The sequence below is a fragment of the Amycolatopsis sp. NPDC114478 genome, assembly GCF_055633805.1.
This window is the reverse complement of record NZ_JBVKDO010000014.1, coordinates 1-55,748: the sequence shown is the minus strand read 5'-3', so window position 1 is coordinate 55,748 and position 55,748 is coordinate 1. Positions and strand designations below refer to the sequence as shown.

Below are 55,748 nucleotides of genomic sequence, written 5' to 3'. Positions count from 1 at the left end.
TCGTCGCGCAGTTCATCGCCGGCGAAGAGGCCGTCACCGAGGACATCCAGCCGTTCATGCGGGCGATGTCGGCGACCGGCCGCTTCGGCGACGAGATGTACCTGACGCAGTTCTGCTTCGAGGAAGCCAAGCACACGGAGGTGTTCCGGCGCTGGATGGACGCCGTCGGGCTGACCGAGGACCTCCACCCGTACGTCGGGGAAAACCCGCACTACCGCAAGCTGTTCTACGAAGAGCTACCGCAGTCGCTGCGGGCGCTGGAGGACGATCCCAGCCCGCTCAACCAGATCCGCGCGAGCGTGACGTACAACCACGTGATCGAGGGCAGCCTCGCGCTGACGGGCTACTACTCGTGGCAGCTGATCTGCACGCAGAACGACATCCTGCCGGGCATGCAGGAACTGGTCCGCCGCATCGGCGACGACGAGCGCCGCCACATGGCGTGGGGCACGTTCACGTGCCGCCGCCACGTCGCCGCGGACGACTCGCTGTGGGACGCGGTGCAGCAGCGGATGGGTGAACTGCTGCCGCACGCGCTGAACATGATCCAGTGGGTGCAGGACCAGTTCGAGGTGGTCCCCTTCGACAACGACCCGGAGGAGATCATCCAGTACGCGGCGGACCGGGCCCAGCGCCGCCTGGGCGCGATCGAGTCGGCGCGCGGGATGCCGGTCGAGCAGATCGACGTCGACTACTCGCCGGAGCAGCTGGAGGAGACGTTCGGCGAAGAGGACGCGAAGGCGATCGCCGAAGCCGCCGCGGCGGCCGGCTGACGGACAGCAGCCGCGTCAGGCGTGTTTCGTCGCGGCTGCTTTTTCCAAGCCCAGGAGGCTGATCGACTTCTCGCGCATCTCGACCTTGCGGACCTTGCCCGTCACCGTCATCGGGAACTCCTCGACGACGTGCACGTACCGCGGGACCTTGTAGCGCGCCAGCTTGCCTTCGCAGAACTCGCGCACCTTCTCCGCCGTCAACGGCTCCGCGCCTTCGCGCATCCGGATCCACACCATCAGCTCTTCGCCGTACTTCTCGTCCGGGACGCCGATGACCTGCGCGTCGAGGATGTCCGGGTGCGTGTAGAGGAACTCCTCGATCTCGCGCGGGTACAGGTTTTCGCCGCCGCGGATGACCATGTCCTTGATGCGGCCGGTGATGTTGAGGTAGCCGTCGCCGTCCATGATCGCCAGGTCGCCCGTGTGCATCCAGCGCGCCTTGTCGATCGCTTCCGCCGTTTTGTCCGGCTGCTCCCAGTACCCGAGCATCACCGAATACCCGCGCGTGCACAGCTCGCCCGGCTCGCCGCGCGGCACCGTCAGGCCGGTTTCCGGGTCGACGACCTTGACCTCCAGGTGCGGCCCGACCCGCCCGACCGTCGATACGCGGCGCTCGATCGAGTCGTCCGCGCGCGTCTGCGTCGACACCGGCGAGGTCTCGGTCATGCCGTAGCAGATCGACACCTCGCCCATGCCCATCCGGTCGATGACCTGCTTCATCACCTCGACCGGGCACGGCGAGCCCGCCATGATGCCGGTGCGCAGCGACGACAGGTCGAAGCTCGCGAAGTCCGGGTGGTTCAGCTCGGCGATGAACATCGTCGGCACGCCGTAGAGCGACGTGCACTGCTCGGCCGACACCGCTTCGAGCGTCGCTTTCGGATCGAACGCGGGCGCCGGGATGACCATGCACGAGCCGTGGCTGGTGCACGCGAGGTTGCCCATCACCATGCCGAAGCAGTGGTAGAAGGGCACCGGGATGCAGACCTTGTCGAACTCGGTGTAGTTGCAGAGCTCGCCGACGAAGTAGCCGTTGTTCAGGATGTTGTGGTGGGACAGCGTGGCGCCCTTGGGGAAGCCGGTGGTCCCGGAGGTGTACTGGATGTTGATCGGGTCGTCGGCCGAGAGGGCGGCCTGCTTTTCGACGAGCGCCGCCGGGTCGCCCTGCCAGCCCGCGTCCATCAGCGCCTGCCAGCTCTCGCCACCCAGGATGACGACGTGCTCGAGCGCGGCGCACTTCTCGCGCACCTCGTCGACCATCGCCGGGTAGTCGGACGTCTTGAACTTGTCGGAGGCGACCAGCAGCCGGACGCCGGCCTGGTTGAGCACGTACTCGAGCTCGTGCGACCGGTAGGCGGGGTTGATGTTGACCAGGATCGCGCCGATCTTGGCCGTCGCGTACTGCAGGAAGGTCCACTCGGCCCGGTTCGGCGACCAGATCCCGACCCGGTCGCCCTTGCCGATGCCCCGCGCGACCAGGCCCAGGGCGAGGGCGTTCACCTCGGCGGCGAGCTCCCGGTAGGTCCACCGGCGGCCAGCGGTCCGGTCGACGAGGGCGTCCCGCTCCCCGAACGCGGCCACGGTCCGGTCGAAGTTGTCCCCGATGGTGTCCCCGAGCAGCGGGACCTCGGAGATTCCCGAGGCATAGCTCGGCAGGGCGGGCGCGTCAGGCATGGTGCCTCCCAGTGACGTCTTCGTCGGGCGACCCGAGTCTAGGAAGCGAACCCGCTCGCAGCCAGCTCAGCGCGGTACGGGTGATGCGGACGGTCGTGACCGTCTCCTTCACCTCGACCAGCACGGGCCGGAACGTGGCCGGGTCGATCGCGCAGCTGTGCCGCACCACCTGGTCGAAGAACCATTCGGAGGTGATCACCACGAGCACGCCGGGCGAGTCCCGCAGCACGTTCTTGACCGGTTGCGCCTCGAGCAGTGCTGCCGCAAGGCGTCGGCCAAGGCGTACGGCAGGGATTCGACCAGGGGACCTTTCGGCACCTGCGCGGGAACGAGGATGAAGGCGCCGTCTCCGCAGTCCTCCACCCGGCAGTCGGCCAGCGCGGCGCCGGTGTCGTCGAACGCCCGGCGCAGGGCCCGGTCCAAGCCCTCCCGCAGCGCGAGCCGGTGTGGCGTCGTCCGCCACGCTCGCTGACGTACTCCTCGAGGTAGCGCTGGCGTTCCTCCCAGGGCAGGAGCCGGACCGCGAAGTTGGCCACGCGCTGTGACACCCAAAGAGGCGGGCGGCGAGCCGGCCCGCTGCTCGACCTTGCCCGCTCGGGCCGGTGATCGAGGTCGAGCAGGCCGCCCAGTTCGAGCGTCCGCCCGAAGGCGACGGCGAGCTCCTGGGCGCGGCCGAGACTCCGTTCGACGCCGGCCGCGAGCTCGCGGGCCTTCGGCGGCGGCGTGGACGTCGACCCCCTCCAGCAGTGCCCGCTCGCGATCGATGTTGCGCAGGAGCTGGTGCACCCGCTCGTGCAGCCGACGGCGGGCGGTTCCGCGGAAGTCGATGTCGAGCGCCTGGGCCCGGCCGAAGATCGTGTCCAGCTCTCCCACCAGATCGCGGTCCTGGGCGAGCGCGCGGGCGACGACCCGGAGGTGGTCGGCACTGTTCATGAGGCACTGCGTCGGCAAACCCACGAACGCTCGGAGCCGTTCCGCACCGGGCCCGCTGGTAAGGTCCGGACGGACTTTCGAGGGGGCGATCGATGGCCGGCCAGGGGTTTCGCGATGAGCTGACCCAGTTGCTGCAGGCGCGCTACCCGCTGCTGGTCGTCGAGACGCACGAAGAGCAGCGGGTGCTGCGGGAGATCCGCGCCGTCGCCGAAGACCAGCAGCGCCTTCGCACGCCGCGGCGCGTATACGTGTGGTCGTCGACCACCGGGCTCGCACCCGCCGGCGGCCCGCCGATCAGCGAGACCCGCACCGCGGCCGCCGCGCTCGAACGGATCTACGGCTGGGGCGAGCCCGCCGTCTTCGTCTTCGCCGACCTGCACCCGTCGCTCGTCTCCGAAGGCGGGCACCGGCCCGATCCAGACGTCGTCCGGCGGCTGCGTGAGCTGGCCGCCGCGTTCAAGACGCGTCCGGTGCCGCTCAGTCTCATCCTCGTGTCGCCATCGCTGCCCGTGCCGCCGGAGCTGGAGCACGACGCCACCGTCGTCGAATTCCCCCTGCCCGACCAGCGCCAGATCGGCGAGCTGCTGGACGGCATGGTCGCCGCGCACCGGCAGAACGTCCGGATCAGCATCGACCGCGACGACCGGGACATGATCGTCGCCGCCGCGCGCGGCCTCACGTTGCCCGAAGCCGAGAACGCGTTCGCCAGGGCGCTCGTCGAGGGCGGCGGGCTCGACCCCAGCGACCTCGAGCTGATCCTCGCCGAGAAGCGCCAGGCCGTCCGCCGCTCCGGGATGCTCGACATCGTCCCGGCGGAAACGAGCTTCGACGCCGTCGGCGGCCTCGACCGGCTCAAGCGGTGGCTGACCAAGCGCACGGGCACCTGGACGCCCGCCGCGTCGGCGTACAACCTCGCCGCGCCGAAGGGCCTGCTGCTCACCGGCGTCCCCGGCTGCGGCAAGAGCCTGTCCGCCGTGTGCGTCGCGAACATGTGGCGGCTGCCGCTGCTGCGCCTCGACCTCGGCCGCGTCTTCGCCGGCCTGGTCGGCTCCAGCGAGAAGAACATCCGCACGGTCATCCGCACCGCCGAAGGCATCGCGCCCTGCGTGCTGTGGGTCGACGAGATCGAGAAGGGCCTCGCCGGCGCGGGCGGCGGTGGCGACGGCGGTACCGCGCGGCGCGTGTTCGGCACGTTCCTGTCGTGGATGCAGGAGAAGTCCGCGCCGGTGTTCGTGATGGCCACCGCGAACCAGGTCGACTCGCTGCCGCCGGAGTTCCTCCGCAAGGGCCGCTTCGACGAGATCTTCTTCGTCGACCTGCCGTCCGGGCCCGAGCGCGCCGCGATCTGGCGGATCCACCTGCGCAAGCGCGTCACCGACGCGTTCGTGGCGAGCGAGCTGCGTCTCGACGACGGCCTGTTCGCCGAACTCGCCGAGGTCAGCGCGGGCTACAGCGGCGCCGAGATCGAGCAGGCCGTGCTGGCCGGCCTGGTCGACGCGTTCGCCGAGAAGCGGCCGCTGCGCCGCGACGACCTCGTGCGGGCGGTGAAGTCGACCGTCCCGCTGTCGGTGACCCAGGCCGACGAGATCCTGGCCATCCGGAACTGGGCGCAGACCAGGGCCGTCGCGGCGACGGACACGTCCGGCGAAGTGGTCTCCGAGCCGGTGCCGCAGCCGGAGTCCCCGAGGGGAAGGACGATCGACGTATGACGCACCGCGTGACCGTCACCATCGGCAAGGACGGCTCGATCAGCGCCGAAACGCACGGCGTGACCGGGTCCAAGTGCCTCGACTACATCCCGCTGCTCGAGGACCTGCTCGGCGCGGAGACCGTGACGTCGGAGTTCACCGAGGACTACCGGCGCACGTCGGCGTCCGCGGAGAACACGGCTTCGCAGCAGCAGTCGCAATGGAACTCCTGAACCTCCACCGGATCGTCGACGTCACCGCGGCCGAAGGCCCGGGCCTGCGGTGCGCGGTGTGGACGCAGGGGTGCTCGGTGCGCTGCCCCGGCTGCTTCAACCCGCAGACGTGGACGACCCGCGGCGGTTTTCGACTGGCGTGGCCGGACTTGGTGTCACGGGTGCTGGCGATCGACGGCATCGAAGGCGTCACGCTGCTCGGCGGCGAGCCGTTCGACCAGCCGGAACCGCTGGGGCACTTCGCCGCCGCGGTGCGCTCAGCAGGGCTTTCGGTGATGACGTTCACCGGGAACGTCCTGGAGGACCTGCCGCCGTCGAAGCTCCTGGACTCGACGGATCTGCTGGTGGACGGGCCTTTCCTGGCCGATCGGCCGGAGCCGTCGCGGCCGTGGGTCGGCTCGGTGAACCAGCGGTTCCACTTCCTGACCGACCGCTACGACGAGTCGATCTTCACCACCCCGAACCGCCTGGAACTGACGATCGCCCCGGACGGTGCGATCGAGCTGAACGGGTTCGCCACCACCGAAGTACTCGAAGCGCTGCTCGAAAGGGATCCCCGATGAGTGTCACGCTCAAGCTGCGTAGCGAGGCGCTGGCCCAGCTCAACGCCGCCACGATCGCCGCGCACACGCAGGCCGGCGTGGTCACCGTCCGGACCCGGATGCGCCACCGCGACCTCCTCGCCCGCGCGCTGACCGGGCTGCGGGCGCAGGTGACCGACGACGGCAACTCCGTCGTCGCCGCATGGGAGGGCCGGCGGATCACGTTCGTCTACGGCGCCGAGGGCGTTCAGCTGGCGCACGTCGACGGTCCCGGCCTGGCCGAAGCCGAAGCGCAGCGGCTGGTGCTGTCGGTCGACGAGGCTTACGCGGCTGAGGTGCAGCGCTCGGTGCTCGCGCGGCTGAAGGAGCGCGCGGCGCGGTCCGGCATGGTCGTCGAGTCCGAGCGCGTCAACGCCGACCAGTCGATCAGCGTCACGCTGGCCGCCACGTCGTGACCGAGGTCAGGGTCGGGCTGGTCGAGTTCGGGAAGGCGCTCCACGAGTCGGTCACCGTCCCCGGCCTCGGGGAGCTGCCCGGCGGCCAGGTCAGCGTGGGGCGCGCGGTCCGCGGCGCCCGCGCGCGGCTGCTGCGGCGCGACCGCGTCCTGGCCGACAACCTGCGCCTCGGGATCATGGTGCGGAAGAAGTTCTTCTCCAGCGAGGTCGAACCGGTGACCGACGCGGGGTTCGTCAAGGACGTCTACGTCGCGGCCGGCCGGGCCGACCTCGGGAAGGGCGACTCGCTGGAGCTGTACACCGACGACCGGGTCGGCCCGGACCTGAGCCGGCCGGAGGGGTTCGCCGAGGTGACCGCGCCCGCGTACGACCAGCTGACCGGGTTCCGCGTCCAGGTGCTCGTCCGCGACGGTGTCCTGCGCTTCGGGGCGCTGACGGCGTCGTCGCGGGGCGGCCAGCCGATGCGCGTGCTCGGGCTGTTCGCGCCGGGCCCGGTGCCGGAACTGCCGGCCGGGCGGCCCGGGACGGTGCTGCTGGGCTTCCAGTGCGATGCGCCGCCCATGGCGGGCGACGCGCTGAGGACGTTCCACGAGGCCGAACACGACTACCTGGAGCGACGGGAGGGCGTCGCCGTCGTGCACGGGCTGACCGACCTGCCCAACGGGTCGGTGGTGGCGGCGGTCGAAGTCCCCGAGGGGCGGCCTTCGCTGTTCTCCGTCGGCACGCGGGTGCGGGTACTGCGGCCGGCGGGGACGACGTTCAACGAGCGGAGCACGGTCGTGGCGTCGGACCTGCGGATCCAGTCGCTGGCGCGGGACGGGGTCGCGGTGCGGACGAACGGCGGGATGCGGACGTTCACGGTCGGGTTGGCGTACCGGGAACTGCGACAGAGCGACACGATCGAGGCTTACGTGCCGGCGGACGCCGTCGAACTGGCGCCGCCGCCGGCGCCCGCCCTGGTGGCTGTTCCGCTTGCGGCTCCGCTTGCTGTTCCGCTTTTGGACGTCAACTCGGCTTCGGGACCGGAACTGGCGCGCTTGCTGTCCCCGGAGCAGGTGACGAAGGCGCTGGAGCTGCGTCAGCGGCTGGGCGGGTTCCAGGACGTGGAGGCGTTCGGCGTCGCGATCGGGTTGCAGCCGCACGAAATCGTCCGCTTGCGCAAACAGGCGACGGCCGGCCGGGTGACGTTCCGCGAGACGGGCGTGCGGCAGCTCGACATCTGAGCGCGGGGTGGCCGTTCCGCTACGCTCGGGGACGTGCCGGAGGAATTCTCACTGGGCCTGGCTGAGGTCGACACGGCGGTCCGGCGTACCGGTCTTCCGGCGAACTGGCACCCGTTCGAAATCCGCAGCCCGGGCCGGACGCTGGTGGAGAACGAGCGCATCGCGGCGGCTTCGTGGGAGTCCATGCGGGCGCGCGGCCTGGCGGGTCCGGACAAGCTGGACATCGAGGTCGAGCAGACGCTGCGGGCGTGGACCCAGCCGGACGTGCTGATCATCGTCCGCGCGGCGGAGGAGGGCCGCCAGGTGTTCTACCGCGCGGCGATCGGCCACGGGCTGGGGGTGTTCTCGGAGCTGTCGGGCGAGGAGATCCTGTTCGCCCAGACCCGCCCGGACCGGCTGGTCGACCTGGTGGTCGGCATGCTCCCGGCGTACCGCCCGGTCCCCTTGGCCGAGCTGACGTTCATCGAGCCGGGCACCCGCCGCGACGCCGACGCGGCGACGGAGTTCTCGTCGTGGCCCCTGCACCGGTACGGGACGTTCGAGCTGTCGGTCCGGTCGTCGGGGGCGTTGAAGCCGGCGGGGACGGTGACGTTCGTCGACAACGAGGGCGGCCGGTTCCTGATGTTCAGCGAGTCGTTACCGGGCAACGAGACACGGGTGACGTTCACCCCATCGGATGGTTCCCACCTGCGCACGTGGCTACTGGAGCGTGGCCGGAACCACTGACGCGGCCGGTTCGTCACTAGTACAGTGCGAGGAACCACGCAGTGTGGTGGAGGACGACTGGGAGGGCGTCATGGGCGGTTCGCAGTTCGGCGCACCGGGGTCGTTCACACCCCCACCCGCGGCAGGGGACGCCGGGTCGAACTTCATCTCCGGGTTGCTCAGCGGACAGGTGAACGACCAAGCCGCCCAGCAGGTCGGCGAGGGCGGTCGTCACCTGAAGTCGCTCGCGGAGAACGGCCAATTCGCTGTGAACGAGGAAGGTTTTCAGGCGTACATCAAGGCCTGCGATTTCTTCATCGACGGCATCGGCGAGATGATCACCAACGTCTACAAGCTGGCGAACCCGGCCCAGATGGGTGGCAGCGCCTACGCCAAGGCTGTCGCCAGCTTCAACGTGCAGGTCGCCAACGGCGACCCAGAGTCGCTGATACCCAACCTCGAAAAGATGCGGGACGGCGTCGAGCAAGCCCGCGAGGCCATGGTGATCGCACGCAAGAACTATCGCGAGACCGAGGATGCCCACAGCATGACGTTTGCCAAGTTGAACAAGGGGCTGCGGGAGTAGTGATCGCACGACGAGTTCCAGCCGCGGTCGCCGCCCTGGCTTTGGGTTTCGGCCTTGTCGCCTGCACGAGCGAGGTCGGCGGACAGGCGAACCCGAGTTCGCAGGTTTCCGCCACGACCAGCACACCGGCTGATTCAGGCGACCCCTTCGCGGGTCTCAGCTCTTGCACGATTCTCGACCAGGCCCTTGCCGGGCAAGGCTTCCCCCAAGCCGAGAAGACGGTCGCGGACCCGGCTCACGGCTGCCACGCCAACAAACCCAGGTCCGGCGACACACCGGCCGTCGACGTCGGTCTGTTCCTGCAGGCCGGCGGGAACTACAAGGACAACGTCAACAACCCGGCCAAGGCCAGTGACGGGAAGGTCAACGAGCGCCCGGCGATCGAGGAACAGGAACCCTTGAACGTCAAGGGTCAATGTGCCATCCGGTTCCAGGTACAGGACTCGCGGGCCCTGCTGTCGCTCACCTTCGGATCTGACACCGCCGGCGCCTGCCAACAGATCGAAAGCCTCGCTCCGAAAGTCGAGCCTCTGCTGCCGAAGAACAACTGATACGGAGTCCAGCCATGAGTCAGCCGCACCGGGCGCAGCACCGCCAGTCCGAGGGTGACTACTACGCGGCCACCGAGCAGGAGCTTCAAGGCCGCGGCGCCGACGCACAGGGGATCACCCAGAAGGCAGCGTCGGACTATTCGGTCGCCCAGGGAAAGCTCTTGCAGGAAGGGCAAACCCTGCGCGCCGGGGCTCCGGCGCCCGAGGAGAACTACGCCAACCAGCCGCACGAAGTGCTGTACGACATGGTCCACAAGAACATGAACCTCGAGGACCTGAACGACCGCAGCAGGGTGGCGAACGTCTACGGCAACTGGCTCGCCGACGCTTCCAACCAGTTCCGCGATGCGGCCACCGCCGCCGGCGGCTCTTGGCAAGGGCCGGCCGCGGACCAGGCGAACACGTTCTTCCAGAGCACGGCCGGGCACACCGAGCAAACCGGTAATGCCATGCAGCTCGCCTCGAACCACTACTCCCAGCAGTCCGCCGCCGCGCACTATGCCAAGACCAACATGCCCGAGCCCACCGGTTTCGATCAGCAAGCCGAGCTCGACAAGGCCAAGCAGCAGTACAACTCCGGCAACCTCATCGGCATGAGCAGCACCATGGCCGGCATCCAGGCCAAGCAGCAGCAAGCCGATGCCGCGCACCAGCAAGCCGTTCAGGTTCTGCAGAACCTCGATGGCACCTACCACGAAACCGCCAGCTCGCAGCCCACCTACGCGCCTCCCCCGCAGCTCGGGAACGGCGATTCCACCTCCGTCTCCGGCTTCCACGGCACCAGCAGCACCAGCTTCACCGGCACCCCCACCATCGGCGGCACCGGTGGCACCGGCGGAACGAGCGGCAGCTACATCCCCGGCGGCACCACCCCGCCCGGCGCCATTCCTCCCGGCGCCATTCCGCCCGGCACCACGCCCCCGGGCACCACCCCGCCGAACTTCGTCCAGCCCGGGACCACCAGCGGCGTCGGCGGCACCAGCTTCAGCGGCGGCAACACCGGCTTCCGCGGCACGTCCAGCCCGAGCGCCTTCCCGCGGATGACTCCCGATGGTCTCGCCATGCCCGGTACGACCGGTGGTGGCACCGGCAGCGGTGACATCACCCGCGGGAAGTCCGGCGTCGGACGGGCCGGGACCGGGTTCGCCGGCTCCCGCGTCTCCGGGGGCGGCTACACCGGTGGCCCGAAGGAAACCGCCGGTGAAAGCGCCAAGACCGGCGGGAAAGCCGCCGGCGAACGGCTCGAACGCGGGGCCACCGCCGCCGCGGCTGCCAAGGGCAAGGGCGCGGGCGGTGCCGGGGCCGCGGGCGCCGCCGGGAAGAAGAAGGAAGACGACAAGGAGCACAAGAACAAGTACGCCGTCGACGAGGACGTCTTCGACCTCAAGCCGGAACGCGGCCCCGACGGCGAAAAGATCGTCAAGCCCACCATCGGGGAGGCCTAGGGGACAACCCCGGAATCTCCCGGAGAAAAGATCAACACGCCCAGGTCGCGGGCTACATTGGGAGCATGCGCTTCTTCGTCGTCGACGCCTTCACAGACCGGGCCTTCGCCGGGAACTCCGCCGGGGTCGTCCTGCTCGACGAGCCCGCCGACCCGGCCTGGATGCAGGCCGTCGCCACCGAGATGAAGCACGCCGAGACCGCCTTCGTCGTGACCACGCAAGATGGCCCCAAGTCGCTCCGGTGGTTCACCCCGGCCGTCGAGGTCGCGCTGTGCGGGCACGCCACCGTCGCCGTCACCCACGTCCTCGGCGGCGAACAGACCTACACCACGAAGAGCGGTGAGCTGCACGCCAAGGCCGACGGCGGCTGGGTCGAGCTGGACTTCCCCTCCGACCCGCCGACGCCGACCGACGACGACCTCTCCGAGATCCTCCCCGGCGTCGAGATCGAGTACGTCGGACGCGGGGTCGAGAACCTCTTCGCCGTCCTCAAGGACGCCGAAACGGTCAAGAAGCTCGAACCCGACCTCGCCAAGCTCAAGAACACCTGGACCGGACGTCTGCTGGTGACCGCACGAGGGGACAAAACAGACTACGTCAGCCGCTTCTTCGCACCGGGCGTCGGCATCGACGAAGACCCCGTCACCGGCTCGGCGCACTGCATCCTGTCGCCCTACTGGTCCGAACAGCTCCAGAACAAGGAACTCACCGGCCACCAGATTTCCCAACGCGGCGGCATCGTCCGGACTCGCCAGGACGGCGACCGCGTCCACCTCGCCGGCCAAGCCGTCACCATCGTGAGCGGGGAGCTGCACGTCTGATGCGCACACTGCTGAACATCATCTGGCTCGTCCTGTGCGGCTTCTGGATGGCCCTGGGCTACCTGGTCGCCGGCGTCATCTGCTGCATCCTGATCATCACCATCCCGTTCGGGCTGGCGTCGTTCCGGATCGCGCGCTACGCGCTCTGGCCGTTCGGCCGCACGGTCGTCGACCGCCGCGACGCCGGCGCCGCGTCCTTCCTCGGCAACGTCATCTGGTTCATCTTCGCCGGGCTCTGGCTGGCCATCGGGCACATCTTCACGGGCATCGCCCTGTGCGTCACGATCATCGGCATCCCGCTGGGCGTGGCGAACTTCAAGATGATCCCGGTGTCCCTGATGCCGCTCGGCAAGGAGATCGTCGAGATCCCTTAGGACTCCGGTTCGTACGGCAGCTCCACCACCAGGCACGGGCCGCCGACGAACAGCCCGCCGTCGACGCCCAGCGCCTTGCCGCCCGCGTACAGGAACGGTCCCTCGATCTGCGTCGGGTGGATGCCCAGCTGGTCGGCGATGACGCTGTGGCCGTGCACGATCCGGGTCCCGCCGAGGGCGTCCATCAGCTTCTGGGCGTTCTCCTCGCCGTCCGGGCCGCGGAACGCGTACCGCGTGGTCATCCGGCGCCAGACGTCCCACCAGGCCTCGATGTCCGAGCCGGCCAGGATGTCGGCCGCGGCCTCGTTGATCTCGGGGACCGTGGACCCCCAGTCCAGGTACTCGAGGGTGTCCGAGTGCAGGAGCAGGTGGTCGGCCGCCAGCGCCGCCAGCGGGCGCTGGGACAGCCACTCGATGTGCTCGGGGGTCAGCCGGTCCTGGTCCGACAAGAGACCGCCGTTGATCTCCCAGCTGCGGGCGAAGCTGCGCGGACCGAAGTCGGACGGCACCGGCTCGTCGCCGAAGTGGTACATCCCCAGCGCCAGGATCTCGTGGTTGCCCAGCAGCGTCTGGACCTGGCCGCCCGCCTCGGCCGCCTGCTCCTCCAGCCGCATGACCAGGTCGATCGCGCCGACGCCGTCCGGGCCGCGGTCGACGAAGTCCCCCAGGAACCACAGCTGGTCCCCGGCCCCCGACCAGTTGCCCTCGTCGTCCACCAACCCCTCGGCGCGCAGTGCCTCGACCAGCTCGTCGCGGTGGCCGTGCACGTCGCCGACAACGTACGTGGAGTTGTTCATCCGGTGACGATAAGCCCTTCGCCCGCCACGCCGGTGGTCAGCCTTCGCCGAACGGGTCCAGGGTCCGCCCGATCAGGTCAGCCACCGAGTCGATCACCAGTGTGGGCCGGTACGGATAGCGTTCGGCCGACTCCGGGGTGGAGATGCCGGTGAGCACCAGGATCGTCTGCAGGCCGGCCTCGATGCCCGAGTGCACGTCGGTGTCCATCCGGTCGCCGATCATCAGCGTCGACTCCGAGTGCGCGCCCAACCGGCGCAGCGCCGAGCGCATCATCAGCGGGTTCGGCTTGCCGACGTAGTACGGCGAGCGGCCGGTGGCCTTCTCGATCAGCGCCGCGACGGACCCGGTGGCCGGCATCGAGCCCTCGATGCTCGGGCCGGTCGCGTCCGGGTTGGTCGCGATGAACTTCGCGCCGCCCTCGATCAGCCGGATCGCGCGCGTGATGGCGCTGAAGCTGTACGTGCGGGTCTCGCCGAGCACGACGTAGTCCGGGTCGCGCTCGGTCAGGACGTAGCCGACCTCGTGCAGCGCGGTCGTCAGGCCCGCTTCACCGATGACGTACGCCGAGCCGTTCGGCCGCTGCGACGAGAGGAACTTCGCGGTCGCCAGCGCCGAGGTCCAGATCGACTCCTCCGGGATTTCGAGCCCGGTGCGCTCCAGCCGGGCCCGCAGGTCGCGCGGGGTGTAGATCGAGTTGTTCGTCAGCACCAGGAAGTCGATGCCGTTCGACTTCAGCTCGGCGAGGAACTCGTCGGCCCCGGGAACGAGGTGCTCCTCCTTGACCAGGACGCCGTCCATGTCGGAGAGATACGTCCACCGGCGTTCGTTCATGCGCGGAACCTATCACGCGCGCGAGACACCTGCGGACAAGCGCGAAAACGGCTACAGTGGGAATTGCCGGTACCGCGAGGGGAGTCGCGTTCCCGGTCACCGAGGGGGTTCGGGGGAATACTTCTCGACGTCGTCGGCGCGTTGCGCCGTCGCGCAATTCTTCCTGCCCCCGAACGCGAAGGGGGAGAACAAATGACCGAAATCATCGAGCGCCCGGCCGCGGCCGCGGCGATCACCGGGCCGAACTGGGGACTCACCAAGTTCCTCGACCCACTGCCGATTCCGCCGCTGTTCCGGGCCCGCGCCCGGGAAATGATCACCATTCCGATGGTGACCCGGCGGCAGCGACTGCACTCGCAATTGCCCGAAAGCACGCTGTGGACGTACGCGGGCCATTTCCCGGGTCCGACGATCGAAGTGCGCAGCGGCCAGCAGCTGCGGATTTCGTGGTCGAACGAAATCGAGGGTGAGTTCCCGCTCGTCGCCGTTCAGGGGCCGGTGGCGGACGGACCGACGAGCCGCCCGGGCCGCGAGCTGGACCGGCCGGGCTACTCGATCGTCGACGGCGTCGCGGACCTGCCGGCGTGGACCGTCGTCCACCTGCACGGCGCGCGCACCAACGCGGGCAACGACGGCTGGGCGCACAACGCGGGTCTCAAGGGCACGTCGCAGCTGGCCGAGTACCAGAACCGCCAGCCCGCGATGCCGCTCTGGTACCACGACCACGCCATGGCGATCACGCGCTTCAACGTCCACACCGGCCTGGCCGGGATGTACCTGATCCGCGACGACGAGGAGGACGCGCTCGACCTCCCGCACGGCGACCGCGAGATCCCGCTGATCATCACCGACCGGAACCTCGACACCGACCCGGCGACCGGCGAGCTCACCGGCCAGCTGCTGTTCAAGTTCCCGTACGTCCCGAACGGCCCGATGATCCCGTTCTCCGGGCCCTTCAACCTGGTGAACGGCGTGATCTGGCCGCACCTGGACGTCGACGCGAAGTGGTACCGCTTCCGGCTGCTCAACGCGGCCAACTCGCGGTTCTACACGCTGAACCTGGTCGACGAGAACAACAACCCGGTGAACGACGCCGTCCGCCTGATCGGCACCGACGGCGGCCTCCTTCCGGTGCCGACCGAGCTGCCCCGCAACGGCCTGACGGTCGCGCCGGCCGAGCGCTTCGACGTCCTGATCGACTTCAGCCGTTTCAAGGGGCAGAAGCTCAAGCTGCGCAACGCCGACCCGCGGCTCGGCACCATCGAGCCGGACCTCGTGGAGTTCCGGGTGGACGGCCGCGCGAAGCACGACTCCTTCACGCTGCCGGAGAAGATCTCGACGTCCTACGTGCGGCTGCAGCACGGCACGACGCTGCCGGAAGACCACGACCACGTCTGGGTCGCGCTGCTGCTCGGCAAGGACGGCCACCCGGAGATGTGGGACCTCGAACAGGTCGACGCCGACCCGGGCGGCGAGGGGATCGTCCAGGTCCAGGACCCGGCCGGCGGGCTCAAGACGTTCCGGATGGTCGGGCGGCTCTTCGACGACACCACGGGCATCTTCATCGACCACGACCGGTGGGCGGTGTGGAACCTGGTGCACCTCGCGAACGGCGGCCCCTCGCACCCGATCCACATCCACCTGACGGAGTTCCAGGCGCTGTTCCGGCGGAGCTTCACCACGACGTTCGACCCGGCATCGGCGCGGACGACGGCGCCGATCAGCGGGTTCACCGACGTCCCGCTGGAGAAGTACGAGGAGGGCTGGAAGGACACGATCATCGTGAACCCCGGCCAGTGGGTGAGCGTCGCCGGGCAGTTCGGCGGGGGCACCGGCGAGTTCATGTTCCACTGCCACATCCTCGACCACGAGGACGAGGGCATGATGCGGCCGTTCGTCGTGCACCCGCCGGAGGTGGCGAAGTTCCACGTCCACCCGGGCGGCGGCCACCACCACGAGGGCTGACCCGCGGCCGGCTCAGGAGGCCGCGGCCGGGTGCACCAGCACGGTCGCGGCCTTCACCGACAGCGTCACCGCCGAGCCGGGCTCCAGCGCGAGCTCGGCCACGGCGGCCGGCGTCAGGTCGGCGGTCAGGCCGTGCGCCCAGCCGTCGCCTTCGGCGCGCAGGCGGATCACCGGCCCGTGCGGTTCCAGGGCCGCCACGACGGCGTCGGTCGTGTTGCGCGGGCTCCCGCGGTGCTCGCCGTCGTGCGGGTAGACGGCGACGGCGTTCGGCGGGAACACCGCCACCGCGGGCTCCCCCAGCACCACGTCGGCGGCGGGGATCCCGCTCACCACCTCGTCCGACGCCGTCCGCAGGCCGTCGGTCACCGCGGTCCCGGCGACGAGGTTGAGCCCGGCGATCCGCGCGGTGAACGCCGTTCGCGGCGCGGAAAGCACTTCGCGGGTCGGGCCGCGTTCGACTATCCGGCCGCCGTTCATCACCGCGACGTGGTCGGCGAGCGCGAGCGCGTCCAGCGGGTCGTGCGTGACGAGCACCGTCGTCGGGCCCGTCTTGAGGACCCGCCGCAGCAGGCCGCGGATCGCCGGCGCGGCGTCGACGTCGAGCGCCGCGAACGGCTCGTCGAGCAGCAGCAGGTCCGGCTCGGCGGCCAGCGCCCGGGCGATCGCGACGCGCTGGGCCTGCCCGCCGGACAGCTGCCCCGGCCGCCGGTCCGCCAGCGAGACGGCGTCCACTTCGGCCAGCCAGTAGAAGGCCCGCTCCCGCGCGACGCGGCGGCCGGCGCCGGTCGAGCGCGGCGAGAACGCGACGTTGTCCGCCGCGGACAGGTGCGGGAAGAGCAGCGCGTCCTGGGACAGCAGGCCGATCCCCCGCCGGTGCGGGGCCACGCCGGCCAGCGCGCGCCCGGCGACGGTGATCTCCGCCGACGTCGGCGTGATCAGCCCGGCGAGGCAGCCCAGCACGGTCGACTTGCCCGAGCCGTTCGGGCCGAGCAGCGCCAGCACCGTCCCGGTGGGCACGTCGAGGTCGACGTCCAGCGAGAACGAGCCGCGGACGGCTTCGATCCGGGCGGTCAGGCTCACCGCAGGCCGCCTTCCCACGAACGCGGGCGCGCCACGGCGATGACGACGACCGCGACGACGATGAGCAGCAACGACAACGCGACGGCGCTGTCGATGTCCACTTCGGCCTGCGTGTAGACCTCGAGCGGCAGCGTCCGCGTGACGTCTTCGAGGCTGCCGGCGAAGGTGATCGTCGCCCCGAACTCGCCGAGCGCGCGGGCGAAGCTGAGGACGACGCCGGAGCCGAGCGCGGGCAGCAGCAGCGGCAGCGTGACGCGCCGGAAGACGGTCCACGGGCGCGCGCCGAGGGTCGCGGCGACCTGCTCGTAGCGGTCGCCGGCGCCGCGCAGCGCGCCTTCGAGGCTGACGACGAGGAACGGCATGGCGACGAACGTCTGCGCGATGACGACGGCGGTCGTGGTGAACGGCACCGGCTCCCCGGTCAGCGTCGTGATCAGCATGCCGAGGAAGCCCTTGCGGCCGAGCAGGTAGAGCAGGGCGAGGCCGCCGACGACCGGCGGCAGCACCAGCGGCAGCAAGACGATCGACCGCAGCAGCCGGACCCCGCGGAAGCGGGCCCGCGCGAGGACGACGGCCAGCGGCACGCCGAGCAGCACACACGCCAGAGTGGACAAAGCGGCCGTGATCAGCGACAACCGCAGCGCGTGCCACGACGACGGCGAGACGATCAGCGACGGCAGCCGCGTCAGGTCCGAGCGGACCAGCAGCCCGACGACCGGCAGGACGACGAGGGCCAGCGCGAGCGTGGCGGGAATGCCCAAGACCCACGGAACCCGCGAACGGCCGGCCGGGACGAATCCCGGCCGGCCGCTCGAGAGCCGCTTACTGCGCAGGGCCGAACCCGACCTTCGTCAGCTCGTTCTTACCCTCGGTGCCGAGGACGAAGTCGTCGAACTGCTTGGCCAGGGCGCTCTGGCCGCCCTTGACCACGGCGATCGGGTAGCTGTTGACCGCACCGGACGCCTCGGGGAAGTCAACCTTGTCGACCTTGCCCGCGGCCGAGGTGGCGTCGGTGACGTAGACCAGGCCCGCGTCGGCGTCGCCGGACTGGACCTTGTTCAGCACCTGCTTGACGTCCTGCTCTTCGCTCTTCGGCTTGAGCGTGACGCCGGTGGTGGTCTCCACCTTCTTGGTGGCCGAGCCGCACGGCACCTGCGGCGCGCAGGTGACGACGGTCAGGCCGGCCTTGTTCAGGTCCGCGAAGGACTTGATGCTCTTGGGATTGCCCGGCGCGACCGCGATGGCGAGCTTGTTGGTCGCGAAGACCGTCGGCTGCCCGTCGATCACGCCGCCCTGGACCGCTTTGTCCATGTTGGCCTGGTCGGCCGAGGCGAAGACGTCCGCCTTCGCGCCGTTCGTCAGCTGCTGGACCAGGCCGGACGAGCCCGCGAAGCTGAACTTCACGGTGACGCCGGGGTGCTGGGCCTCGAACTCCTTGCCGAGCGCGGTGAACGACTCGGTGAGGGACGCGGCGGCGAACACGGTGAGCGTGCCGGTGCCGGCGTCGCCGCCGCCCTTCGGCGCGGGCGCGGTGACCGACGACGACCCGCCGGACTGCGTGCTGGGCTCGTCCGAGCTGCTGCACGCGCCCGCGAACAGGGCGACGGCCGCGACGCCCGCTACGGCGAGAGCAAGCTTCTTCATCGACTTCCTTCCGGTGTTTCCACCACAACAGTGGTCGCTTTGACCACCGCGACCGCGAGCACCCCGGGGCGCAGGCCCAGCTCGCGGACGGCTTCCGTACTCATCAGGGACACGACTCGGTGTGCCCCGCACTGCAGTTCCACCTGGGCCATCACCTTGTCGGCGATGACCTCGGTGACCAGCCCGACGAACCGGTTGCGGGCGGAGCGGCCGACGGCGGAGGGGTCCTCGGGGCCGGCGGCCTGTGCCCGGGCGAAGCCCGCGAGCTGGGCGCCGTCGACGACCTTGCGGCCGGCGGCGTCGTCGGTCGCGGTCAGCTGCCCCGCGCGCACCCACCTCCGGACGGTGTCGTCACTGACGCCGAGCAGGCGCGCGGCCTCGGACAACCGAAATTGCGGCATGGCGCAGACATTATCTCCGCAGTTGAGGAAAAGCTACGCGGGGCGCGAATTGTGCATGACTTCGGCGCGAAGCTGTTCGAGGATGACATTCTGATAACGCTCGATCGCTTTTCGCTCGGCCGGTGAGAACTGCGCGAGCGTCTCGCGGAGGGTGTCGAAGGCCGACGCGAAGAGCGGCGCGAACCGGTCGGCGGCCCCCGGCACGACCTCGACGAGGACCTTGCGCCGGTCCTCCGGATCGCGCACACGGCGGACCAAGCCGACCTTCTCCAGCCGGTCTATGACGCCGGTCACGGCGCCGGTGGACAGGCCCGTCAGCTCGGCGATCCGCCCCGCGGTCAACGGTCCGCCCGATTGGATGACCAGGTCGAACGTCTTGTGGTCGGTGCCGGACAGGCCCATCCGCTCGGCGATCCGCGCGTGGCGCAGGACGGTGAACGTGCTGCCCGCGCGACCCAATTCCGCGAAGCGGAAGAGCTCCTCTTCGGTGACCGGGTAAGTCTTATCCGTCACAGGCCCTCGTTAGTTCGACAACTGAACCACTCACTCCGCAAAGTATCCTAGCGAGCGCGTCACTTCGCTCGTTCCGGAGCTACTCTGTGCGTAATGACGGCAGTGGATCTCGGGTTTCCTCGCGTCCCCGGTACACGAGGGTCATCTCGCGTGCCCAGGCCCGAGAACCCCCATCTCATCGACACCTTCGGCCGGGTGGCCACCGATCTGCGGGTTTCCCTGACGGATCGGTGCAACTTGCGCTGCACCTACTGCATGCCCGCGGAGGGCCTCGACTGGATGCCGGGCGAGCAGGTGCTGAGCGACGACGAACTGGTCCGGCTGATGCGGATCGCCGTCGAGCAGCTCGGCGTCACCGACATCCGGCTCACCGGCGGCGAACCGCTGCTGCGGCCGGGCCTGGAGGACATCATCGGGCGGGTCACGGCGTTGTCGCCGCGGCCGCGGTTGTCCATGACGACCAACGGGATCGGCCTGGCCCGCCGCGCCGCGGGCCTCGCCGAGGCCGGGCTGAACCGGATCAACGTCTCGCTCGACACCATCGACCCCAAGACGTTCCTCGAGATCACCCGCCGCGACCGGCTCTCGCACGTGCTGGCCGGCATGGCGGCCGCGCGCGACGCCGGGATGTCGCCGGTGAAGGTCAACGCCGTGCTCATGCGGGGCGTCAACGAGACCGAAGCCGTGCCACTGCTGAAGTTCTGCCTCGCCGAGGGTTACCACCTGCGGTTCATCGAGCAGATGCCGCTGGACGCCCAGCACGGCTGGAACCGCGGCGAGATGATCACCGCGGCGGAGATCCTTTCGATGCTGGAGGCGGAGTTCGAGCTGACGCCGTTCCCGGCGGCGCGGGGCGGGGCGCCGGCCGAGCGCTGGCTGGTCGACGGCGGCCCCGGCGACGTCGGCGTGATCGCGTCGGTGACCCGGCCGTTCTGCGCGGCGTGCGAGCGCACGCGCCTGACGGCCGACGGCGCGGTGCGCTCCTGCTTGTTCAGCAACGACGAGACGGACCTGCGCTCCCTCGCGCGCGCGGGCGCGCGCGATGAAGAGATTGCCGACGCCTGGCGCGCGACGATGTGGGGCAAGCTCGCGGGACACGAGATCAACGACGCCGGGTTCGCGCAACCGATCCGGCCGATGAGCGCGATCGGCGGCTGAGATGTCGACTCTGACCATCGTGGTGCGGTACTTCGCCTCGGCGCGGGCCGCGGCGGGGGAAGAAGAGGAGAAGGTCCAGCTCCCGGAGGGCGCTTCAGTGGGCGACGCGGTCGCTGAGCTGCGGCGGCTTCACCCGGAGGGGTTGCCGCGGGTCCTCGACGCCGCGAGTTACCTGTTGGACGGGGTCGCGGTGCGGGACCCGGGGCGTGAGCTGCGGGATGGTGCCGAGCTGGACGTCCTGCCGCCCTTCGCGGGCGGCTGAGCCGCCCGCCGGGGTGCGGCAGTCCTTCCCGGCCTGTCGGCGGCCTCGCGCTCCTGGCCGCGGGCATGGCGACCCGGCCCTGCCGGCCCAGCGGCCCGCCCCTCTGACCTCGGGCAGGTCGACCCGGCCCTGCCGATCCGCCCGCAGCCCCGCACTCCTGACCGCGGGCCTGTCGACCCCGCCTCACCGGCCCGACAGCGGCCCGCACTCCTGACCGCAGGCCTCACAACCCCGCCTCACAGGCCCGGCAGCGGCCCGCCCCTCTGACCTCGGGCAGGTCGACCCGGCCCTGCCGATCCGCCGGCGGCCCGCACCCCTGACCGCGGGCCCGTCGCCCCACCCCGCCGGCCCGACAGCGGCCCACCTCTCTTACCTCGGGCACGTCGACCCGGCCCTGCGGATCCTCCGCGGCGGCCCCGCCCTCCAACCGCAGGACTCTCGACCCCGCCCCACCGGCCCGACAGCGACCCGCGCCTCTGACCTCGGGCACATCGACCCCGCCCTTCCGCTCCGCCGGCAGCCCCGCACCCCTAACCGCGGGCGTGGCGCCGGCGTTTGCCTGGCCACCGGAGCCCTCCCGGCGTCGGTCCCGAGTTCGCCCTCCCTATAAACAGCCGACCGCTCGCGCGTCGCCGGGGACCGCTCGGCGAAGCCCCCGCCGGCCCTCGGCGTGGCGCTTCATCAATTCCGGCTGTTCGCGAGAAGCTGATCCCGCTCCGCCACCACGCCTTCCGGTGACCCGTTTCGCCTGGTCCGTTGCGGTGCGTGGCCCCCACTGGGCGGCCGCACGGGCCCGCACGCTCTCGGCGGTGCATTCAAACCCCACTAACAGGTGGGACTGCCGTGACTCAAGGGGCACATGAGGCGAAGTTGTCAAGTCTGGCGTCGTCTCGCGAGCCGTCATAAGATGCGCGCTTCCCTTCGCGGCGGGGGGTCGCGAATGGGCCATTCGCCGCGCAAAACACGTGATGCAAGCCTCACGATCCGTGTTTTATCTCGACAAGGAAACGGGCAGATAACGGCCCGCTGACCTGCGCAAACATCGGCATCGATGGGGGTTGCGTGCCGTTACTGTGACGTAGGTCACGCCCCGAATAATTTCCGATCACGGCTCTCGTTACGTACCGTCGCTTTTCGGTTGGCCCCGACCAACCAGCACCACCGGGAATCCGTAGCGCCTAGCCCTGTCCAACGGATCCCGGACCCATACCCCGAGCGAAAGCATTTCCGGACAGGGACGAGGGGACGACGAAGACGCGCCGTGCGTCGGACTCGCCCGCCGGTCTGAGACGGCCGGCGCCAGGACCCCGATCCTGACCCTCAGCACGTGCTCGTAGGCGCAGGAAAAGCGAGAAGCATCCAAATGTCTTACCGAGGCAAGCACCGCAAGATGTCCGCAGCCACCCGCACCGTCGCTCGCGTCGCCATCGCGGGCATTGCGGTCGGCGCTCCCCTCGCTATCGCCGCGACCCCCGCGTCGGCGACCAACTGGGACGCCATCGCGCAGTGCGAAAGTGGCGGCAACTGGAGCACCAGCACCGGCAACGGCTTCTACGGCGGCCTGCAGTTCACGCAGAGCACCTGGAAGGCCTACGGCGGCGCCGGCAGCCCGCAGGGCGCGTCCCGCGAGCAGCAGATCGCCGTGGCCGAGCGTGTCCTGCAGGGCCAGGGCATCGGCGCGTGGCCGGTCTGTGGCAAGAAGGGCGGCGGCGGCTCGTCGACGGCCCCGAAGGCCACCCACAAGACGACCACCAAGCAGTCGACCCCGAAGAAGACCGTGACCGCCCCGAAGCAGGCGGCGGCTCCGGCGGCGACCGGCGTGGCCAGCTCCAACCCGGCCGGTGACTACACCGTCGTGGCGGGCGACACGCTGTCCAAGATCGCCAAGCAGTTCAACGTCCAGGGCGGCTACCAGAAGCTGCAGGACCTGAACGCGAAGTACATCCCGAACGCGGACATGATCCTCGTCGGCCAGAAGATCGCCACCAAGTGACGATCGCGCGCAGCGATGCGTAAGTCCGGCCTCGAGCCGTGACTGTTCAGCCCTCCACCGCCGATCCCCCGGGCGGTGGAGGGCTTGCGCGTTTCCGAGGTGCGCAGCCCGCCGCGCCCTGGCCGCCGGCCGGCAACGCGGCCTGAGCGGCCCTCAGAGCGCGCGAATGGCCTAGACCTGTCGCCGAGGCTGCGAGCCGGCGCACCAGGCCGTCTGCGAGCCCTCAGAGCCCGCGGACCCGCTCCGCCGGCCGGGTGAGCCGCCCACGGGAGCAAACCCCGAGCCGGCCGCGGCGCCGTCTTCCGGGTTACGGCGAGTTGACCCACTCGTCCGTGCCGTCGGTGAAGTGCTGGTGCTTCCAGACCGGCAGCCGCGCCTTGACCTCGTCCACCAGGTCCGAGCACGCCGAGAACGCCTGGCCGCGGTGCTCCGCCGCCACCGCGCACGCCAGCGCCACGTCGCCGATCGCCAGGTGACCGACGCGGTGGCTCACCGCCACCGCCCGGACGCCGGTCCAGCGGGCCGACAAGTCGGCCACGACCTCGGCGATCACGTCACCCGCGCTCGGGTGGCCCTCGTACGTCAAGTCGCGCACGCCCTTGCCGCCGTCGTGGTCGCGGACCACGCCCGCGAACGTCACCACCGCGCCCGCCGCGTCGTCCTCGACCAGCCGCGCGTGCTCCTCGACCGACAACGTCTCCTCGGTGACGAGAGCCCGTGCCACCCGCACCGGCACCGGCACCACCACCGGCCGCGGGTGGTCGCCCCCGGCCAGCTGGTCGACCGCGTGGTCCAGGATGCCGTCCAGCACACCCAGGCCATCCTTCACACCGCCGCTGGAGCCCGGGAGGTTCACGACCAGGGTCCGCCCCGCCACGCCCGCGACGCCGCGCGAAAGCACCGCCGTCGGGACCTTGGGCAGCCCCGCCGCGCGGATCGCGTCCGCGACGCCCGGCAGCTCGTGGTCCAGGAGCGCGCGCGTGACGTCCGGGGTGCGGTCGGTCGGCGAGATGCCGGTGCCGCCGGTCGTGAGCACGACGGCGACGGCGTCGGCCAGCGCGGCCCGCAGCGCGACGCCCACCGGGTCGCCGTCCTCGACGACGACCGGCGCCGGCACGTCGTACCCGCGCCCGGCCAGCCAGGCGACGATCACCGGGCCCGTCTTGTCCTCGTAGACGCCCTTCGCGGCGCGGTTGGACGCCACGATCACACGTGCGGTGCGCTTCACGGCCGCTCCCAGGTCCCGGTCTTGCCGCCGTCCTTGCGGAGCAGGCGGACGTCGTCCAGCGTCGCCGCCGGGTCGACGGCCTTGATCATGTCGTGCAGCGTCAGCCCGGCCACCGCGACCGCGGTCAGCGCTTCCATCTCGACGCCGGTGACGTCGGTGGTCTTCGCCGTCGCGCGGATGCCGACCTCGGCCTCGCCGAGAGTGAACTCGACCTTGACCCCGGACAGCGCGATCTGGTGGCACAGCGGGATCAGCTCGGGGACGCGCTTGGCGCCCATGATCCCGGCGATGCGCGCGGTGGCGAGGGCGTCGCCCTTGGGGAGGCCGTCGGTGGCCAGCAGCCGGAGCACCTCGGCGGTGGTCCGCACGGTCCCGGCGGCGAGCGCGGTGCGCGCGGTGGCGGTCTTGCCGGAGACGTCGACCATCCGGGCGGCGCCGGTCTCGTCGACGTGGCTGAGTTCACTCACATGCCGAGGCTACTTCCGAGCACGCGCAGCGCGTCGGTGGGCACGGGCCGGGCGGGCTCCGCCGCGCACGCGAGATCCCGCGCCGGGCGGGCGCCGGTGGCCAAGAACGCCGTCGCCGCATCGTTCGCACACGTGTTGGCGTTGAAGTAGACGCCGTGGCCGCCCTGGTCCGCCGTGACCACCCGGGCCCGGTCCCCGAAGGCCCGGCGTAGCCGGAGCGCGCCCGCCAGCGGTGTCGCGGGGTCGCGGAGGTTCTGCAGCATCAGCACGTCCGACGGGCCGCGGTCGCCGATCCGCACCGGCGGCTCCACCGGGTTCGACGGCCAGAACGCGCACGGCCAGACGTTGGCCGCGGCCGGGCCGAACATCGGGTGGCGGAACCGGTCGACCGCCACGTTCTTCTGGTACACCCACACCGATTCCGGCCAGTCCGAGTCGCCGCACACGACGTACAGCTGGCTCGAAAGCAGGTTCTCGATGCCGGGGATCTGGCCACCGGGCAGCGGCGGGATCGGCTGCCCGGTGTCGAGCGCGTGCCACGCCGTGGCGAGGTACGGCAGCGTGCGGTCGTTGTAGAACATGCCGAACGTGATCTGCCGGAACAGCTTGCCGTCGACGCCTTGGGAGTTCGGGGCGGCGTCCAGCCGCGCCGCCAGGGCGAAGTACTTCGCCCGCACCTGCGCCGGGGTCGTGCCCAGCGCGAATTCGGGGTGCGCCACGGCGAACTCCGCGAAGTCCGGGAACCGGTCCTCGAACCCCTGGGCGAACATCCGCGACCCGGTGACGTCCAGGCCACCAGGGCCGAGGTTGCTGTCGAGCAGGATCCGGTCGCTGTGCTGCGGGAACAGCGTCGTGTACACCGCGCCGAGGTAGGTGCCGTACGAGATGCCGAAGTACGACAGCTTCGGCTCGCCCAGCGCGGCGCGGATCCGGTCCATGTCGCGGGCGGTGTTCGCGGTCGTGACGTACGGCAGCATCGACGCCGTCGGCGAAGCACCGCACTGCCGCGCGATGCCCTTCGCGTACTCGGCGCGCGCGGCGACGTCGGCCGGGTTCAGCGCGTACGGCGGCACGTTGCTCACCTGCTGCGCCGGCGCGAGGTCGCACGTCACCGGCGTGCTGTGGCCGACGCCGCGCGGGTCGAACCCGATGATGTCGTAGGCGTCCAGGACGCTCTGCGACTCTCCGGCGAGCTTCAAGATCCCCGGCAGGTTCAGGCCCGGGCCACCGGGGCCGCCCGGGTTGGTCAGCAGGATCCCGCGCCGCGCGGCCGGGTTCGTGCTCTTCAGCCGCGAGATCGCGACCCGGATCCGCGTGCCGTCCGGTTTCCGGTAGTCCAGCGGGACGTCGAGCGTCGAGCACTCCAGGCCCGGCGCGGTGACGTCCGCCGGGCACGCGCCCCAGGTCAGCGCGGCCGGCGCCGCCTGGGCCACGCCCGGCACCACCGATGCCACCACGACGGCCACCGCCGCGACCAGTGAAATCCTCCGCATTTCGGCTTCCCCCCAACCGTGTCGGGAGTCAGCCTAGGACGCCGGAGGACTCCGGTCGTCCGCCGAAAGCGCGACTCAGCCCTGTTCGGCGCGCACGGCCTTCCGCACGGCTTCGGCGACCGCGGGCGCCACGGCGCTGTCGAACACGCTCGGCACGATGAACGACGCGTTGAGCTTGCCGTTGTCGACGACGTCGGCGATCGCGTCGGCCGCCGCGAGCAGCATCGAGTCGTCGATGTTGTTCGCGTGCGCGTCCAGCAGGCCGCGGAAGACGCCCGGGAAGGCCAGGACGTTGTTGATCTGGTTCGGGAAGTCGCTGCGGCCGGTCGCGACGACGGCGGCGTGCTTCTGCGCCTCGAGCGGGTCGATCTCCGGGTCCGGGTTGGCCAGCGCAAATACCACAGCGGCATCGTTCATCGTGGCGACCTGCTCGGCGCCGAAGAGGTTGGGCGCCGAGACGCCGATGAAGACGTCCGCACCGGCCAGAGCCTCGTGCAGGGTGCCGCCGACCTGCTGCTTGTTCGTGTGCGACGCGATCCAGGCGAGGTTGTCGTCGAGGTTGCCGCGCGCGGAGTGGACGACGCCGTCGATGTCCGCGGCGACGATGTCGCCCGGGTTCTTGTGCAGCAGCAGGCGGATGATCGCCGAGCCGGCCGCGCCGACGCCGCTGACCACGATCTTGCAGTCCTCGATGTTCTTCCCGACCACGCGCAGGGCGTTGCGCAGCGCGGCGACGACGACGATCGCGGTGCCGTGCTGGTCGTCGTGGAACACCGGGATGTCCAGCTGCTCGCGCAGGCGCTTCTCGATCTCGAAGCAGCGCGGCGCGGCGATGTCTTCGAGGTTGATGCCCGCGTACACCGGGGCCAGCGCCTTGGCGATCAGGATGATCTCTTCGGTGTCCTGGGTGTCCAGGCAGACCGGCCACGCGTCGACGTCGGCGAACTTCTTGAACAGCGCCGCCTTGCCCTCCATCACCGGCAGCGCGGCGGCCGGGCCGATGTTGCCGAGGCCGAGCACCGCCGAACCGTCGGTGAGCACGGCGACGGTGTTGCGCTTGATGGTCAGCCGGCGCGCGTCCTCGGGGTTGTTCGCGATGGCCTGGCAGACGCGGGCGACACCGGGCGTGTAGGCGCGGGAGAGGTCGTCACGGTTGCGGAGCGCGACCTTGGGGGTGACCTCGATCTTGCCGCCGAGGTGGATCAGGAACGTCCGGTCGGAGACCTTGCGGACCTTGACGCCGGGCAGCGAGTCCAGCGTCTGGGTGATGTCGTTCGCGTGGTTCTCCGACAGCGCGTTGACGCTGATGTCGACCACGATCGAGTCGGAGTGGGACTCGACGACGTCGAACGCGGTCAGGACCCCGCCGACGCGCCCGACGGCGGTGGTGAGGTCACCGGCCGCGCTGGACGAGGCCGGGGCCTCGACCCGGACGGTGATCGAGTATCCGGGACCGGGAACCGGCATGGCGCTTACCCCCGCATGGGAAAGGTCGGGCAGGACGGGAGCGAACCTACTCCCGTGACCGCCCTCACGAGGGCCCGATACCGGTACTGACCAGTAACTATGGGGTCAGCGGTTGATCTCGGTCTCCGGGTGCACGTAGGGCACCGTGTCGAGCGGGAAGGTGAGGTCCCCGAACGGCGACAGCGCGCCCTGGCGGTCGGACGCGAGCTCGGTCACGGGGTGCTCGCCGTCATCGCCCGGCCAGGTCGGGTCGACACCCTTGTGCTTCTTCTCACCCTTGGCCACAACGTCCTCCACAGCCTTGCTCCGTCGTACGGGAACAGTCTGCCTGAGCCCGGGCGGCTCGGCGCAACCGCCCGGTATCCTGGCCTTCTATGCCCGCGACCTCCTTGGCGGACTGGCTGCGCGCGGAGTCCGACGCCGCACTCGAAGAGCTGCTCCGCACGCGGCGGGACCTCTCGACGCCGCCGCCCTCCGACAGCACGGTGCTGGCCACCCGGGCCGGCACCCCCGGCTCGGTCGCGCGCGCCTGCGAAGACCTGGACACCGTCACCATCGCCGTGCTCGAAGCGTGCCTGCTGGCCGGCGCGGACCGCGACCCGGTGCCGGTCGCCGAGGTCACCGGCCTCGTCGGCACCGACATCAGCGTGCCGCTGGCCCGGCTGCGCGCGCGGGCGCTGGCGTGGGGCCCGGACGACGCGCTGCGCGTGCCGCCCGCGGTCCGCGAGGCGCTCGGGCCGTTCCCGGCCGGGCTCGGCGCGTCGTCGCCGTCGCTGGCCGGCGAAGACCTCACCGCGCGGCTCGCTGAGCTGCCCGACGACGAGCGTGGCGTCCTTAACGCCCTCGCGGCCGGGCCGCCGATCGGCCGCACCCGCGACGCCGGGCTCGACCTGACGCTCGATAAGGCCACGACGCCGGTGCAGAAGCTGCTGGCGCGCGGGCTGCTGCTGCGGCGCGACGACCAGACCGTCGAGCTGCCGCGCGAGCTCGGGGTCGCGGTGCGCGGGGGCGTCTTCGCGCCGGGCGCGCTCACCGAGCCCGAGCTGCCCGTCCACCCGCACCAGACGTCCACTTTGGACAAAGCGGCGGCCGGTGAGGCGATGGAGTTCCTGCGCCACACCGAATCCCTGCTGCGGTCGTGGTCCGCGTCCCCGCCGCCGGTGCTCAAGTCGGGCGGCCTCGGCGTGCGCGAGCTGAAGAAGCTCGCCAAGGACCTCGAGATCGACGAGACGCAGGCGGTGCTGCTCGCCGAGCTGGCCGTCGGCGCCGGGCTCGTCGCGGACAGCGAGGCGACCGCGCCCGAGTGGGTGCCGACGACGCTGACCGATTCGTGGCTCGCCTCGCCGACCGCCCAGCGCTGGATGACGCTCGCCCAGGCGTGGCTCGAGCTGCCGCGGCTGCCCGGGATGGCCGGCGGGCGCGACGCCAAGGACAAGCCGATCGCGCCGCTGTCGGAGGACCTGCGCCGCCCGCTGGCCCCGGTCACCCGGCGGCGGGTGCTGTCCGCGCTGGCCGACCTGCCCGAGGGCGCCGGCGTGAAGAGCGTCGACGAGCTCGTCGCGGTGCTGGCCTGGCGGGCCCCGCGGCGCGGCGGGCGGCTGCGGGACGAGACCGTCCGCTGGACGATGGCCGAGGCGTCCGCGCTGGGGCTGGTCGGGCTCGGCGGCGTCACGACGGCGACGCGCGCGCTGCTGGCCGACGACCGGCCGCGCGCCGTCGAAGCGATCCTGGACGCGCTGCCGGCGCCGGTGGACCACGTGCTGCTGCAGGCCGACCTGACGGTCGTCGCGCCGGGCCCGCTCGAGCCGGAGCTGGCGACCGAGATGGCCGCGGTGGCCGACGTCGAATCGGCCGGGCACGCGACGGTCTACCGGATCACCGAGGCGTCCGTGCGGCGGGCGCTGGACACCGGGCGCACGGCCGACGAACTGCACGCCCTGTTCAAGAAGAAGTCCGCGACGCCGGTCCCGCAGTCGCTGAGCTACCTGGTCGACGACGTCGCCCGGCGGCACGGCCGGCTGCGCGGCGGCGCGGCGGCGTCGTTCCTGCGGTGCGACGACGAGGCGCTGCTGGCGGAGGTGCTGGCCAACCCGGTCGCGGCGGAGCACGACCTGCGGCTGATCGCGCCGACGGTCGTGGTCAGCCCGGACCCGCTGCACGAGGTGCTGGCCGGGCTGCGCGCGGCCGGGTTCGCCCCCGCGGCCGAGGGCCCGGACGGCCGGGTCGTCGACATCCGCCCGGGCGGGCGCCGGCTGCCGGCGAAGGCACGCGGGCCCCGGCGCAGCCCGGGTGAGCAGGCGGTGCTGACGCCGGACCAGGCGTCCCGGATCGTCTCCAACCTGCGCGCGGGCGACGCGGCATCGGCCCGGCGCCGGGGATCCGCGGTGCGGGCGCCGGTGGGCGGCGGCGCGGACACGTCGGCGACGCTGGAGCTGCTGTCGCGGGCCACGCTGGAGCGGCGCGAGGTCTGGATCGGGTTCGTCGACTCACGCGGGACGGCCAGCCAGCGGGTGGTCCGGCCGATCCGGGTCGGCGGCGGCGTCCTCGAAGGCGACAACAACGAGCGCTACTCCCTGCACCGCATCACCTCGGCGGCGCTGGTCGAAGACTAGAGCGCCCGCAGGCCGGCCAGGACGCGCTCCATGAACTCGCGGGACGAGCGGTCCCCGAGGATCAGCTCCGTCTGGTGGATCAGCACCAGCCCGATGTCGGACATGTCGCCCACCAGCACCTTCACCACGCCCAGCGGCAGCCGCAGGTGGGCCGCGATCTCGGCCACCGAGCGCGTGTCCAGGCACAGGTCGCAGATGCGGCGGTGCTCGACCGAACGCACGCCGCGGTACCGGCGACCGTCGTCGGACGTCGAGACCAGGGCCTCGAGGGCCAGGTTGTGGTCGGACCTCGTGCGGCCGCCCGTCCGCGTGTACGGGCGGACCCGCGAACCCGCCGGGGCGACGGGCGCCGCGACGCGGGCCGGTTCCTCCCACGGCTCCGGCTGCGGGATCCAGCGGGTCTCCGGGTCCGGCGGGGGTGTCCAGCCGGTGCGCGGGTCGATCGGCGGGGCCCACGACGGCGGGGGCGCCGCCGGCGTTCTGGACACCGGGGGTCTCGGCGCCGGTGGCCGGGGCGGCGGCGGGCCGGGCGGGGCCGGTGGCCGCGGCGGGGCCGGCGGCCGGGCGCCGCGCGGGGGCGTCCACGCCGGCTCGAGCGGCGGGGGCTCCGGCTCGTAGCGCTCGTCGTCCTGCCACTCCGGCTCGGCGGGGTCGTAGCCGTCGTAGTCCTCGTCGGACGACGCCGGGGAGCCCCACTCGCGGGTGTCCTCGTCGGTGTAACCCTGCGCGTCCGGCTGCGGCCGCGCCGGCTTGCGCTTGGGCATGATCATCGACAGCGTCGACATGTCGAACTTGCTGGGCGAATCGAAACCCTCGCGCTCGGTGCCGCGGTGCAGCGCGTCCCAGCCGCTGGAGTCCGGATCGTCGAATCCCGAAATCCTCATCTTGTCCTACCCACGCACGCCGCCCTGCAGCTGCGCGCGCAGCTCGGGGGTGATCTGCTGGCCCACGCGCTCGACGAGCAGCGTCATCTCGTAGGCGACCGTGCCGATGTCGCACGTCGGCGCGGCCAGCACCGCCAGCGACGAGCCGTCCGACACCGACATCAGGAACAGGTAGCCGCGTTCCATCTCCACCACGGTCTGGTTGACGCCGCCCGCCTCGAAGCAGCGCGCGGCGCCGTGCGTCAGGCTGATCAGCCCGGACGCCACCGCGGACAGCTGCTCGGCGCGCTCCTGCGGCAGCCCTTCCGACGGCGCCAGCAGCAGGCCGTCCGCGGACACCAGAACGGCGTGCGCGGCGCCGGGTACCCGGCGCACGAAGTCCGTGATGAGCCAGCCGAACGAACCCTGGCCGGAAGCCGTCACTACTGCCCCTCCTTGCTCCTGCGGCGCCGCGCGCCGCACTCCGGAGTGGCCGGCACGGCCCACGCTCAAGCGTATTCGCCCCGCCGGAAGTGTCGAGTCGACCACCGGCCGGCCGCTGCGCACCCTACGTGTGCGCCCGGCCGCGCTCCGCGCCGGCCCGACCGGGTCGGCGCGGGCGGAGCTCACCCCGCGGCCCGCGACGGTGGAGCGTCCGCGCAGGTCAGACTGGTCGACGCCGGACCGGGGACTCGCCGGGAACCCCGGCACACCCCCGACGCGGCGACCACTTCGTCCTCCGGACGGCGGCAACGCTCCCCGAAGTGGGTGAAGCCCGTGGAGTTCACTCCAACGGCCGCATCCGGTTCGGGGCGTCATACCCTCAGCCCGCGCGCAGCGCCGTATCGTGCGCGATCGCGTGCTGGACGACGGAGATCAGCACCTGCTTGGCGGAGTCGCGCTCACGCGCGTCGCACGCCATGATCGGGACCGACGGCGCGATGGTGAGCGCGTGCCGGACGTCCTCGATCTGGTGGTGCAGGAGCCGGTCGAAGCAGTTGATCGCCACGACGTAGGGCAGCTTCCGGTTCTCGAAGAAGTCGATCGAGGGGAACGCGTCGGCGAGCCGCCGCGTGTCCACCAGCACGACCGCCCCGATGGCACCGACCGCGAGGTCGTCCCACATGAACCAGAACCGGTGCTGACCCGGCGTGCCGAAGACGTAGAGCACGAGGTCCGAGTCCAGCGAGATGCGCCCGAAGTCCATCGCCACGGTAGTGGTGGTCTTGTTGGGCGTGGCCGAGGTGTCGTCGTGTCCGACGCTCGCCTCGGTCATCATGGCCTCGGTGGTCAGCGGGTCGATCTCGGAGATCGCCCCGACCAACGTTGTCTTCCCCGAACCGAACCCGCCGGCGACCACGATCTTGGCCGACGAGGTCGGACCCGTCACCTGCGGCGCGTTCGCGTCGGAGTCAAATTCTCCGAAGCCCACTGAGCACCCTTTCCATGAACTCGATACTCGGGCGGTCGCCCACCGTCTGGTTGCTGGAGTGCACCAGCACCAGCCCGAGGCCCGCCACGTCACCAATCAACACCCGCACCACGCCGAGCGGCAGGCGCAGCAGCGCCGCCACTTCGGCCACCGACCGGGTGTCGAGGCACAGGTCGCAGATCGACCGGTGCTCGGGCACCCGGACCCGGTCGAGCATCCGGCCCTGTTCGCTGGTCGAGATCAGCGCCTCGATCGCCAGGTCGAGCGTCGCCTTCGTCCGGCCGCGGGTCCGGAAGTACGGCCGGACCAGGCCGGACGTCTCCATCTCCGTCGGCGGCGGCGCGTCGACGTACTCCTGATGGGCCTGCTGCGGCAGCGCCGCCGCGAGCTCACCCGAGTCCGGGCCCGACGAAAAGTCGCGCTCGGTGCTGTACGCGGCGAAGTCCCGTGCGTCGTACAGCGGCCCGCTCGAGCCGCCGAACAGCTCCGCGCCCGGCCCGCCCAGCAGCCGGTCGCGGTACTCACCGCTGCCGGCCTGGATCGGCCGGATCGGCTCCTGACCGGCATTGCTGTCGGTCAGCCAGTTCGGCGGTTCCCGCACGGGGTCGCTGTCGGACGCCTGCACCCGGCGCGACCGCCACTCGCGGTCGACCCGGTCCCGGAACGACTGCCAGTCTTCCCGGCCGTCGTCCGAGTGCTCGGACCACCCACCGGAGAAGTCGTCACCGAGCCGGCCATCGCCCCTCAAGCGCCCGTCGTCCACGGCTCTCTCCTCGGTTCCCGGGTCCTCAGCGGCGGATCGCCGCACCCTGCAGTTGCGCCCGCATCTCCGGAGTCAGCTGCTGGCCGACCCGCTCCACCAGCAGGGTCATCTCGTAGACGACCAAGCCGATGTCACTCTCCGGCGAACCGAGGACCGCCAGGCACGAACCGTCGGAAACCGACATGAGGAAGAGGAAGCCGTTCGCCATTTCGACGACCGTCTGCGCGACCGTTCCGCCTTCGAACACCTTGGCCGCACCGCGCGCGAGGCTCGTGAGCCCCGACGCCACCGCGGCCAGCTGGTCGGCCCGGTCCTTCGGCAGACCACGCGAGGCCGCGAGGAGCAGGCCGTCGGCCGACACCACGACCGCGTGGGCCGCGCCGGGCACCCGGTGCACGAAATCCGTGATCAGCCAAGCGAAGCTGCCGGCATTGTTCGCCTTGGCATGCGCCTGGCCGTTCGGCTGCGCGGAGCCACCCGGCTGCATTGCACCCGCCCGTGTCACTTTCACTCCTCACTGCTGTCTGTGGTGTTGCCACGCCCCGGAACCCTGCTGGTTTCCAGCTGTTCTTCGCCCGGGAGTTCCTTCAACGCGTGCCGTCCCGAGGTGTAGCCCCGCTGAAAGCTTGCCATCCGGTTCCGCGCCGCGGACGCCGAGCGGGTGATCGCACCCGTTCCGGGCATGCCCGCCGTGTTGTCCGCGAAGCTGTTCTGCGCCGGCGCTTCGGCCGAAGGGCTGTTGATCGAACCCGGGACCAGGTACTGGTTCGGGACGCGCTTGGGCAGCCCGGCCGGGGTGATCTCCTCGTTCTTGGACTCCAGCAGCGACTGCGCCGCCTGCCAGCCGTCGTCGGAGGCGCTGTGCCAGCCGTCGTCGGCGGGGAGGAGCGGGTGCCGGGTCGCGGCGGTCGGCTGCAGCTCGTCGACGGGCTCCTGGCGCCGGGCGACCGGTTCGGCCACCGGCTCGGGGGAGCCGGTGAGGGGCGGCAGGTTCGGGTCTTCACCCTCGCTCTGCGGCTGCACCGGGTCGGCAGTCGAGTCGTCGCCCTCACTGAACCAGCGTGACAGCACCGACTGGTAGATGGGCAGCCGCCGGGTGGGTACATCGTCCTCGAGGGCCGACGACCCGACCTCCGCCGCGGGCGGCGGGGGTGGTGGCGGCTCCTCCGGGGGGACGTACTTCGGCTCGCGCTTCGGCAGGACCAGCGGCGCGAACTGCGTGTCACCGGCCCGCGAGCTGGCGCCGTCGCCGTTCGGCTGCGGGGTCAGCGGCGCGAGGTCCTCGGCGGTCGGCCAGGCCGGCACGTCGGGCTTCGGCAGCTCGGGCGACAGGAACGGGCCCGCCGCGCGGCCGCCGCTGACCAGGTCGTCCAGGCTGATCGGCTGGTCGAGGGGCACCAGCCCGCCCTGGTTCGCCACCGGCTCGTGAGCCGGCGGAGGCGGTGGGGGCGGCGGTGCCGAAGGCGGCACCGGCGTGTGCGTCAGCGTCTGGTCGAAGTCCGAACGCGCGGCCGGGATCGGGATGCTCGGCATCGACATCGACGTCTCGGACCGGTTCGCCGGCAGCGGCGTCTGCCGCTGCATGCCCGGGCGCAGCGGCGTGAGCAGCTCGGCCGGGACGACGACGCGGGCGATCACGCCACCCTCGATGTCCTCGTTCTCGCGCAGCCGGACCTCGATGCCGTGGCGCTTGGCCAGGCGCGAGACCACGTACAGGCCCATCCGCCGGGTCACCGACACGTCCAGGTCCGGCGGCTCGGCCAGCCGGGCGTTGACCTCGGCCAGCCGGTCCTCAGTCATGCCGACACCGTGGTCGGTGACCTGGATGGCGAGCGCCTTCCGGCGGGTCACCACGGCTCGGACGATGACCTTCGTCTCCGGCTCGGAGAAGTAGGTCGCGTTGTCGAGCAGCTCCGCGAGGACGTGCACGAGGTCGTGGATCGCGAGGCCCTGGACCGCGACGTCGGGCACGATGCCGACCTCGATCCGGGCGTACTGCTCGATCTCCGACACCGCGGCGCCGATGACGTCGGCGGCGGGCACCGGCTTGGGCACGGACTTGGCCAGGCCGGCGCCGGAGAGCACCAGCAGGGACTCACCGTTGCGCCGCAGCCGCGTGGCCAGGTGGTCGAGCTCGAACAGGCTGGCCAAGTGGTCCGGGTCCTGCTCGTCGGCCTCGAGGCGGTCGATGACGCCGAGCTGGCGTTCCACCAGCCGCTGCGACCGCCGGGAGAGGTTCACGAAGATGCCGTTGACGTTCTCGCGCAGGAGGGCCTGCTCGGCGGCCATCTTGACGGCTTGTTCGTGGACGATGTCGAACGACCGCGCGACCTCGCCGATCTCGTCGCGGGAGGTGACGGGCACCGGCTGGACGGCCTTCTTCGAGGCGCCGACCGGGTCCGGGTCGTCGAGGATCGCCTGCACGGTCTCGGGCAGCCGGGTGTAGGCGACGTCCAGCGCGCTCTTCCGCAGCACCCGCAGCGGGCGCAGCATCAGGCGGGCGACGACGAGCATCAGCGCGATCGCGGCCGCCAGCGCGGCGAGCACCACGGCACCGCCGACCCAGGCCGAGTTGACCGCCGCCGTGGCGAGGTCGTCGGCACGGGTCTTGAGCTGGGCCAGCAGGTTCGACTCGACCGCGTGCAGCTTGTCCGCCGACACGGTGCTGTCCTTGCCGAGCGCGGTGGTGTCGATGCTCGGCGCGTCACCCTGCTGGGCGAAGGCGAAGGCCGCGGTCTGGATCCGGCGGCGGTCGTCGACCTCCGGGCCGGAGTAGGTGTCGTTGTAGAGCTGGCGCTGGTCGTCGTCGGCGTTCGCGAGGAACGACTGGACGGAGGCATCGGCACTGGACGCCGACGCGCGCGTCTGGTCCAGGAGGTCGCCCGGGAAGTTGCCGCGGAACGCGGCGATCTGCAGCTCGGCGTCGGCGCGGGTGGTGAACTCCTTGGCCTCGCTGATCGCCTGCGTGCTCGTGCCCAGCCGCAGCACGTCCCGGTCGGTGACCGCGGTGGTCACCTCGCGGCCGAGCTCGATGAGCGAGTCGAGGATGCCCGAGTAGGCGGTCATCACCGTGATGTCGGGCAGGCCGCTCGAGGTGTTGAACGCCGCCCGCAGCGGGCGCAGGGCGTCGAGGCGCTGGAGACCGCGGGTGTAGCGGTCCTTGGTCGCCTGGTCGTCGTAGTTGAGGGTCGCCGCCGCGGAACGCAGGTTCGTCACCTCGCGGTCGACCTTGGCGATCTGCGCGTCCAGCCCGGTCTGCAGCAGCTGGTTGTTGGACGAGATCCGCGCGACGGCCAGCGAGCGTTCGTTCTGCAGCTCGTGCACCACCGTGGTGACCTTGACGGCGAACGCGACCTGGTCGGCCGTCCGCTGGAACTCCGCCGCCTGCTGGGCGTCGTCCACCACGCGCAACGTGCCCAGCGTGAGCGCGGTCAGCGTCGGGATCAGGAGGATCGCGGCCAGCTTCGAGCGCAGCCGCCAATCGCGCATGCCGGAGAACAGCCCGGCCTTCCGGCCCGGAGCATCTCCGGGCGACTGCGCAGGGGTCCCTCCTACCCCCGCGGCGTCTTCGTTCGGCACCGCCGCACCACCATCATCGTTCGTGCTCGTGAAACCCTGCTCGGTCCAGCGCCCGCCAGGGCGCATCGCGTTCTCCTCAGCCACTCGTCAGCACGCTCCCGGCGTTCCGGCTCGGCGGCCGATCGGCAGGAGCCAGCGCGAGACGCTACCCGTACGGGTGAAAAGATCGTCTTCAGTGTCGGCCTTGGGGGTTCCTGAACCCCGTCCGGCCGGACGGAATCGGTTCAGCTCGAGCATCACGGTCGGGTCCCTGCGCTGGTCTGCATCGGTCTGTTTGGTCGGTTCAGTCCACCGGCACGGCGGCTGAGCACGGCCAGGCAGTGGTCTCTGCGGGGGAGAATCTCTCAGGAAAAGCACAGTGAGCCCTGGTACACCGAAGTGGTCCGTCTTGATCGGCCATCCAGGCACTCTCTCTCACTACATCGGAGGTTGATACCTCCCCGCAGGTGCAGAGGGTAGCGAACGGCCGGGGAAGATGTAACCCTCCCGATGCTTCGTGCCCGATGTTGCACAGCGTTCGCTCAGTCGACGCACTGTTGGCCATCGGTTATTCAGGATCTGGCCCCTACGCTGGGTGAACCACTACGGCGAGTGGAGCAGTGGGTCTAGACCAGAGGCCGAAAGAGTGAGGTGCGCCACCCGCTCAGGTATTGATCCCACCCGTTGTGAGCGAGCTGTCACCGCCTCTACAGTGGCCCGCGGGACTCCCCTGAGAATGAGTTACGTACTTCCCCGGGATTCGGTCCGCCAACCGTCAACATTTTCACCCAAGGAGCAGGCCTTGCTTGGAAACGCCATGAGCAGTGGCCGGGTTCGCACTCGCCGCGCCGCGCTCGGGCTCGCCCTCACCGTCGCAGCCGCCACGGCCCTCACCGGCTGCAGTGCGCTCGGCTCGGACGACTCGAGCGCCTCGTCGAACGGGGGCGGCCTGGAGAAGTCGAAGATCAAGGTCTCGATCATGCCGACGACCGACCTGGCCCCGTTCTGGCTGGCCCAGGACGGGGGCTACTTCAAGGCCGAGGGCCTCGAGGTGGAGCAGATCATCGCCAACAGCGGTCAAGCGTCGATGACGAAGGCGATCTCCGGTGAAGCGGACATCGCGCTCTCGACGTACACCCCGTTCTTCGTCGCCAAGAGCACCGGCGCCGCGGACGTGCAGCTGGTCGCCGACGGCACGTCGGTCAACGCCAAGAGCAACGCGATCGTCACGGTGCCGAACTCGACGGTCAAGACGGTCAACGACCTCGCCGGCAAGCGGATCGCGATCACGGCCAAGAACACCGCGTCCGACATCCTCACGAAGTCCGTCATGAAGGACCACGGCGTCGACTTCAACACCGTCACCTGGGTCCCGATGCCGCTGCCGAACATGGCGGCGGCGCTGAAGGACAACCAGGTGGACGCGGCCTACATGCCGGAACCGCAGCTGTCCCAGGCGGCGAAGGTCGCGGGCGCGACCCCGGTCATCGACATCAACACGGGCGCCAGCCAGGACTTCCCGCTGACCGGCTACGGCGCGGCGACGAAGTGGGTCCAGGCGAACCCGAAGACCCTCGCGGCCTTCCAGCGCGCCATGAAGAAGGCCACCCTGGACGCGCTCAACGACCGCGCGAAGGTCGAGCCGCTGCTGGTCAAGTACGCGAAGATCGACGAAGACACGGCCAAGCTGCTCACCCTGCCGGGGTACGGCTCGACGCTGGACGCGCGGCGCCTCCAGCGGGTGCCCGACCTGCTGCTGCAGATGGGCGTCATCACCAGCAAGGTGGACGCGGCGTCGATGATCGCGCCGCAGGTAGCCAGCTGACGTGAAGAAACTGCTCCGAGGCCTGGCCGGCCTGGTCGGCTTTCTCCTGCTCTGGGAGGTCGTCGTCCAGGTCGGCCTGGTCAGCAAGACGTTCACGCCGCCGCCGAGCGTCGTCCTGGTCACCGTCGGGCACCTGCTGGGCGACCCCTCCTTCATCCGCGACATCGTCGCGACCATGCTGGCCTGGCTGATCGCCATCGCCATCGCCATCGCCGTCGGGGTGCCGGCCGGGTTGCTGCTGGGCAGCGTCCCGGTGCTGCGCACGGCCACCGCCGCGATCGTCGAGTTCCTCCGCCCGATCCCGGTCACCGCGCTGGTGCCGCTGGTGCTGCTGGTGCTCGGCTCCGGACCGGAGGCGAAGATCTCGCTGGCGGTGTACGCGTCGCTGTGGCCGATCATGTTCAACACCATCTACGGCATGGGTGAGATCGACCCGGTGCTGATGGAGACCGCGCGCGCGTGCGGGACCAGCCGGTTCCGCATGCTCTCGTCGGTCGCGCTGCCGCAGACCGCGCCGTTCGTCTTCACCGGCGTCCGGCTCTCGGCGACCATTTCCCTGATCGCCGTCGTCAGCGTCGAGTTCCTCGCCGGGTCCGAGGTCGGCCTCGGCAGCTTCATCCTGGTCGCCGGCACCGGTTCGATCCGGTTCGACCTGGTGCTGGCCGGTACCGTGGTCGCGGGGGTGCTGGGGTACCTGATCAACGAAGGTCTGGAGCAGCTGGGCAAGCGGCTGTTCCGCTGGAGCACCGTCGACCGGGAGGCGATCGCATGACCGCGGCGACACTCTCCGGCCGGGTGGGCCGGCGCGCCGCCCGCGGCGCCGCGACCGTCGTCCGCAACTGGCTGCTGTTCGCGATCCTCGTGGTGGTCTGGGAGTTCGCCGCCCGCGCGGGCGGCAGCAAGTTCTTCCCGCCGCCGACGGAGATCGCGACCGCGGCCGCGAAGCTGTGGTTCACCGGACCCGCGTCGCACCTCTTCCTCACCGACGCGGTGTTCGACAACGTGTTCCCCAGCCTCGGCCGGACGCTCGGCGGCTGGGCGCTGGCCGCGATCGTCGGCATCGTCCTGGGTGTGCTGCTCGGCCGGTCCGCGACCGCGATGGACTACGTCGGCCCGCTGTTCGCGTTCTTCCGCTCGATCCCGCCGCCCACGCTGATCCCGGTGTTCGCGGTGCTGTTCGGGCTGAGCTCGGGCATGCAGATCGGGTCGATCATCTTCGGCTCGGTGTGGCCGGTGCTGCTCAACGCGGTCGACGGCGTCCGCTCGGTCGACCAGGTGAAGGTGGAGACGGCCCGGTCGTTCCGGACCCCCAAGCGGTACTGGGTCGGCATGGTCGTACTGCCCGCGGCGGCGCCGAAGATCTTCGCCGGGCTGCGGGTCAGCCTGTCCATCTCGCTGCTGCTGATGGTCGTCTCCGAACTGGTCGGCGCGTACAACGGCATCGGGCGGTCGCTGCTGAACGCCCAGCAGGACTTCGACTTCCCGACCATGTGGTCGTGGCTGGTGCTGCTCGGCATCCTCGGCTACGTCTTCAACACGATCTTCCTGGCCGCGGAGCGGCGGGTGCTGGCCTGGCAGCCGACCCGCCTCGGCCGTGACTGACGCTGGAAAGGCCTCTCCCATGTCAACCATGCTCGAAGTGTCCGGCCTCAGCCACCGCTACGGCACGGGCGCGAAGGCGCACACCGCGGTGAACGACCTGTCGTTCACCGTCGAGGCCGGGCAGCTGGCCAGCATCGTCGGCCCGTCGGGCTGCGGGAAGTCGACGCTGTTGCGCTGCGTCGCCGGGCTGACCCCGCCGACCGAGGGCACGGTGAGCCTGCACGGCGACCGCGTCTCGGGTGTGCCGGACGACCTCGCCGTCGTCTTCCAGGACTACAGCCGGTCGCTGTTCCCGTGGCTTTCGGTGCAGAAGAACGTCGAGTTCCCGTTGCGCTGGCGGCCGATTTCGAAGGCCGAGCGGCGGACGCGGGCGGCCGAGGCCCTCGAGCAGGTCGGGCTTTCGGGCGTCGGCGGGAAGTTCCCGTGGCAGCTGTCCGGCGGCATGCAGCAGCGAGTGTCGATCGCTCGCGCGCTGGCCAGCCGGCCGGCGCTGCTGCTGATGGACGAGCCGTTCGCGTCGGTCGACGCCCAGACGCGCTTCGAGCTCGAGGACCTCACCCGGCGCGTGCAGCGCGAGCAGGGCAGCACAATCCTGGTCGTCACGCACGACATCGACGAGAGCGTCTACCTGTCCGACCGGGTGCTGGTGCTGTCGAAGTCGCCGGCGTCGATCGTGGCGGACCTGCCGGTCGGCCTCCCCGCCGCGCGGGACCAGATCACGACGCGCGAGTCGGCGGAGTTCGTGACGCTGCGCGGCGAAGTGGCCCGGCTGCTGCACGGCGGCAGTCCCGCGGAGGCCGCGACGGCTGCTTCAGATGCCGCGGAGTGGGAGCTGGCGGAGCAGACTTCGGACGTTTCGGAGAGCAGCAAGACCGGCAGCTGAGTCCACTTAGGACAATCGAAGCCGCGGCGGATCTTCCTGGTCCGCCGCGGCTTTTCAGTTGTCCGCGGAGTCCGGGTAGACGACGTGCTGGTCGGTGTCCCGGTCGAACAGCCGCCACTGCTCGACCGGGCCTGCGCAGGCGGGCATCACCTCGACGACGACACCGTCGCCGAGCTGAAGGCGGAACCGGCCCGCCGGCCCGAGTTCTGTGGTCTCCACGAAGTATTCGACGGCCTCGAACCGCTCGGTCAGCCGGCGCGCCTTGCGCTCGAACATCGTCGCGCGGTCGCGGAAGGCGGACTGGGGATTTCCGTCGCGCGTGGCCGGGAAGCGCATGTCCTCCGAGCCGAGCAGGATCAAGTCTCCGCGAGTCACCCTGAACGGGCACGGTGCGTGCAAGCGCGTTTCGCCGTCCCCGCGCCGAAAGCCGACCTCGACCATGTCGACGGTCCGGTCGAAGCCGGTGACCCGGGTCCCGGCCAGCCGGGCCACCGCCGCTTCGAGTTCTTCGGTTGTCGACAAGTCAGTACAGCGTCCGGTCGGACGCCGCGACCTTGATGTGCACCAACGTCGGCCGCGGGTCGGCCAACGCCGACGTCAAGCCCGGGACCAGGCCCGACGGCTCGGTGATCGTCATGCCCTGGCAGCCCATGCTCGACGCCAGCGCCGCGAAGTCGATGCCGCCCAGTTCGGTGCCCGGGAGCTTCGCGCCGCCGATCGTCTCGCCGAGGATGCGGACCGCCGCGTACTCCGAGTTGTCCATGATCAGGATCGTCACCGGGAGCTCCTGGCGCGCGGCCGTCCAGAGGGCCTGGATGCCGTACATGCTGGAGCCGTCGCCGACCACGCCGACGACCTTGCGCTCAGGACGGGCGAGCGCCGCACCGACCGCGCCCGGGACGCCGTAGCCGAGCGTGCCGCTGGCCATCGTCAGGAAGCCCGTGTCGGTCGCGGTGATCGGCAGGTGGTCGTGCAGGATGCCGCGGTGGCTCGGCGTCTCCTCGACGACGATCGCGTTGTCCGGCAACAGGTCCGCGAGCGTCGAGTAAACGAACTCGGCGGAGAGCTTTTCGTCACTGGGCTTCGCCGGACGCTCCAACGGGGCCGGCGCGGGCCGGGTGCTGCGGTCGACGACGTTCAGCAAGGCGCGGATACCCAGCTTCGGCGTCGCACGGATACCGGTGCCTTCGAAGGCGCGCGCGAGGATCTGCTCGTCGTCGCTGACGATGAACAGCGGCGGCAGCGGAGCTTCGCCGCGTCCGCGGTCGACGTGGTAGGTGAAGGCGGGCGCCCCGAGCACGAGGACGAGGTCGTGCCCGGCGAGCTTGTCCGAGACGGCGCCGCGTTCGGGGTCGAGGAAGCCTTGGAACAGCGGGTGGTCCTCGGGGAAGGAGCACCGGAACGACATGGGAGCGACGTAAACGCCGGCGTTGAGCCGTTCGGCGAGGGCAACGGTCTCGACGACGGCGCCGTCCTGGTCGACGGCTCCCCCGACGACGATGGCCGGCCGTTCACTGCCTTCGAGCGCGGCGACGAGTTCGTCGATCGCCTCGGGATCCGGCGCGAACCCGCGGATGCGCGGCCGGGAGATGACCGGGCGTTCGGTGGTGGCGGTCCAGTCGTCGGCGGGAACGGACACGAAGACGGGACCGGAAGGGGCCTGCGTCGCAACGTGGTGGGCCCGGGCGAGCGCGGCGGGGACGTCTTCGGCGGTGGCGGGTTCGATGGACCACTTGACGTAGGGCTTGGGGAAGCCGGGCGCGTCGATGGCGCCGAGGAAGGGATCGTGCGGCAGGAGGTTCCGCGTCTGCTGCCCGGCGACGATGATCAAGGGAGTGCGGTTGCGGTAGGCGTTGTAGAGGCTGCCGAGCCCATGGCCGACACCGCCGGCGGAGTGCAGGTTGACGAGCACGGCCTGGCGCGTGGCTTGCGAGTAGGCATCGGCCATCGCCACGACGGCGGACTCCTGCAGGCCGAGGACGTAGTCGAAGTCGTCCGGCCAGTCGGTGAGGAAGGGCACCTCGGTGGTGCCGGGGTTGCCGAACAACGTGGTGAGGCCGAGTTCGCGGAGGAGCTCGCGGGTGGCGTCCAGCACCGTGCGCTTGATCATGCCCCCAGACTAATGCTTAGTCTTGCGAAGGAAAGCCCTCCAAGTGGCCGCAGTGACGATCAGCGTGCCCCCGGAGCGGTCCTTGGTGTCGCGGATCTGCGACACCGGGCCGAGACGCACCTCGACGCAGTTCTCCTCGGTCCCGCTGTAACTGGACTTGCGCCACATCACGCCTCCAAGTCGGCGATCACCTCCCGAACGAGTGCGCAGGAGTCCTGCTCGCTCAGGGCCAAGGTCGCCATCATCCGCCGGGCCGCCTGGTAGTCGGCCACTTGTTGTTCATCGTAGAGGTAGGCGCTGCCCCGATACTGCTCGAGAAAGACGATCGGAGGCAGGTCGGCGAAGTCGAAGACCACGAAGGAACCATTGAGGCCCGGGTGGAACTCCTCGTTGTCCGGCAAGACTCGCAAGCTCACGTTGCGCCGCTGCGCCATCTCGTCGATGTGCCGGAGCTGCGGCGCCATGATCTCGGGGCCGCCGCGCCGCTGCCGCAGCGCGGTCTCGGCGAGGAACACCCTGTAGGGCGACGGATTGCGGCCGGTCAGCACCTCCTGCCGCAGCAGGCGCACCTTGATGCGCAACTCTTCCTCCGCTCGGGGCCGCCCGGCGGCCGCGAGGATCGTCCGCACGTATTCGGGGGTCTGCAGCAGGCCGGGGATCAGCAGCGGTTCCCAGGCGAAGATCGCCGAGGCGGTGCGCTCGTACTCGATGAAGGCCGAGAGCTTCGGTGAGATTCCCGGGATGCTGTGTTCGAGCCAGTTGGGTTCCCGCGCGTACTCCGCCAAGTCCAGCAGGCGCTCCCGCTCCGCTGGTTCGACCCGCAATGCGCCGAGCAACAGGCCTACCTGCGCGATCTTCGGCACCCGCGTGCCGATCTCCCAATGGGAGAGTTCCTGCGGCCGCACATCGACCATCCGGGCCAGTTCGCGCATGCCGAGACCGCGCGCCACCCTGGCCGTGCGCAAGCCGAACCCCAGCGCCCGGCTCCTCGGCGTCGCCACTCGTGTTGACATGTGCGCAGTGTGTCACCGGTCACCGGCAAAAACGGGAACCGGGGCCGTCGCACGAATGCGACAGCCCCGGCCCCCACAACACTCAGCCGATCAGGCCCGACAAGCCGCTCCCCTTGAACGACCCCCAGCCCGTCACCTGGTCATACCCGGTGCCGGCGCTGAAGCCCGTCGTCCCGTGCAGGGTGTTGTTGCCCGTCGTCACGTCGTGGAAGCCCGTTCCGTACGACGATCCGTTCCCGATCGAGTAGAACTTCGGGTTCAGGTTGCCCAGTCCGCCTCCGTGGACCTGGTTCTGCAGCGTCGCGAACGCCGCCCACAGCGGGGCCGCGCCCGACGTTCCCCACACCGTCTGCCACGCGCCCGCCGTGTAGATGTAGTAGCCCGAGCCGCTCGCCGCGTCGGCCGAGACGTCCGGGACCTTGCGGTACGTCGTGCTCTGCGAGGACTGCCACGACGGCGCCGTGAACACCGTCGAGATGCCGCCACCCGTGGAACCGTTGGACGCGCCGTCGTTCCACGCCTTCTCGCTGCTGTACGCGTTCGACGACGTCACCGTCAGCTGCGTGCCGCCGACGCCCGTCACGTTCGGGCTGGACGCCGGGAAGTCGACCGCCTTCGCCGTCGAGCCCGTCTGGCGGTAGCAGTCGGTCGTGCCGTCGTCGCCCGCGGCCGCGAAGTACGAGATGCCCTCCGCCGTGCCCGTCGCGATCGCGTTGCTGACGCTCTTCGCCGCGCTCGAACCCTCCGCGGATTCGCAAGCGCCCCAAGAGATCGAGACGACGTTGACCGTGTGGTCCGACGCGATCTTCTGGTACATCGCCAGTTCGCCGGCGCTGGTGTTCGGGGCCTCGTAGACGTAGTCGCTCGCCGCGGCCGCCAGCGCGTGGACGACCTCGATGTCCAGCTCGACCTCGATCTGGCCACCGCCCGGCGAGGAGTCGTAGTTCGCGCCGCTGACTCCGACCGTGGTCACCGAGCCCGCCGACAGGCCGTACGTGCTGTCGTACTGGGTGATGTTGGACTTCTGGTAGCCGTCGAACTCGACGAAGCCGACCTTGACGCCGCTGCCGGTCGCCGACAGACCGCTGGTGCCGTAAGCGGTCTTGAGCACCGGCGGGGTCACCGCCTTGACGACGTTGGGTTTCGCGACGGCCTGCGCGTGCGTCCGCAGCGCGTGGTTGTCCAGGCCGACGACGTTGCCCACGACCGCGGACACGTCCGCGGGCACGGTCGGCGCGGCGTCGTTGGCGAAGAAGTCGCGGCCGGACACCTGGTCGTGGTAAGTCCCGATCCGGGTGTGGAACGCCGATTCCAGCTGGGCCGCCGAACCCGTGAACGTGATGGCCTGGCGGTTGCCGGAAACCTCGATCCCGGTCGCGCCCGATTTCTCGAGGAATGAGACGGCCTTGCTCACATCGGCCTGGGTCGGGCCGAACTCGGCAGTGAACTGCGCGGGGGTCAAAAAGTGGTGGTATTGCGGCGACGCCGGGTTCTGCACATCGGCGAGGAACTTTTCCAGAGCCTGTTGGTTGTGCAGTTTCAGCGACAGCGCGGCGGTGATCGACTGCCCGCCCGCGACGTCGCCGACGCGGGCGCTGTTGACGAGCGGGGCGGCGTTGTCGGCCAGCGTGACCAGCGGTTCCGTCGCCGCTGCGGCGGGGACGGCCACGGCGAGGCCGAGCAACGCCGGCAGCGGCACGGCGGCCGCGACGAGCTTGCGCAAGCGCATGGGGAATTTCCTCTCGGCGGTGGGGACCGGGCCTGCGCTTGAATACTCGCCGCAGGTTGCCGAGAAGCATAAGAAGCCGTCAGGCCGCCCAGGAACCTACTTTTGGCTGCCGTTTCGCGGATCCCATTTTCATTTTCCGGGACGTTTACCTTTCCATGGTCATTCGATTATCGTCCGGAATGCCCGAGATCATCGACGCGGTCGACGATCTCCTGCGCCTCCGCGTTGCCGGAGAACCGCCGGGCGGCCGCCGAGAGCGAGTGCAGCCGCTGGCGCGTCCGGGGCGACCGCAGGGCGCCCGCGAGCTCGATCGCTTCCTCGCCGACGGCGGTGGCGACGTCGAGGTCGCCGTCCAGCGCGTGCACGGTGGCCAGCCAGATCAAGGTCAGCGACCGGCTGCGCGTCATGCCGCCGCGGTACCCGGCGATCGCCTCGGTGAGCGCGGGGATGCCGTCGCGGCCGTGCCGGATGTCGACCACCTGGGCCAGTTCGCCGTGCACCGTGCCGACCATCGCGGCGAGGTCGGCGGCCCCGAAGAACGCGTCCCACGGCGACGGATCGCGTCCCTCGGCTTCCGCGAACTCCTGGCGGGCGCGGCGCAGGTAGGTCAGCGCCTCGGTGACGTCGGCCTTCTTGGCGTGCGCCCACGCCTGGTTGGCCGACAGGATCGCCTGCGCGAGCTTGGAGTGGGCCAGCAGCGCCGCCTCCCGGCCGCGCGCGAACTCGGCCAGCGCCGCATCGACGGCGCCGTAGTGCAGGTGCAGCCGCCCGATGCGGTAGCGGATGTTGGCCTGCAGGTCGTCGTTCCCGGCTTCGACGGCCAGTTCCAGCGCCCGCGCGAACGCCTCCAGCGCGGCGGCCGGGCGGTCCTGGTCGAAGTTCGTCCAGCCGGCCAGGTTGTAGAGGTCCGCGACGGCGGTGCAGAGCCGCGCCAGCACGACGGTCTTGGTCACGCCGTCCAGCAGCGCCACGGCGGCGGGCAGCCGCGACTCGACGGCCGCCCGGCAGGCGCCACCGCCGTAGCGGTAGTCCAGGGCCCTCAGTTCCGCGACAACGTCTTCGAGCCGGCACACGTCGGCGATACCCACTCGCGTGCCGCCCCGCCCTTCACTGCCCGTCATGGCAGCCCTCCGTCCGTAGAGAGCTGCCGATGCCGGGCAGCTCCCGGTCATTCCCCGCCGGGCCAGGCCGGAGCCCGCTCCTTCGAGGGACTGGCACCGGGGAGTACCCCGGTGGCGGTGAGCACCACACCCGTGGCGGTTTCCGCGATCTTGACGGCGGCCAGCAGGCCCGTGAGGGCGAGCGAGCCGCCGAGCCCCAGCTTGGCGAACTCGTCTTCGGAGGTTTCGGTTCCGCGTTGCCGCGGTAGCGCGCCGGTCACGATTCGACCTTCCGGCCCGTTCCGGACGCGCTCGGGCGATCACCACGGGGAATCAGCCGTTCCCACGCGGCGGAAATCCACCGGATGGTCGGCATCCTGGTTTCCTCATGACTTTTCATCGAATTGACCGCGAACCGAATACGCGCGCCCACAGCGACGCCTCCCGCGCTAGCCGAACAATTCTTGAACCATCCGGGTGAACGGCGACACGCCCGTCGCAGGTCACCCCGCCCCGCCGGAAACGGCGGCGTTTCACGAGTCCACGCCCACGATAGCCAGCGCGTACCACGTCATCAGCCGCCAAGCAGCCCAACCGGCTCACCGCACGTGCACCTGCACACGCGACGGCAGCTCGGCATTCGCAAGAACCGAATGCAATTTCAGGAGCACGATTCAATTACCGAAAATACTGGTACAACCGCTTCGCGGATTACGCGATCGCCCACCGGACAACCGCGTATTCCGCGTGGCGCGACCGTCCGGTGTGCGGCTTCCGCAGTTCTTCAGGATTTGACGAGCTCCACCCACGTGCGCACCGTTTCGGCGTCGACCGGCGACTGCCACCCACCTGGCCGGACCGCGCTCCCGACATGAAACCCGCGCACCCCGCCCGCGCGCAAGAGGTGGACCTGTTGCGCGCGCAGTCCGCCGCCGACGAGCAGCGCCGGACCGCTGTCGCGCTGCGCGAGCCGCTGCAGCACGGAAAGCCCACTGGCTACGCCGTTGGGGTGGCCCGCCGCGAGCACGGTGTCACACCCGAGTGCGGCCAGCTGGTCGTAGGCGCGCAACGGATCCCGGGTGCGGTCGATGGCGCGGTGGAACGTCCACGGCAGACCGTCGACCTCCTTGATCAGCGCTTCACAGGCGTCCAGGTCGATCTCGCTGTCGATGTTCAGGAAGCCGAAGACGAACTCGCGCGCGCCCGCGTCGATCAGCCGGGCGGTGTCCGCGCGCAGCCCTTCGAGGTCCCCGACGGCGAAGGAACCGTTGTCCCGCAACATGACCCGGACCGGGAGGTCGGTCGCCGAAAGCACGTCGCGCAGGGTTTCCACCGTCGGGGTCAGGCCGTCCTGCGCCATGTCCGTCACCAGTTCGAGGCGGTCCGCCCCGCCCGCCTGCGCGCCTTCGGCGTCCGCCGCGTCCAGCGCGATCACTTCCAGCAGGGGCGTCTTCGAGCTCATGCCTCAATCCGTTTCACTGGTTCCGGGTGTCGTCCCCCCTGGCATGACGCCCTCGCCGGAAGCCGCCTTGAAGGCTCGTCATCCGCTCGCGCACCGCTTCCGGGGAAAGAGAGAGTATCGGCCGCTGCTCGGGCACCGCTCCCGGCCCGGCGGCGACGTCGTCGGTCTGCAGGAACGGCCAGGTGTCCTCGGCGCCGTCCTCCTGCTCCAGCTCGGCCGGGGTCGGCCACTCGTAGGCGGGCTCGATCGCGGCCGGCGGCGCGACGGGCGCGAACTGCGGATCGGTGTCCTCGTCGTCCGGGTTCGGTTCGGGCGCCACCGGCGGCGGTGGCGGAGGCGGCGGTGGGAGCGCGGCGGCCAGTGCGTGCCGCGGCAGCGGTTCGGCCGGCCGGGGCGCGGGAGCCACCGGGAGCGGCTCGGCGGGCGGGCGCTCGGCCGCTGCCGCGGGCGCGGCCGCCGCGTCGAACCAGCGCGACAGGACGTCGCGGTAGGCCGGCATCCGCTCGGTCGGGGCGTCGAGGTCCAGGTGCGAGTCGTCGTCCGCCGTCGGCCACTCCGGGCTGTGCTCGCGGGCCACCACGGGCGCCCGGCGCGGCGGACCGGCCTCGATCGACGGCGGCGTCAGCTCCTCCGGCTCCGGTTCGGGCTCCGGCTCGGGTTCCGCCGGTGCGAGCGGGGCCAGCGGCGCCAGCAGCTCCGGCTCCGGCGCGGCGGCGGGCTCGGCGGGCGGGGGCGGGCCGGGCATCGGCGGCAGCTCGACGATGAGGGCGGTGGGCACCAGCACGGTCGCGACGAGCCCGCCGTCCGCGCCCGGGCTGAGGCTGACGTCGATGCGGTGGCGCGTGGCCAGCGTCGCGACCACGAACAGGCCCATCCGGCGGGAGACCTCGACGTCGACGTCCGGCGGGTTCGCGAGCCGCACGTTGGTGCGGTCGATCTCGGCCTGCGGCATGCCGGCGCCGTGGTCGATGATCTCGATCTGCCAGTCGCCGTCGTGGGTCTCGGCGCTCGCGACGGTGACCGTCGCGTTGCCCGAGTAGCGCGTCGCGTTCTCCAGCAGCTCCGAGACGACGTGCACGAGGTCGTTGACGGCTTCCCCGCGCACGGCGACCTGCGGCGCCGGCCCGAGCTCGATCCGCTGGTAGTGCTCGACCTCCGAGAGCGCGGCGCCGATGATCTCGTCGGCCGAGACGGCGCCGGCGTCCTCGCGCGCGGAGTCCTGGCCGGACAGGACAAGCAGGTTCTCGCTGTTGCGCCGCATCCGCGTCGCGAGGTGGTCGAGCTCGAAGAGCCCGGCGAGGGTGTCCGGGTCCTGCTCGTCGGCCTCCATCCGGTCGAGCACCGACAGCTGCCGCTCGACGAGGTCCTGGCTGCGCTGCGAGAGGTTGACGAACATCGCGTTGACGTTCTCGCGCAGCATCGCCTGCTCGCCGGCCAGCCGGACGGCTTCGCCGTGCACCGCGTCGAACGCCCGCGCCACCTGGCCGAGCTCCTCGCGCGTGAAGACCGGGACCGGTGCGACGGCGAGCCGTTTGCGCAGGTTCTCCGGCGCGGGCTCGGGGTCGGTGAGCAGGTTCTGCACGGCCGCGGGCAGCCGGTGCTCGGCGACCTCGAGGGCCGTCCGGCGCAGGATCCGCAGGGGGCGCAGCAGCGAGCGCGCGATGACCACCGACAGCACGCCCGCGACGAGCAGGACGCCGAGCACGACGCCGCCGTCCCAGATCGCCGCCGTACGCGCCTGGGCGGCCAGGGAGTCCGTGCGTTCCTGCAACTGGACCAGCAGGGCCTGCTGCACCTGGTGGGCGAGGTTGACCGTGTGCGTCGCCGAGACGTCCCACTGGTTGGGGTCGAGGCCGTTGAGGTTCTGGCCGTTCTCGGTGCGGGTGAGCGCGGACTCGACCATGTCGTTGCCGATGTCGACGACCAGGCCGATCACCGTGTCGTCGAACATCCGCTGCTGTACGGGGGTCGCGAACGTGCGGTAGTCGTTGCGCGCGGCGGCGAGCTCGGCTTCGGCGCCGAGCAGGGAGCGCGTGCGGTCGCGGTTGAGGCTGCCCTCGGCAAGCGCCTCGGCCAGCACCGCGCGCTTGACCGACATCTGGTCCTTGATCCGGGCCAGCGCGTTGCCGGCCAGGCGCAGCCGCGCGAGCTCGGGGTCCGAGACGTCGGCGGCGGCCGAGTCGCTGATGTCGAGCAGGCCGGAGATCAGCTCGCTGTAGGAGCGCAGCACAGCGTCGGCGGGGAACGCCGAATGCTCCGCGGAGAACCGGAGGCCGCCGAGCACGCGCAGCCGGTCGTCGGTCTGCTGCAGGCTTTCCGCCGCCTTGGCGTCGAGCCGCGGTTTACTGTCGGCGAGGGTCCGTTCGAACGTGCCGATCGCCTGGTCGACGCGTTTGCGCTGGCCGGTCAGGTCGGCGGTGTCGCCCTGGCGGTCCTGGGCGACGAACCGGACGGTGAGGTCGCGCTCGCGTTGCAGCTCGTGGAGGGCTTCGGCGACCGTGCTGTCGACGCGGCTGCGGGTGGCGAACTCGGCGAGCTGCCGGGCGTCGCGCAGGTCCGAGCTGATCCGCAGGCCGACGAGCCCGATGACCGCCAGCGCGGGGATGAGGAGGACGGCGAAGAGCTTCGTGCCGAGACGCCAGTTGCGGAGCCGCCAGCGGCCGCCCGCCGGACGTGGATCCGCCGCGTCGCCGCCCTTGCGGGGACGCTTGTCGCGACGGGTCACCTGGTTTCCTTTTCCGCCGCGGGCGGGAACCCGCGGATCTGACAGCACCTCGAACCTACTGAACGGTAGCCCGCTCCATGAAGATCCGAAAGCCGCGCTGGCGCGATACGGCCCTGCCCGCGATCGTATGGGGCGCGGACCATACGATCCAGCACGAGAACCAGATTCTCGCGGTAGGTGAAGGTTCATGATCAGACGCGGAGTGCTGATTCCGCTGGTAGCGGCGTTTCTGGCGACCGCGGGCTGCGGCGTGTTCGATTCCGGTTCGGCCGCCCCGCCGCCGCCGTTGGAGCGGACCACCCTGCGCGTCGGTGTGGGCAACGCCATCGACACGGCCCCGCTGCGGATCGCCGTCGCGGCCGGGAAGTTCGGCGCCGTGGGCCTGAACGTGCAGCTCGTCGAGCTCGGCGGGGAGGACGGGCTGGCCAAGCTGACCGCGGGTGACCTCGACGTCACGTTCGGGTCCGACATCGCGCTGTTCCGCGCCGCGGCCGGCGGGACGGCCCTGCAGCTGCAGGGCGAGGCCTACACGGCCGGCCCGAACACGATGGCCCTGGTGACCCTGCCGGGCTCCGACTACACCGTGCCGACGTCGAAGAAGTCGCCCCGGATCGCGGTGAACATGCTCGACGACGTCGGCGCGCTCGCGGCGCGTTCGGTGCTGGGGACGGCCGGCGTCGACGTGACGAAGATCAAGTTCAAGCAGGTCGCGTTCGACCGGATGCCGCAAGCCCTGCAGAGCGGCGACGCCGACGCGGCGCTGATGGTCGAGCCGTACATCACCCGCGCCGAGAAGGACCTCGGCGCCCACATCCTCGCCGACGGCGCACGCGGCGCGACGCTCGACTTCCCGCTGTCGGCGTACGCGTCGGCCAAGCCGTTCGCCCAGGCCAGCCCGCGCACGCTGGCGGCGTTCCGCACGGCGCTGGGCGCGGCCCAGCAGAGCGCGACCGACCCGGCCATCGTCCGCGACGCGTTGCCGAAGTTCTCCGACATCGACACGACGACGGCGGCGCTGATCTCACTCGGCTCGTACCCGGCGTCGCTCAACGGCATCCGCCTGCAGCGCGTCGCCGACCTCATGCACAACTCGGGGTTGCTCGCGAACCGCCTCGACGTCCAGAGCCTGCTCCCCGACCAGAGCGGGACCTAGATGTTCTCGCCCGGCGGGGCCAGGCACAGCGTGCGCGACGGCGGGCCCGCGTAGGACAGCACCTTGTCGGCGCGCTCGCAGTCGCCTTCGCGCCCGTAGCCCGACAGGATCTGGACGCGTTCCTGCACCGCCGGGTCGGAGCAGCTCACCTTGGTGACGGTCGTCTCGTCGTCGAGGCCACGCACGCAGTCGCCGGACCGGACGTTCAGGGCCAGGCAGAGCGTCTCGCCGGCGCCGGAGCCCAGCCGGAACCGCACGTAGTCGCCGGACGCGCACGCGATGGCCCCGCGGTAGGTGTTCTCGACCTGGTAGCTCGCGCGGTCCGAGCTGCAGCCGACGTGGTGGTAGGCGATCCGGTCGCCGCTCTCCCGCGACAGGTACAGGCAGTCGCCGTCCGACGGGGTGCCGGTGCTGCCCACCCGGCTCAGCCCCCACGCGCCCAGCGACCCCAGGGCCAGCGCCAGGACGACGCACACGGTGAGCGTGACCTTCACCTTCGTCGTGAACCAGTGCGGGACCGGCGGCCGACCGGGCATCGGCGGGGGCGCCGCGGCGTAGCTCGGCGACCGGAACGGGTTGTCGTCGAACGGTGGTGTGGCCAACGTGCCCTCCAGTGATCCCCTCGGCACCTCGTCCCACCGGCGAGGCACGTATAACAGTAGTTGTGACTGATGGCCCGCTGATCGTCCAGTCCGACAAGACCGTGCTCCTGGAGGTGGACCACCCCCAGGCCGATGACGCGCGGATCGCGATCGCGCCGTTCGCCGAGCTCGAACGGGCGCCCGAGCACGTCCACACCTACCGGATCACGCCGCTGGCCTTGTGGAACGCCCGCGCCGCCGGCCACGACGCCGAGCAGGTCGTCGACGCGCTGACGACGTACTCGCGCTTCCCCGTACCGCAGCCGCTGCTGATCGACGTCGTCGACGTGATGGGCCGGTTCGGGCGGCTGCAGATCGCCAACCACCCGGCGCACGGCCTGGTCATGTCGACCACCGACCGCGCGGTGCTGACCGAGGTCGTCCGGAACAAGAAGATCAGCCCGATGCTCGGCGCCCGGATCGACGAGGACACGGTCATCGTGCACCCGTCCGAGCGCGGGCGGCTGAAGCAGGCGCTGCTGAAGGTCGGCTGGCCGGCCGAGGACCTCGCCGGGTACGTCGACGGCGAAGCGCACCCGATCGCCCTGGACGAGACGGACTGGCAGCTGCGCGACTACCAGCGGCAGGCGGCGGAGGCGTTCTGGGCGGGCGGCTCCGGCGTCGTCGTGCTGCCGTGCGGCGCGGGCAAGACGATGGTCGGCGCGGCGGCGATGGCCAAGGCCGAGGCGACGACGCTGATCCTGGTGACGAACACGGTTGCCGGCCGGCAGTGGAAGCGCGAGCTGATCGCGCGGACGTCGCTGACCGAGGAGGAGATCGGCGAGTACTCCGGCGAGAAGAAGGAGATCCGGCCGGTCACCATCGCGACCTACCAGGTGGTCACCCGCAAGACCAAGGGCGAGTACCGGCACCTGGAGCTGTTCGACTCGCGCGACTGGGGCCTGGTCGTCTACGACGAGGTCCACCTGCTGCCGGCGCCGGTGTTCCGGATGACGGCGGACCTGCAGTCCCGGCGGCGCCTCGGCCTGACCGCGACGCTGGTGCGCGAGGACGGCCGCGAGGGCGACGTCTTCTCGCTGATCGGGCCGAAGCGCTACGACGTGCCGTGGCGCGACATCGAGGCGCAGGGCTGGATCGCCCCGGCGAAGTGCACCGAGGTCCGCGTGACCCTGACGGATGCGGAGCGCCTGGAGTACGCGACGGCCGAGGCCGACGAGCGGTACAAGCTCGCGGCGACGGCGTTGACGAAGACCCCGGTGATCAAGTCCATTGTGGAGCGTCACGCGGGCGAGCCGACGCTGGTGATCGGCGCGTACCTCGACCAGCTGGAGATGCTCGGCGACGAGCTCGACGCCCCGGTGATCCAGGGCGCGACCCGCAACAAGGAGCGCGAGGAGCTGTTCGACAAGTTCCGCCGCGGCGAGATCCGGACGCTCGTGGTGTCGAAGGTCGCCAACTTCTCGATCGACCTGCCCGAGGCGTCGGTGGCGATCCAGATTTCGGGGACGTTCGGCTCCCGCCAGGAGGAGGCCCAGCGACTGGGCCGGCTCCTGCGTCCCAAGGGCGACGGCCGCCAGGCGCACTTCTACTCGATCGTCTCGCGAGACACGGTCGACACGGAGTACGCGGCGCACCGGCAGCGGTTCCTGGCGGAGCAGGGGTACGCGTACCACATCGTCGACGCGGACGACCTGCTCCGGCCGCTCTGACGCCCTTGCCGGACGACCTCTCACGCGCGGCCTTCACCGGCCGCGTCGTCCCGTGGCGCCCTTGAGCGCGCCACTCCTTCGGCCCAGCGAATCGTCACACGAGCAACTTCCGCCACTTTGCTCTCGTTTGGCGCTCTGACCTGCGGATTCGCGGATTCACTCGAACGGATGAGCGGCCAGATCGCTGGAAATTGTCGGACCCTCGAACTACTGTTCGACGTGCAGCAGCCGAACACAAGTTCGAGGGGACGTCCATGACGATCGCACCGCTCCGCCCCGGTACGCCCGCGCCGCCGGTCCAGACCCTGCCACCGGGGTCGTGGCACGGCCGGCTGTGGGTGTCCGACCTGCCGCTGACCCGGCCCGAGCGCTACCTGGGCTGCGTGGCCGAGTTCGAGAGGTCCGGCTTGTGGCCGGTGCTGATCCCCCACGACCAGCGCTTCGCGGCGAACGGCGAGGACTGGATAGACGACCGAGGCCGCCTGGCCCCGGCGGACCACCGGGTGGCCTCGGCCGACCCGGCGGCCGCCCTGGAGCGCTGGTGGGACGGCTCGTGCTGCGACGGAGCATGCCTCCGCCCGTTCGGCGCCCGGTTTCCAGGGCTGGCCAAGAAGAGCGCGCGCAAGTCGGACCCATTGGCGGAGGCGGGCAACACGGGATCGATCCTGGCGAACCGCGCCCCCCACCGCCTGGGCCTGGTCCAGACCGAGCGCCCGGCGGACATCCCGGCCCTGCTGGGCTGGACGGGCATGATCAAGTGCACGGACCAGGTGGCAGAGCTGTCAGCGGTGCTGCGGAGCTGGGAGGACCGCTTCGGAGCAACGTTGGTGGTACTGGGATTCGATTCGCTGGAGCTATCGGTAGCAGCACCCCCGAGGAACCAGGCGCGAGCATTGACGGTGGCAGCAGAGCACCGCGCGTTCAGCCTGCCAACGTTCGCAGGCCAGCCAGGCAATTTGCGAGAGTACGCATCAGGCTTGGTCCAGTCCCGCCTGTGGCGATTTTCCTGGGCATAGGCCACTCGGGGGGGGCAGCCCACCCAAAGACCCAGAAAAGAGCTGGGTGGTCATCCCGTCGCCTGAGGCCCAAAAATCACTTTGAGCCAGGCCCGCAACCACCTGACCAGCCCAGAAGGACAGCACAAAGCTTGCGGGCCTGGCTCAAAGTGATAGGCCTCAGTCAGGCGACGGGATGACCACCCAGCGACCCTGATGCGCCCCGGGTTCTGTGCAGGCTCTGATCTCAGGGAGGATGCAGAGCATGCCGGCACCGAAGAAGTACAGCGACGAGCTGCGTGAGCGGGC

56 protein-coding genes (1 of these 56 running past the window's edge) are annotated in these 55,748 nt (G+C 70.8%); 25 read left to right on the top strand and 31 right to left on the bottom strand.

The features are described from left to right. Positions 1-773, top strand: the 3' portion of a protein-coding gene (locus ACZ7OH_RS32860; protein WP_470284385.1) for a R2-like ligand-binding oxidase. Its footprint begins 196 nt before the window's first position; the window shows 773 of its 969 coding nt (coding positions 197-969); the start codon falls outside the window, past its left edge; the stop codon is at positions 771-773. A gap of 15 nt (positions 774-788) precedes the next feature. Here the strand turns inward: ACZ7OH_RS32860 and ACZ7OH_RS32855 are convergent, their stop codons facing one another. From ACZ7OH_RS32855 to ACZ7OH_RS32845, 3 genes are read right to left on the bottom strand one after another with little or no spacing between them, the layout of a single operon-like run. Next, positions 789-2,447 (bottom strand): AMP-binding protein, encoded by a 1,659-nt coding sequence (locus tag ACZ7OH_RS32855; protein ID WP_470284384.1) that lies wholly within the window; start codon positions 2,445-2,447, stop codon positions 789-791. Beyond that, positions 2,440-2,655 carry a hypothetical protein gene (locus tag ACZ7OH_RS32850; protein ID WP_470284383.1) on the bottom strand — a complete coding sequence of 72 codons (216 nt, stop codon included), beginning with the start codon at positions 2,653-2,655 and terminating at the stop codon, positions 2,440-2,442. The genes ACZ7OH_RS32855 and ACZ7OH_RS32850 overlap by 8 nt, the downstream gene beginning before the upstream one ends. Then, entirely contained in the window at positions 2,643-2,870 is a 228-nt protein-coding gene (locus ACZ7OH_RS32845) for a hypothetical protein (protein WP_470284382.1), read from the bottom strand. Before ACZ7OH_RS32845 ends, ACZ7OH_RS32850 begins: the two co-directional genes overlap by 13 nt. 300 nt (positions 2,871-3,170) lie before the next feature. Here ACZ7OH_RS32845 and ACZ7OH_RS32840 point away from each other — a divergent pair, with 300 nt between their 5' ends. From ACZ7OH_RS32840 to ACZ7OH_RS32785, 12 genes are all read left to right on the top strand, one after another. Continuing rightward, on the top strand, positions 3,171-3,503 hold the full coding sequence (locus ACZ7OH_RS32840) for a hypothetical protein (RefSeq protein ID WP_470284381.1): 333 nt from the start codon (positions 3,171-3,173) through the stop codon (positions 3,501-3,503). Beyond that, positions 3,473-5,089 carry an AAA family ATPase gene (locus ACZ7OH_RS32835; protein ID WP_470284380.1) on the top strand — a complete coding sequence of 539 codons (1,617 nt, stop codon included), beginning with the start codon at positions 3,473-3,475 and terminating at the stop codon, positions 5,087-5,089. The genes ACZ7OH_RS32840 and ACZ7OH_RS32835 overlap by 31 nt, the downstream gene beginning before the upstream one ends. Next, a complete protein-coding gene (locus ACZ7OH_RS32830; protein ID WP_360468238.1) occupies positions 5,086-5,301 on the top strand; it encodes a DUF2997 domain-containing protein in 216 nt (71 codons plus the stop codon). The genes ACZ7OH_RS32835 and ACZ7OH_RS32830 overlap by 4 nt, the downstream gene beginning before the upstream one ends. Continuing rightward, the gene (locus tag ACZ7OH_RS32825; protein WP_470284379.1) at positions 5,289-5,864 is read left to right on the top strand and encodes a 4Fe-4S single cluster domain-containing protein; all 576 of its coding nucleotides are present in this window, start codon (positions 5,289-5,291) and stop codon (positions 5,862-5,864) included. Before ACZ7OH_RS32830 ends, ACZ7OH_RS32825 begins: the two co-directional genes overlap by 13 nt. Further along, the gene (locus tag ACZ7OH_RS32820) at positions 5,861-6,298 is read left to right on the top strand and encodes a hypothetical protein (protein WP_470284378.1); all 438 of its coding nucleotides are present in this window, start codon (positions 5,861-5,863) and stop codon (positions 6,296-6,298) included. The genes ACZ7OH_RS32825 and ACZ7OH_RS32820 overlap by 4 nt, the downstream gene beginning before the upstream one ends. Further along, complete coding sequence (locus ACZ7OH_RS32815) at positions 6,295-7,521, top strand: hypothetical protein (RefSeq protein WP_470284377.1); 1,227 nt, start codon at positions 6,295-6,297, stop codon at positions 7,519-7,521. The genes ACZ7OH_RS32820 and ACZ7OH_RS32815 overlap by 4 nt, the downstream gene beginning before the upstream one ends. 33 nt (positions 7,522-7,554) lie before the next feature. Then, complete coding sequence (locus ACZ7OH_RS32810; protein WP_400895702.1) at positions 7,555-8,247, top strand: ESX secretion-associated protein EspG; 693 nt, start codon at positions 7,555-7,557, stop codon at positions 8,245-8,247. A 43-nt stretch (positions 8,248-8,290) separates the two neighbouring features. Further along, positions 8,291-8,812 (top strand): hypothetical protein, encoded by a 522-nt coding sequence (locus ACZ7OH_RS32805; protein WP_470284376.1) that lies wholly within the window; start codon positions 8,291-8,293, stop codon positions 8,810-8,812. Then, entirely contained in the window at positions 8,812-9,363 is a 552-nt protein-coding gene (locus ACZ7OH_RS32800) for a hypothetical protein (RefSeq protein WP_470284375.1), read from the top strand. Before ACZ7OH_RS32805 ends, ACZ7OH_RS32800 begins: the two co-directional genes overlap by 1 nt. Before the next feature lie 14 nt (positions 9,364-9,377). Then, positions 9,378-10,808, top strand: a complete 1,431-nt coding sequence (locus tag ACZ7OH_RS32795) for a hypothetical protein (RefSeq protein WP_470284374.1) — start codon at positions 9,378-9,380, stop codon at positions 10,806-10,808. A gap of 65 nt (positions 10,809-10,873) precedes the next feature. After that, on the top strand, positions 10,874-11,629 hold the full coding sequence (locus ACZ7OH_RS32790) for a PhzF family phenazine biosynthesis protein (protein WP_470284373.1): 756 nt from the start codon (positions 10,874-10,876) through the stop codon (positions 11,627-11,629). Then, complete coding sequence (locus ACZ7OH_RS32785) at positions 11,629-12,003, top strand: YccF domain-containing protein (RefSeq protein ID WP_470284372.1); 375 nt, start codon at positions 11,629-11,631, stop codon at positions 12,001-12,003. Before ACZ7OH_RS32790 ends, ACZ7OH_RS32785 begins: the two co-directional genes overlap by 1 nt. Here ACZ7OH_RS32785 and ACZ7OH_RS32780 read toward each other — a convergent pair. Beyond that, positions 12,000-12,800 carry a metallophosphoesterase gene (locus tag ACZ7OH_RS32780; RefSeq protein ID WP_470284371.1) on the bottom strand — a complete coding sequence of 267 codons (801 nt, stop codon included), beginning with the start codon at positions 12,798-12,800 and terminating at the stop codon, positions 12,000-12,002. The genes ACZ7OH_RS32785 and ACZ7OH_RS32780 overlap by 4 nt on opposite strands. A gap of 37 nt (positions 12,801-12,837) precedes the next feature. Next, positions 12,838-13,632, bottom strand: coding sequence for an HAD-IIA family hydrolase (locus tag ACZ7OH_RS32775; protein WP_400895719.1), 795 nt, complete (start codon positions 13,630-13,632; stop codon positions 12,838-12,840). Positions 13,633-13,824: 192 nt separating this feature from the next. Between ACZ7OH_RS32775 and ACZ7OH_RS32770 the strand changes: the two genes are divergently transcribed. Then, the gene (locus tag ACZ7OH_RS32770; RefSeq protein WP_470284370.1) at positions 13,825-15,597 is read left to right on the top strand and encodes a multicopper oxidase domain-containing protein; all 1,773 of its coding nucleotides are present in this window, start codon (positions 13,825-13,827) and stop codon (positions 15,595-15,597) included. Positions 15,598-15,609: 12 nt separating this feature from the next. Here the strand turns inward: ACZ7OH_RS32770 and ACZ7OH_RS32765 are convergent, their stop codons facing one another. The 5 genes from ACZ7OH_RS32765 to ACZ7OH_RS32745 all read right to left on the bottom strand — a co-directional run bounded on the left by ACZ7OH_RS32765 (position 15,610) and on the right by ACZ7OH_RS32745 (position 19,235). Beyond that, positions 15,610-16,677, bottom strand: coding sequence for a sulfate/molybdate ABC transporter ATP-binding protein (locus ACZ7OH_RS32765; RefSeq protein WP_470284369.1), 1,068 nt, complete (start codon positions 16,675-16,677; stop codon positions 15,610-15,612). Further along, a complete protein-coding gene (locus tag ACZ7OH_RS32760) occupies positions 16,674-17,438 on the bottom strand; it encodes an ABC transporter permease (RefSeq protein WP_470284368.1) in 765 nt (254 codons plus the stop codon). The genes ACZ7OH_RS32765 and ACZ7OH_RS32760 overlap by 4 nt, the downstream gene beginning before the upstream one ends. 61 nt (positions 17,439-17,499) lie before the next feature. Continuing rightward, positions 17,500-18,321, bottom strand: coding sequence for a molybdate ABC transporter substrate-binding protein (gene modA, locus ACZ7OH_RS32755; protein WP_470284367.1), 822 nt, complete (start codon positions 18,319-18,321; stop codon positions 17,500-17,502). After that, complete coding sequence (locus tag ACZ7OH_RS32750) at positions 18,318-18,722, bottom strand: TOBE domain-containing protein (protein WP_470284366.1); 405 nt, start codon at positions 18,720-18,722, stop codon at positions 18,318-18,320. Before ACZ7OH_RS32750 ends, modA begins: the two co-directional genes overlap by 4 nt. Before the next feature lie 33 nt (positions 18,723-18,755). Then, a complete protein-coding gene (locus tag ACZ7OH_RS32745) occupies positions 18,756-19,235 on the bottom strand; it encodes a MarR family winged helix-turn-helix transcriptional regulator (protein ID WP_470284365.1) in 480 nt (159 codons plus the stop codon). Between the two features lie 150 nt (positions 19,236-19,385). Between ACZ7OH_RS32745 and moaA the strand changes: the two genes are divergently transcribed. The 3 genes from moaA (at position 19,386) to ACZ7OH_RS32730 (ending at position 22,648) form a co-directional block, all read left to right on the top strand. Further along, positions 19,386-20,393, top strand: coding sequence for a GTP 3',8-cyclase MoaA (gene moaA / locus ACZ7OH_RS32740; RefSeq protein ID WP_470284364.1), 1,008 nt, complete (start codon positions 19,386-19,388; stop codon positions 20,391-20,393). 1 nt (position 20,394) lies between these two features. Continuing rightward, a complete protein-coding gene (locus ACZ7OH_RS32735) occupies positions 20,395-20,655 on the top strand; it encodes a MoaD/ThiS family protein (RefSeq protein ID WP_470284363.1) in 261 nt (86 codons plus the stop codon). Positions 20,656-22,018: 1,363 nt separating this feature from the next. Continuing rightward, a complete protein-coding gene (locus ACZ7OH_RS32730) occupies positions 22,019-22,648 on the top strand; it encodes a transglycosylase family protein (RefSeq protein WP_470284362.1) in 630 nt (209 codons plus the stop codon). Between the two features lie 307 nt (positions 22,649-22,955). Here the strand turns inward: ACZ7OH_RS32730 and ACZ7OH_RS32725 are convergent, their stop codons facing one another. The 5 genes from ACZ7OH_RS32725 to ACZ7OH_RS32705 all read right to left on the bottom strand — a co-directional run bounded on the left by ACZ7OH_RS32725 (position 22,956) and on the right by ACZ7OH_RS32705 (position 27,588). After that, entirely contained in the window at positions 22,956-23,876 is a 921-nt protein-coding gene (locus tag ACZ7OH_RS32725) for a molybdenum cofactor biosynthesis protein MoaE (RefSeq protein WP_470284361.1), read from the bottom strand. Next, entirely contained in the window at positions 23,873-24,343 is a 471-nt protein-coding gene (gene moaC / locus ACZ7OH_RS32720; RefSeq protein WP_285476874.1) for a cyclic pyranopterin monophosphate synthase MoaC, read from the bottom strand. The genes ACZ7OH_RS32725 and moaC overlap by 4 nt, the downstream gene beginning before the upstream one ends. Then, positions 24,340-25,836 carry an alpha/beta hydrolase gene (locus tag ACZ7OH_RS32715; protein ID WP_470284360.1) on the bottom strand — a complete coding sequence of 499 codons (1,497 nt, stop codon included), beginning with the start codon at positions 25,834-25,836 and terminating at the stop codon, positions 24,340-24,342. Before ACZ7OH_RS32715 ends, moaC begins: the two co-directional genes overlap by 4 nt. A gap of 75 nt (positions 25,837-25,911) precedes the next feature. Further along, positions 25,912-27,303, bottom strand: coding sequence for an NAD-dependent malic enzyme (locus tag ACZ7OH_RS32710; protein ID WP_470284359.1), 1,392 nt, complete (start codon positions 27,301-27,303; stop codon positions 25,912-25,914). Positions 27,304-27,408: 105 nt separating this feature from the next. After that, a complete protein-coding gene (locus ACZ7OH_RS32705; RefSeq protein WP_470284571.1) occupies positions 27,409-27,588 on the bottom strand; it encodes a hypothetical protein in 180 nt (59 codons plus the stop codon). A gap of 89 nt (positions 27,589-27,677) precedes the next feature. On the opposite strand from ACZ7OH_RS32705, the gene ACZ7OH_RS32700 reads away from it, so the two are divergent. Beyond that, positions 27,678-29,915 carry a helicase-associated domain-containing protein gene (locus tag ACZ7OH_RS32700; protein WP_470284358.1) on the top strand — a complete coding sequence of 746 codons (2,238 nt, stop codon included), beginning with the start codon at positions 27,678-27,680 and terminating at the stop codon, positions 29,913-29,915. On the opposite strand, the gene ACZ7OH_RS32695 is transcribed toward ACZ7OH_RS32700, so the two are convergent. From ACZ7OH_RS32695 to ACZ7OH_RS32670, 6 genes are all read right to left on the bottom strand, one after another. Continuing rightward, on the bottom strand, positions 29,912-30,799 hold the full coding sequence (locus ACZ7OH_RS32695) for a DUF742 domain-containing protein (RefSeq protein ID WP_470284357.1): 888 nt from the start codon (positions 30,797-30,799) through the stop codon (positions 29,912-29,914). The two genes, ACZ7OH_RS32700 and ACZ7OH_RS32695, sit on opposite strands and share 4 nt — an antisense overlap. 6 nt (positions 30,800-30,805) lie before the next feature. After that, positions 30,806-31,222, bottom strand: coding sequence for a roadblock/LC7 domain-containing protein (locus ACZ7OH_RS32690; protein ID WP_329054659.1), 417 nt, complete (start codon positions 31,220-31,222; stop codon positions 30,806-30,808). 379 nt (positions 31,223-31,601) lie between these two features. Next, positions 31,602-32,210, bottom strand: a complete 609-nt coding sequence (locus ACZ7OH_RS32685) for a GTP-binding protein (protein ID WP_086676271.1) — start codon at positions 32,208-32,210, stop codon at positions 31,602-31,604. Continuing rightward, positions 32,191-32,973, bottom strand: coding sequence for a DUF742 domain-containing protein (locus tag ACZ7OH_RS32680; protein ID WP_400895753.1), 783 nt, complete (start codon positions 32,971-32,973; stop codon positions 32,191-32,193). The genes ACZ7OH_RS32685 and ACZ7OH_RS32680 overlap by 20 nt, the downstream gene beginning before the upstream one ends. Positions 32,974-32,998: 25 nt before the next feature. After that, the gene (locus ACZ7OH_RS32675; RefSeq protein ID WP_086676266.1) at positions 32,999-33,460 is read right to left on the bottom strand and encodes a roadblock/LC7 domain-containing protein; all 462 of its coding nucleotides are present in this window, start codon (positions 33,458-33,460) and stop codon (positions 32,999-33,001) included. Positions 33,461-33,480: 20 nt separating this feature from the next. Next, positions 33,481-36,618, bottom strand: a complete 3,138-nt coding sequence (locus ACZ7OH_RS32670; RefSeq protein ID WP_470284356.1) for a sensor histidine kinase — start codon at positions 36,616-36,618, stop codon at positions 33,481-33,483. Positions 36,619-37,348: 730 nt separating this feature from the next. Between ACZ7OH_RS32670 and ACZ7OH_RS32665 the strand changes: the two genes are divergently transcribed. The 4 genes from ACZ7OH_RS32665 to ACZ7OH_RS32650 are packed head-to-tail and all read left to right on the top strand — an operon-like array spanning position 37,349 to position 40,841. Next, positions 37,349-38,356, top strand: coding sequence for an ABC transporter substrate-binding protein (locus ACZ7OH_RS32665; protein WP_470284355.1), 1,008 nt, complete (start codon positions 37,349-37,351; stop codon positions 38,354-38,356). Between the two features lies 1 nt (position 38,357). Further along, on the top strand, positions 38,358-39,128 hold the full coding sequence (locus ACZ7OH_RS32660) for an ABC transporter permease (RefSeq protein ID WP_400895760.1): 771 nt from the start codon (positions 38,358-38,360) through the stop codon (positions 39,126-39,128). Then, positions 39,125-39,958 carry an ABC transporter permease gene (locus ACZ7OH_RS32655; RefSeq protein ID WP_470284354.1) on the top strand — a complete coding sequence of 278 codons (834 nt, stop codon included), beginning with the start codon at positions 39,125-39,127 and terminating at the stop codon, positions 39,956-39,958. Before ACZ7OH_RS32660 ends, ACZ7OH_RS32655 begins: the two co-directional genes overlap by 4 nt. Positions 39,959-39,977: 19 nt before the next feature. Then, positions 39,978-40,841 (top strand): ABC transporter ATP-binding protein, encoded by an 864-nt coding sequence (locus tag ACZ7OH_RS32650; RefSeq protein ID WP_470284353.1) that lies wholly within the window; start codon positions 39,978-39,980, stop codon positions 40,839-40,841. A 54-nt stretch (positions 40,842-40,895) separates the two neighbouring features. Here ACZ7OH_RS32650 and ACZ7OH_RS32645 read toward each other — a convergent pair whose 3' ends face one another. The 9 genes from ACZ7OH_RS32645 to ACZ7OH_RS32605 form a co-directional block, all read right to left on the bottom strand. Beyond that, positions 40,896-41,363, bottom strand: a complete 468-nt coding sequence (locus tag ACZ7OH_RS32645) for a hypothetical protein (RefSeq protein ID WP_470284352.1) — start codon at positions 41,361-41,363, stop codon at positions 40,896-40,898. A gap of 1 nt (position 41,364) precedes the next feature. After that, positions 41,365-42,951, bottom strand: coding sequence for a benzoylformate decarboxylase (mdlC, locus tag ACZ7OH_RS32640; RefSeq protein ID WP_470284351.1), 1,587 nt, complete (start codon positions 42,949-42,951; stop codon positions 41,365-41,367). Positions 42,952-42,960: 9 nt separating this feature from the next. Then, positions 42,961-43,119 carry a DUF397 domain-containing protein gene (locus tag ACZ7OH_RS32635; protein ID WP_470284350.1) on the bottom strand — a complete coding sequence of 53 codons (159 nt, stop codon included), beginning with the start codon at positions 43,117-43,119 and terminating at the stop codon, positions 42,961-42,963. After that, positions 43,119-43,964: a helix-turn-helix domain-containing protein gene (locus ACZ7OH_RS32630; protein WP_470284349.1), complete on the bottom strand. Its 846-nt coding sequence runs from the start codon at positions 43,962-43,964 to the stop codon at positions 43,119-43,121. Before ACZ7OH_RS32630 ends, ACZ7OH_RS32635 begins: the two co-directional genes overlap by 1 nt. 82 nt (positions 43,965-44,046) lie before the next feature. Beyond that, positions 44,047-45,693 carry a S53 family peptidase gene (locus tag ACZ7OH_RS32625; RefSeq protein ID WP_470284348.1) on the bottom strand — a complete coding sequence of 549 codons (1,647 nt, stop codon included), beginning with the start codon at positions 45,691-45,693 and terminating at the stop codon, positions 44,047-44,049. A 167-nt stretch (positions 45,694-45,860) separates the two neighbouring features. Then, on the bottom strand, positions 45,861-46,814 hold the full coding sequence (locus tag ACZ7OH_RS32620) for a hypothetical protein (RefSeq protein WP_470284347.1): 954 nt from the start codon (positions 46,812-46,814) through the stop codon (positions 45,861-45,863). A gap of 47 nt (positions 46,815-46,861) precedes the next feature. Continuing rightward, positions 46,862-47,074, bottom strand: coding sequence for a hypothetical protein (locus ACZ7OH_RS32615; protein ID WP_470284346.1), 213 nt, complete (start codon positions 47,072-47,074; stop codon positions 46,862-46,864). Between the two features lie 503 nt (positions 47,075-47,577). Next, the gene (locus ACZ7OH_RS32610) at positions 47,578-48,255 is read right to left on the bottom strand and encodes a copper homeostasis protein CutC (RefSeq protein WP_470284345.1); all 678 of its coding nucleotides are present in this window, start codon (positions 48,253-48,255) and stop codon (positions 47,578-47,580) included. Between the two features lie 13 nt (positions 48,256-48,268). Further along, positions 48,269-50,980, bottom strand: a complete 2,712-nt coding sequence (locus tag ACZ7OH_RS32605; RefSeq protein WP_470284344.1) for a sensor histidine kinase — start codon at positions 50,978-50,980, stop codon at positions 48,269-48,271. A gap of 187 nt (positions 50,981-51,167) precedes the next feature. Between ACZ7OH_RS32605 and ACZ7OH_RS32600 the strand changes: the two genes are divergently transcribed. Next, positions 51,168-52,133 carry an ABC transporter substrate-binding protein gene (locus ACZ7OH_RS32600; RefSeq protein ID WP_470284343.1) on the top strand — a complete coding sequence of 322 codons (966 nt, stop codon included), beginning with the start codon at positions 51,168-51,170 and terminating at the stop codon, positions 52,131-52,133. Here ACZ7OH_RS32600 and ACZ7OH_RS32595 read toward each other — a convergent pair. Further along, entirely contained in the window at positions 52,130-52,735 is a 606-nt protein-coding gene (locus tag ACZ7OH_RS32595; RefSeq protein WP_470284342.1) for an LppU/SCO3897 family protein, read from the bottom strand. The two genes, ACZ7OH_RS32600 and ACZ7OH_RS32595, sit on opposite strands and share 4 nt — an antisense overlap. A 62-nt stretch (positions 52,736-52,797) precedes the next feature. Here ACZ7OH_RS32595 and ACZ7OH_RS32590 point away from each other — a divergent pair, with 62 nt between their 5' ends. Together ACZ7OH_RS32590 and ACZ7OH_RS32585 are read left to right on the top strand one after the other, a co-directional pair. After that, positions 52,798-54,444 carry a DNA repair helicase XPB gene (locus tag ACZ7OH_RS32590; protein WP_400895794.1) on the top strand — a complete coding sequence of 549 codons (1,647 nt, stop codon included), beginning with the start codon at positions 52,798-52,800 and terminating at the stop codon, positions 54,442-54,444. Between the two features lie 254 nt (positions 54,445-54,698). Continuing rightward, on the top strand, positions 54,699-55,460 hold the full coding sequence (locus ACZ7OH_RS32585; RefSeq protein ID WP_400895797.1) for a DUF4253 domain-containing protein: 762 nt from the start codon (positions 54,699-54,701) through the stop codon (positions 55,458-55,460). The last annotated feature ends 288 nt before the right edge of the window (positions 55,461-55,748 follow it).

Excerpts from the sequence above, each read along its gene's own strand:
- ACZ7OH_RS32855 (WP_470284384.1), bottom strand. The coding sequence starts at position 2,447 with ATGCCTGACGCGCCCGCCCTGCCGAGCTATGCCTCGGGAATCTCCGAG.
- ACZ7OH_RS32835 (WP_470284380.1), top strand. The coding sequence starts at position 3,473 with ATGGCCGGCCAGGGGTTTCGCGATGAGCTGACCCAGTTGCTGCAGGCG.
- ACZ7OH_RS32830 (WP_360468238.1), top strand. The coding sequence starts at position 5,086 with ATGACGCACCGCGTGACCGTCACCATCGGCAAGGACGGCTCGATCAGC.
- ACZ7OH_RS32825 (WP_470284379.1), top strand. The coding sequence starts at position 5,289 with ATGGAACTCCTGAACCTCCACCGGATCGTCGACGTCACCGCGGCCGAA.
- ACZ7OH_RS32820 (WP_470284378.1), top strand. The coding sequence starts at position 5,861 with ATGAGTGTCACGCTCAAGCTGCGTAGCGAGGCGCTGGCCCAGCTCAAC.
- ACZ7OH_RS32795 (WP_470284374.1), top strand. The coding sequence starts at position 9,378 with ATGAGTCAGCCGCACCGGGCGCAGCACCGCCAGTCCGAGGGTGACTAC.
- ACZ7OH_RS32790 (WP_470284373.1), top strand. The coding sequence starts at position 10,874 with ATGCGCTTCTTCGTCGTCGACGCCTTCACAGACCGGGCCTTCGCCGGG.
- ACZ7OH_RS32785 (WP_470284372.1), top strand. The coding sequence starts at position 11,629 with ATGCGCACACTGCTGAACATCATCTGGCTCGTCCTGTGCGGCTTCTGG.
- ACZ7OH_RS32780 (WP_470284371.1), bottom strand. The coding sequence starts at position 12,800 with ATGAACAACTCCACGTACGTTGTCGGCGACGTGCACGGCCACCGCGAC.
- ACZ7OH_RS32775 (WP_400895719.1), bottom strand. The coding sequence starts at position 13,632 with ATGAACGAACGCCGGTGGACGTATCTCTCCGACATGGACGGCGTCCTG.
- ACZ7OH_RS32770 (WP_470284370.1), top strand. The coding sequence starts at position 13,825 with ATGACCGAAATCATCGAGCGCCCGGCCGCGGCCGCGGCGATCACCGGG.
- modA (WP_470284367.1), bottom strand. The coding sequence starts at position 18,321 with ATGAAGAAGCTTGCTCTCGCCGTAGCGGGCGTCGCGGCCGTCGCCCTG.
- ACZ7OH_RS32750 (WP_470284366.1), bottom strand. The coding sequence starts at position 18,722 with ATGCCGCAATTTCGGTTGTCCGAGGCCGCGCGCCTGCTCGGCGTCAGT.
- ACZ7OH_RS32735 (WP_470284363.1), top strand. The coding sequence starts at position 20,395 with ATGTCGACTCTGACCATCGTGGTGCGGTACTTCGCCTCGGCGCGGGCC.
- ACZ7OH_RS32730 (WP_470284362.1), top strand. The coding sequence starts at position 22,019 with ATGTCTTACCGAGGCAAGCACCGCAAGATGTCCGCAGCCACCCGCACC.
- ACZ7OH_RS32715 (WP_470284360.1), bottom strand. The coding sequence starts at position 25,836 with ATGCGGAGGATTTCACTGGTCGCGGCGGTGGCCGTCGTGGTGGCATCG.
- ACZ7OH_RS32710 (WP_470284359.1), bottom strand. The coding sequence starts at position 27,303 with ATGCCGGTTCCCGGTCCCGGATACTCGATCACCGTCCGGGTCGAGGCC.
- ACZ7OH_RS32700 (WP_470284358.1), top strand. The coding sequence starts at position 27,678 with ATGCCCGCGACCTCCTTGGCGGACTGGCTGCGCGCGGAGTCCGACGCC.
- ACZ7OH_RS32695 (WP_470284357.1), bottom strand. The coding sequence starts at position 30,799 with ATGAGGATTTCGGGATTCGACGATCCGGACTCCAGCGGCTGGGACGCG.
- ACZ7OH_RS32675 (WP_086676266.1), bottom strand. The coding sequence starts at position 33,460 with ATGCAGCCGGGTGGCTCCGCGCAGCCGAACGGCCAGGCGCATGCCAAG.
- ACZ7OH_RS32670 (WP_470284356.1), bottom strand. The coding sequence starts at position 36,618 with ATGCGCCCTGGCGGGCGCTGGACCGAGCAGGGTTTCACGAGCACGAAC.
- ACZ7OH_RS32665 (WP_470284355.1), top strand. The coding sequence starts at position 37,349 with ATGAGCAGTGGCCGGGTTCGCACTCGCCGCGCCGCGCTCGGGCTCGCC.
- ACZ7OH_RS32655 (WP_470284354.1), top strand. The coding sequence starts at position 39,125 with ATGACCGCGGCGACACTCTCCGGCCGGGTGGGCCGGCGCGCCGCCCGC.
- ACZ7OH_RS32650 (WP_470284353.1), top strand. The coding sequence starts at position 39,978 with ATGTCAACCATGCTCGAAGTGTCCGGCCTCAGCCACCGCTACGGCACG.
- mdlC (WP_470284351.1), bottom strand. The coding sequence starts at position 42,951 with ATGATCAAGCGCACGGTGCTGGACGCCACCCGCGAGCTCCTCCGCGAA.
- ACZ7OH_RS32635 (WP_470284350.1), bottom strand. The coding sequence starts at position 43,119 with ATGTGGCGCAAGTCCAGTTACAGCGGGACCGAGGAGAACTGCGTCGAG.
- ACZ7OH_RS32630 (WP_470284349.1), bottom strand. The coding sequence starts at position 43,964 with ATGTCAACACGAGTGGCGACGCCGAGGAGCCGGGCGCTGGGGTTCGGC.
- ACZ7OH_RS32625 (WP_470284348.1), bottom strand. The coding sequence starts at position 45,693 with ATGCGCTTGCGCAAGCTCGTCGCGGCCGCCGTGCCGCTGCCGGCGTTG.
- ACZ7OH_RS32620 (WP_470284347.1), bottom strand. The coding sequence starts at position 46,814 with ATGACGGGCAGTGAAGGGCGGGGCGGCACGCGAGTGGGTATCGCCGAC.
- ACZ7OH_RS32610 (WP_470284345.1), bottom strand. The coding sequence starts at position 48,255 with ATGAGCTCGAAGACGCCCCTGCTGGAAGTGATCGCGCTGGACGCGGCG.
- ACZ7OH_RS32600 (WP_470284343.1), top strand. The coding sequence starts at position 51,168 with ATGATCAGACGCGGAGTGCTGATTCCGCTGGTAGCGGCGTTTCTGGCG.
- ACZ7OH_RS32585 (WP_400895797.1), top strand. The coding sequence starts at position 54,699 with ATGACGATCGCACCGCTCCGCCCCGGTACGCCCGCGCCGCCGGTCCAG.